Genomic DNA, 57,671 nt, shown 5'->3' with positions numbered 1-57,671 from the left:
TTCTTGGGGCGTTAAATGCTCATTTTCTTTTTCTAGCACAATCGTGCTCGTATCCCCTTTTGTGTGTTGCTCAGGCATTTTCCCTGCCTCCTCATTTCTGTTTTTCTATCAAATAATATAAACTCTTATTTTATTTTAGCAAAATTATTATATAAAACGTTAATATGTATGTATTCCCATTATTAGATTCGTAACGATTAGCCAAAAAGCTCCCCAATTGTATACAAGTGGGGAGCTTTCCTTCATTCCTATTATAAACCTTCTGGGTTTAAAATGAGGACCACTCGTCCATCACCGAGAATCGTCGCACCAGAGAAATAGTTAGAACTCTCTGCAAAGAAGTCACCTAATGACTTTAAGACTATTTCTCTTTGACCGATAATTGTGTTTACAATAAGTCCATAGCTGCGATGTGTGTTACGAACAATTAACACAGGAACCATTTGACCATCATATGACGCAAACGCCTCATCTACTGTTTTTTCACCAAATACAGTACTTAAATGTTTCACTTCAATAATTTGATTACGATAATTTAACACATCTTTTCCTTGTAAGGATTGGATGTCTTCTCTCTTAATTCGAATTGCTTCAACGATATTTCCAAGAGGTAAAGCATAACGCTTATCATTCGTTTGAACAAGCATAGATTGAATAATAGATAACGTTAATGGAAGTTCAATTCTAAATGTACTTCCCTTTCCTTCCTCAGAATCAATAATTAAATGCCCACCTAAACTATGAATCGTATGTTTTACAACATCTAATCCGACACCGCGTCCAGAAAGATCTGATACAACTTCAGCTGTACTAAATCCTGGTTGGAAAATAAGATCAAACACTTCACGATCTGTTAATCTATTCGCATCCGCTTCAGTTACAACGCCATTTTTAATCGCTTTTTCTAATACTTTCCCTTTATTAATACCGTTTCCATCATCCGTAATTTGAATAACGACATGATTTCCACTATGAAAGGCTTCTAATTTAATCGTACCTGTCTCATTTTTACCTGCATCACGTCGTTTTTCAACAGTTTCTACACCGTGATCGATTGCATTTCGAATTAAATGAACGAGCGGATCACCGATTTCATCAATAACAATTTTATCTACTTCAGTATCTTCACCTGTAATTTGTAAATCGATTTTTTTCCCTAAATCTTTCGCTAACATACGTACCATACGTGGGAAACGATTGAATACAGTTTCAATCGGCACCATACGCATATTTAATAGTACATTTTGAATATCTTTTGAAATATCGCCTAATCGATTTAAATGTTCAATTAGCTCCTTGTTTTGAATCGTTTGAGCCAATTCATCAATGCGCCCACGTTCAATTACACTTTCTTCAAACATATTCATTAATCTTTCGATTTTCTCTAATTGAACACGAATTGAACGATTCTCCACTTTAGCATTTTTCGTTTTTGTAGTACTTTTAGCCGGCATAGCACTTGAAGGTTGATTCGTTGCCTCTACCGGTGATTTTACTTGCGTAACCACAGCTGGTTGTAGCTTTTCTTCTACTTGCACAACTTCTTGTGTAACGACTTTTTTAGAAGCTACTTCCTTCGATATAGGTTCTCCTTGCTTTACTTCCACTTTCTCAATTTCAGAAACATGAAGTACTACTTGTTTCAATTCTTCTATACTACAATCCGTATCCATAAATACTGTAAATTCAAATCCGAAAGCATCTGCTTCAATTTCTTCAATACTCGGAGCTGTTTTTTGTATATTCCCTACATTTTGCAATGCTTCAATACACATAATGGCACGTACTGCTTTTAAAATTGCCTGCTGTTCAACTGTTATATGCACTTCATGCGAAACTGCATCATCGTTGTCTATATGATTTTGCTCTATATGTTCCGTAGGAGTTTCTACATTGCCGTTCAATAATGCTTCTAATTTCTGTTTAGTTGAGACTACATCAATATTGCCCATTCCACCTTGTTGCACATCTGCAACCATCTTCTCCAAATTATCAATGCACTCAAAAATTACATCAATAATATCCGCATTTACAACTATATTTCCATGACGAATTTCATCTAACACATTTTCCATCTTATGCGTTAAATCAGCCATCTCCGTAAATTCCATGCTCGCAGACATACCTTTGAATGTATGAGCGGATCGGAATATTTCTCCTACAACATCCATATCAGCAGGATTTTGTTCTAACACTAGCACATTTTCATTTAGCGACTGTAAATGTTCTTCTGACTCTTCGAAAAATATATTTAATAGATCTGTTTGCATTTTTATCCCCTACCTGTCTAACAAACATTTCATTTATGTATAACAATTTAGTGTTTTACAATGAGAAAAAAGGGGGCCACACGTCGATCCGCTATCACTGTTTTGATTCCTTGTGGCACCCCTTCTATATTAACTATTTGCTACTTTTGTTAAAGCTTCAATTACACGATCCGCTTGGAATGGCTTTACAATAAAGTCTTTTGCCCCGCCCTTAATTGCATCTAATACCATACCTTGTTGTCCCATTGCAGAACAAATAACAACCTTTGCACTTGAATCAATTTTAATAATTTCTTTTAATGCTTCAAGCCCATCCATTTCTGGCATAGTAATATCTAATGTTACAATATCAGGTTGAAGTTCTTTATACTTTTGAATTGCTTCTACCCCATTCTCTGCTTCACCGATAACTTCAAATTCAGCATTACTTTTTAATAAGTTTTTAATCATCGTTCGCATAAACATCGCATCATCTACTACTAAAATTTTATGTGCCATTCTTTTTAATTCTCTCCTTCTATGTATAAATATATCTTAATATTTCACCTTATCATTCTCACTCATTATACAAAATAAAATGATAAAATTTAATATTTTTTTAAAAGAATTTTCGTATTTTTAGTATTTTATTATTAAAATAACAATATACTACTCTTTTATATAAATAACAACGCGACGGTTTTTTTCCCAGTTTTGCGGTGAATCATTTGGTACAATTGGCTTTGTGTCTGCATATCCTACCGCAGCTAGCCTTTTATCGTCCACATTATACACTTCAATTAAATGGTGAATCATATTTGCCGCTCGTGCTGAAGATAACTCCCAGTTAGAGGGGAATTTCTCGTTATGAATAGGTCTACTATCTGTATGTCCCTCTACAACAATGGGGTTAGGTACGGATTGAAAAAATCCAACTAATTGACTTATTATCCCTTTCGCTTCGGGCTTAACGTTCGCATCGCCTGTATCAAATATTAAATTATCTACTATAACGACGCTTACCCCTGTATCCTCTCGATATACATTCACTTGACTAATACCGTTATTATCTACATACGCTTTTAACTTCTTATATAATTCATCCATTCTCTTTTTTGAAATCATTTTTTCATCATTTTTTTCATGTGAAATATCCGGTATTGTATTTTCCATTACTTTTGCATCTACTTGCCCCGTATCACTAAACTTTTCAAGCATCTTTGACAATTTTACTGCATCTTGCTTTGATGTAGCAACTAGTAATACAAAGAAAGTTAATAATAACATCGTTAAATCTGTAAAAGTCGTCATCCAACGAGGCGATCCCTTTTGCGGTCCTTTACTCATCATACCACTCCTTGAAATATTAGGCTGCTCCTTTTACCTTTTTTACCTTTGTTTCGTATACGTATGTATCCAGTTTCAACTTTAATTTAGAAGGGATTTGTCCACGATACAATTCTGAAATTGCTTCTATTACAAACTTCTTCTCTGTATATAAATCTTCAATACCACGATATACTTTTTCCGCAAGAGGGATTGCAATCATATTCGCAAGTACAGACCCATATAATGTCGTTAACATCGCAACTGCCATTCCTGTACCAATTTGCGATGTATCTTGTAAGTTTTGGAGCATAATGATAAGACCGATTAACGTACCAATCATTCCCCAAGCTGGAGCAAAATCACCAATTTTATCTAATAATGCTGCTCCTTTTCTTAACTCATACACTTCCGTTTCAATATCTTTCAATAACACTTCTTTTAATTCATCTTCATCGTAACCGCTTAACATTAATCGAATTCCTTTTTGAATAAAAGGATTGTCTACTTGCTCTCCATCTACCTCTAAAGAAAGCAAGCCGTGCTTTTTAGACTTTTTCGAAAAATCGACAAACAAATCCGTTAACTGTTCTAAATTTTCTTCTCTTCTATGTAAAACAGTAAAAATGCTTTGCGTATATTTTTTTATTTCTCCAAATCGATATGCCACAACAATTGTCGCTGTTGTTCCCCCTATGACAATTAAAATAGATGAAACATCTAAAAAGTTTTTGAAAGCTTTTATTCCACCGCCGCCAAGCATAATTGCCGCTATCACTATAATGAAACCTACTATAATGCCCACTGGGCTAGAAATATCAAACTTCCTTTTTCTTCTTTGTGGTCTAGCTAATACTTGATTTTTCTCTCCCATATTTCTGCCCTTTCCTTTCCATTTTTATATAACATTTTTTTATTTTAATAATACGTTTTCACATATAACATGTATTATACGCTTATCATCTGTTTATCGCAATATACTCATGAAATTGACACATTTCATTTCTATATTAGAATTATGGTATGAATAAATGAGGAGGATCACGATGGAACACAACATTTTACAAGTCATTGCATTAGCAGAAAAACTAAAATATGAAATGCGACATAGCTGGCTTTCCAACGGACGTCAAGAAAGTGTTGCGGAACATACATGGCGGATGTCTCTAATGGCCATTTTAGTTGAACCTTATTTGGATCAAAAAGTAAGTATTGAGAAATTACTTAAAATGGTTATTATTCACGACCTAGTCGAAGCCGAAGCTGGTGATATTCCTGCTTTTGATACAATGAATAGTCACGAATTACAGCTACAAAAACAAAAAAATGAACTGGAGGCTATTTTAAATATTAAACAAACGTTAACAGGTTCTCTCGGCGAGGAATTATATGACTTATGGATGGAGTTTGAAGCGAAAGAAACGTACGAAGCAAAAGTTGCTAATGCACTCGATAAACTTGAGGTGAAAATCCAGCATAACGAAGCTGATATTGATACGTGGCTACCAATTGAACATAAAATGACGTTCCAAGTAGCAAAGCATACAAACTTTGATTCTTTCCTATCTAAATTACAAAAAATTATTGAACAAGATGGAGAAAAAAAGTTAATTGCTGCCGGCATTGATGTTGAGGCATGCAAGCAATAATGAAATAAGACACTCAACAAGAGTGTCTTATTTCATTATTGTTGATATAGCCTGCTTATAAATAAGCTGTTGTTTTCCATCCACTAAGATTAAAACTGTAAATTTATCCACTCCAACAACTTCTCCTACTATTCTAACGCCACTCTTTAAGAAAATTGTAACTGTACCTTTTTCTTCTTTTATTTGTTTATACAATTCTTCCTGTAAATGTTCCAATTACTGTCCTCTCCTTTCTGTGAAACATCTTAATATAAAAAACTATAAATTTTTTATTTATGCAATTTGTCTTTTATGTTCATAAACTTATTAATAAGTATATCTAAATCACGACTAAATAACAAAACTTTATCATGATCCAATCCGTGCCTCGCAACAAGTTGAATTAACTCTTTCTTTTTGTTTTCTATTTTATTTTTTAATTGTCCCATCTCCATCTCTATACTAAAACTCCCTTTTCCCATAATATTACTTGTAAAATTATAGTACATATTCTCTCATAAAAAAATAAGAAAATGGTTTTTTTTACAATTTTTTATTTTTTATGCCTAAATTATGAATTACGTAAAGGTTTATTTACAAATCACTAACATGCAATCCTAATGAATCTACAGGCATTTGTCTAATTATAAATGAGACTGGCTCGTTTTCTATACAAAAAACATACTGTATATAGTAGTCCATGAACCATATAGATTAACTTACTAAAAAGGAGGAAAACATATGAGTTATGGTGGAAGTTGCGCTGGTTTCGGCGGTGGATTTGCTTTGCTTATCGTACTATTCATCCTTCTAATCATCATCGGATGTAGCTGTTGGGGTGGCGGTGGATACGGATATTAATATATCCTATCCTTGACAAATGAACGAAAAACTATAGAAAAACAGCTCATATTTGAGCTGTTTTTTTCATACTTTCGTATGAATTTATATCCCTCCTATTTGCGATTTCAACTAACAAAATATTGTTTAATATAGAATAAGAAACATTTTACTAAGGAGGATTACAATGATTAAAGGTCTTTACGAAGCACAATTACCTGTTGGACTTCCTACAGAGGAAAAAGTGTATTTAAGCGAATGGAAAAAACAAGTTCAAGCATCATCATTACATAAGGATTAATCTATTTATGTCAGTTTCTTATTCCAAACTTCTTAAAACAAATAAAAACTTCAATAAACTATTTTATGGGCAAACATTAAGTGTACTTGGGGATTGGTTCCATACGGTAGCTTTATTAACATTTGTCTACAGCATAACGGAATCGCCGTTTATGATCGCACTTACTTTTATAAGTAAAAGTTTACCACAGCTTCTTCTTAGTCCATTCATAGGCGGAATTGTAGATCGTTTCTCTAAAAAGAATATTATGATTTTTACCGATATTACACGGGGAATTCTAGTCCTTACATACTTACTCGCAGGCTATAAAATTGAGATTATTTTCATTGCTAATATATGTTTATCTGTACTTTCTTGTTCATTTGAACCGGCTAAACAAGCAACCCTAAAAAATATTGTACACCAAAATCATTTCGTAACTGCTAACTCTCTTTCTAGTACAATTAATGGTTTTATGTCTATTATGGGAGCTTCTTTGGGCGGAGTAATTGCACAATCTTTACATATTGAGTTCGCTTTTTTAGTAAATAGCCTATCATACTTTATTTCAGCCTATTTTATTTATAATATGAGTATTCCTGCTCATGATACTTGTAACAAGAACAAAACATTTTTCACTGATATAAAAGGTGGTTATACATACATATTACAAACAAAAATCATTTTAACATTAATTCTTGTCGGCATTTCATGGGGAATTATTGGAGGCGCTTATCAACTACTTCTAACGATCTATGCCGAAAAAATTTTCCATACGAACATTGGGATTTTATATACGGTTCAAGGGGCTGGGCTTATGATAGGAAGCCTTCTCGTTAATCTTTATATATCCCATAATAAAGAAAAAATGAAAAAAGTATTCGGTTGGGCCTACTTACTACAAGGAATTTTCTTTCTCGGATTCATTCTATCCGATCAACTTATTATCGGTATCATTACTTTATTCTGTATGCGCATAGCAGGAGGAATCATCGTTCCACTTGATACGACATTACTTCAAACTTATACACACGAAAATATGATAGGTAAAGTTTTTTCATTCCATTATTCCATTTACGCATCTCTTATTCAGTTATCGATGTTTTTTACAGGAGGACTGTTAGAAATTCTTTCTCCTCAAATGATTGGCAGTTTATTAGCTACATGCTGTATTTTTGTAAGTTTTATATGGCTGTTCTTGTTTTATCGCGGGGATCTCAGTGAATAATTTAACGATAATCAATACATTTTGATTCCATTCATTATTTGTTTCCCCATAATAAAATTGTTTAAAAATGTAAGTCGGATTTTTTAGGTAAAGAGCCTTATATGGCAACACTATTTAAGAAAAAACTAGATATTTATGTTAAAATACAAATAAGTTTGTGAAATATTGCACTTAAATAATAGACTTTAACTAGTTAAACTTGATTAAATAGGAGGGCTGTTTTGGGTATCACATTCATTTTCATATGCATTATATTAGTGGCTTCTATTCTGCAAGCAAGTACAGGTTTTGGCTTCTCCATAATGGCAACCCCTTTCTTACTTATGTTATTTCTGCCACAAGAAGCTATACAAATAAACATTATTTTATCTTTAATTATCTCCATTTCACTCATTTGGAAAATAAGAATGGATGTTGATTTTGTTCTACTGAAAAGGTTTATTTTTGGAAGTATAGTTGGTGTTCCTTTTGGCATTTTAATTTTCATTTCCGTTAACATAAACACTTTTAAATTAGCAGTTAGCATCCTACTCTTGCTATTAACATTGTTGCTAATATGCAACGTTAAGGTTAGATCAACACAATCTAGAGATTTCATAGTTGGCGGATTATCTGGTCTTTTAACGACAAGTATCGGTATGCCAGGTCCACCCCTGTTACTTTATTTTACAGGAACTGATACTGAAAAAGAGAAGTTAAGAGGAACTACATTAGCTTTTTATCTATTTATATATTTCATTAGCCTAGTAACTCAAATACTCTTTACTGGCACAAACAAAACCATTTGGGAATCAAGTTTTTATGCCATTCCAATTGTATTTTTAGGTTTGTTTATAGGTCAAATTATTTTTAAATGGTTTAATCAACGGATTTTTAAAATATTTACGTATATCCTTTTAAGTTGTACGGGTATGTATCTTCTTATTGAAAGTTTGCATTTATTATAGAAGTTGCTTTAGGTTATGCATTAAGAATTAGGTTTCGAATGAAATATCATGATATATTTTTAAACGTGATAACGATAAAAAGCGGCTATTATGCCGCTTTTTACATTATCAAATTGGTCGATATTAAACCAAATGACAGTAAATACATCGTTATAACAATCATCCACATATTGTTTTTCAATAGGGGTACTTAATGATTTATGAATAATGTACAAAATTAATTTTCCATATTGATCAATCACTTCTTTCAAAGCATCTTGATCATGTTTTTTCATAGCTATAATTAAATCCTCTTCAGAATTGAAAATCATAAGCATCTTCCTTCCTCAGTTCCCCTTTAGCAGCTGCTTTTACTTACTATTGGCATTTCATTCTCATTTTCTATCACTTTTGTAAAAAATTATTAATTTTTATTTCTATGTATATGATAACAAACAAAATACCTAAGTTCAGAAAGAATAAACAACTTTCTGGCCTTAGGTATTTCTCCTCCAAAAAAGGCAAACCTATACGTCAGGTTTGCCTTCTTACTCACTTCTTATTTAATCCTTTTTCACTTAAAAACTCTTTCATATGCATTCTTTTTTCTTTAGACATAAATGAACTCACGGATTCCGTCCACGTTACGCTTTTCTTATTTGATGATCTTTCTTTATAATACGCGTTCATCGTTTCATCATATTCGTTTAGTAATTCATCATATTTTTGTTCATCATATCCATTTTCATGAAGAACTGCTGCTACTGGTAAACGTGGTTTAACTCCATGTTCTTCATCTGGTACACCGACTGTCATTCCAAATACAGGATATACTTTATCCGGTAAATGAAGCAATTCGCTCACTTCTCTCGGATTATTGCGAATACCACCAATATAACAAATACCGTATCCTAATGATTCTGCCGCTAATGCTAAGTTTTGCGCAAAAAGTGAAGCATCTACCGTCGCAACGATAAAGTCTTCTACTCCCTCATGCTTTATCTCTGTACTATGTTTTTCACATGCAATTTCAAGTCGTTTTAAATCTGCACAACAAACAAAAAATGCTGCACAGTCCTTCACATGGCGATTTCCGGATAGCTCTGCTAGTTTAGCCTTTAATTGCTGATCTGTTACATATATAACAGAATACGCCTGTACAAAATGTGATGAAGCTGCATGTTGCGCAGCATGCACCATCTTTTCTACTACATCTTTCGGAATTGATTCTTCTTTATATTTACGAACTGAAACATGTTGCTCCATCTTATGTATGATCTCATTCATGAAAATCACTCCTTTTTTCTCTTCATAATGAAAAATTAACATATTTTTTTCAATTTTCACAACTTATAAGCACAAAAAGAGCAATTCTTTTTGAATTGCCCTTTTTTAAAACGTTTATCAATACGGTAAATGAAATTATACTTATCTTATTACGCCGTTTTCAAAACTTTAATACCTTTTACGATATTCCAAATGAAGTAGTAAATCCCTACAAGAATGAACACTGCATATGTGATAGCCATTCCAATTCCAGCACCGTCAGATTGATTGAACCCTAAACCGTACATGCCTGATACTGCTAGTCCTCCAAATAAGATTGCGTATGGGAAAACATGTGACCAAAATGCTTTTTTCGCGTGATACTTCACTTCATCTTCTGCAACAAAGTACACGATAATTGGTAGTAAAAATGGTGCAAAAAAGATACTAAAGTAACATAACGAAGATAAAATATTATTTCCTTTCATCCGATTCACCTCTAAATAGTTTTTGTTACCTTCATTATGTCAGGAAATCATTCTAGAAACTATCGCTTTACCTTTCACGAACGTGACATATTTGTAAGATTTTCCTCAAACTAAATCCCGCCTGAGTTTCAGACGGGATCACTTTCACTATATTCGATTCATAAACCAATACTGTGTAATTGCTAAATATTCTCGTACATTCGATGGAATGATGATTGGTTTCGGTGTTTTTGCCGGAAGACCTTCTAATTGTAAACCTTGTTTGGCCGCTATTTTTTTCGCTCTAAACATGTGAAAATCGTTTGTTACGATCATACCTTTTTTCATATCGGCTGGAATTAACGGTTTTGAGAATGTAATATTCTCATCTGTACTCGTAGATTTGTCCTCCATTATAATGCGGTCTTCTACGATGTTTTGTTTTATTAATCCTTGTTTCATTGCTAATGCTTCTGAAATGTCTTCACCTTTTCCTTGTCCTCCAGATACGATAGCGATTGTTTTCTCATGTGATTTTAAATATTCAGCTGCTTTATCAATACGATATTGCAATGAATAAGATGGTTTCGTCCCATTTACTTTCGATCCTAGTACAATTATGTAATCAGCATCGTAGGTTGCATTCATATGCCCATGCTTATAAATGTGATATTGTAAAAACCCCGCATACACGGCGCAAATCATTATAACACCTAAAATGCCCTTCATTATTTTCTTCTTTCTCATATTCATATACTCCTATTTTCTTTTACTTCCTTCATGATAATATCCATTTATTTGTTTGTATACAGACAAATTCCAATAAACCCTAATTTATCCTCTGAAAGGTAATATTTATATTACTTTCGGGAATAGTAAGTACAACTTTACACGAAGGAGTGTCTCTATTGCTTCTCTTTTTATGTAACGTGTCGTTCTTTTTCATCTTATTTTTACTATCGCTTAAGTTACTCGGTAAATCCGCGTTAGCGCAACTAACTCCTCATGATTTTGGGGCTATAATTTTTTTATCTTATTTAGCTTTCCAGGCCATACCCGTCTCTGGTGCTTTACAAGCATTTCTCGGTATGGTTGTTATCACATGTTTACATTTACTCCTTACAAAATTAAGCCTATTCAACAAACTAAATCGTTTTATTCTCGGACACCCTATCATTTTAATTAAACATGGTGATATTATTTTTGAGAACTTACAAAAAAGTAGATACCCCATTGCAGAATTGCTTTCTAATCTTCGCGTTGCAGGATATCCAAGTGTTCATGAAATTGAATACGCTATTTTAGAAGCGAACGGCGCTATTAGTATTTTACCAAAAAGAGAACTTGTACCATTAACTCCAAAAGATTTAAACATAGAAGTTAAGTATGCTGGATTACCAATTGCACTTATCGTCGATTCACAAATTCAATATGATAACTTAAAGTTAATACATAAAGATGAAAAATGGTTATATAAAGAATTAAAAGAAAAAGGAATTACAAATATTAAAAACGTTGCCTTTGCTTCTGTTCAAGAAACGGATGGATCTTTTGCGATTAGTTTAAAGGAATAAGAAAATCCCCTTAATTGCTTAAGGGGATTTTCTTCATCATATCGCTTCTTTCTCTCCTGCCATATTTAATGGCACAGGATGTTTCATACGATTCATCGTAAATACGATAACCGCTGTCATTACTTCTGCAACTGGCATAACGAGCCAAATTCCATTTATACCAAATAATTTCGGCATAATCCATAACAATGGAATAATAAATAGTAATCCTCGGCTCATTATAATAAGTACTGATTTCTTCGTTTGTCGCACTGATTGGAAGTACTCTCCATACACAATGTTATAACCTAAAAATACGTATTGGATAAAGAATAAACTAATACCTGTTAAGGTTAACTCCAATAATTCTGGAGATTGAACATCAAATAAACCAATGATATATTTCCCAAAGAATAATCCGACAATTATCGCAAAGCCTCCGAGGACAACAGCAATTTTCACAGCAAACTTCAATCCTTCACGAAGTCTCTCTGATAAATTTGCCCCGTAATGGAAACTAGCAATTGGCTGTAATGCTGCTCCAACACCAAAGAATAATAGTAATGTCATTGCATGAATACTATTCACCATCGCATAGGAAGCTACTCCTACTTCTCCTGCATATTGGACAAATGCGATATTAAAACCAATCGTTACGATTGCAACCGTACTTTCTGCTGTAAAACTTGGGAAACCAATCACCATAATTTGTTTGACAGTATCCCATTCAAAATGAAATTTCGTCCACTTTAAAATACTACTTTTTCTAAAGAAATGGGTTAATAATACAAGGAAACCAATCGCTGCCGAAAGAATAGTCGCTGAGGCAGCACCTGTTACGCCCCATCCAAAGATAAAAATAAAGATATAGTCAAACACTATATTTAATACAGCCGTTACAACAAGACCAGCCATTGCTAAATTAGGATTTCCATCATTTCGTATAAATGTACTTAAAATATTTTCTAAAACGTATATCATTCCAAATGTTAATAATACGTGTAAATAGTCTAACGCATATGGTAAAATTACTTCATTTGCACCAAATAAGTATGCTAAATCTTCTATTCTCCATAAGCAAATCGCTGCTAAAACACCTACGATAACAACTGCTACCGTCATTGATTGAGTAAAAATAGACCTCGCTCTCTCTCGTTTATTTTCACCTAATGCAATGGAATATAACGTTGCCCCGCCCATTCCAATCCATAATGAAATAGAGAAGAAAATCGAAAAGGCTGGAATAGCCACGTTCACTCCTGCTAAACCGTTCGCCCCAACTCCTCTACTAATCATAACCGCATCAATTACAATATTCACTGACATTAATACCATTCCGAGGACGGCTGGTATTAAATAAGAAATAAATAAACTTTTAATTGGTTTTTCTCTTAATTTTTCTGTTGCTTCCATACTCTAATATGCTCCTTTTTTTCAACTCTCTTTTCTTAGTTTAAACCTTCAAGTAACTTTAAGGTCAATAGAGAATTAAAAAATAGGTGACTTAATTATCGCGTTTGATGCTCATTTGTAATTATACGAGTCCTATAACTTATTGCTTTGTTTTTTCATTATAGGAATTTGAATTTCTGTTACTTGCTCCTCAGGATCTTCTGTTACAGACCAATCAATCAATCCAATCTCAATCGAATCTCCATGTACTTCGTAACCTTCTTTATCAATGTATGTAAGTAACTCCTTGTACGTTGCATCTGTTTCTTCATACGGTCCATGATGATAAGAACAAGCATATAAACCTTCTTTAATTTCATCTGAAGTATGCACTTCATACGGCATATAATCCAAAAGAATAAATACACTGCTATATGCTTGAAACTCATTTTGCATTAACCCTTTTTTCGCAACAGTTACACCAATATCTCCAGAAAATAAGCTATCATCCATTTGCCTCATATTTTTTTGCAACGAATGAATGTAGTACTCAAACATATCATCCGTCGTATTCGGGGCAACCGCAATAGCTGTTATTTTTCGCTGCGGGATCTCTTTTATTACCATTTGTTCAGCTTTTGCTTTTGTTGCTTCCTTAATTAAATGAATTCTATGCTCCATTTTCGCCAAAGCATACTCAATTTCTCTTTGTTTCTTCAGCATCATCTCTTGTTGTTTTTCCAGTAAATTGAGTGCGTATGCTGGATTTCTTTCATCAATATATTTCTTAATTTCCTTTAACGGAATATTTAACTGGCGTAAAAATTTAATCGTATCTAACAGTGAAAATTGATCGATTGTATAATAACGATAATTCGTTTGAGGATCAACAATGGACGGATGAAAAATTCCTTTTTCATCATAATACCTTAATGTAGATTCTGCGATATTATGCATTTTTGCCATTTCTCCAATTGTAAAACGTTTATTTAATAACATGTTTCCTTCTCCAATTCATTAAAAATGTTGCCTTATTTCTTCTTATTATATAGCCATTCCCTTCATACCTAAATCAAATTCCATCATGAAAATCTGCTATTTTTTCATTGATTTTTAATAAATTTTATTATATATTAATTACAGGTTCAAATTACGAGTTCAAAAGAACTTGTAATCAGACCCTTTTTGTTTAATGGGTTTTACATATTTTCATTAGGCAAATTCCGAGAAATCGTATGATAAAACTAAAAATGACGAGGAGAGGATCAGATGGAATTCGAATTTTTCTTTCAAATTGCACTTATTTTATTAAGTACAAAACTTGCTGGTGATCTTAGTGTTAGATTAGGTCAACCTTCTGTGCTAGGTAAATTAATTGTCGGTATCGTTATCGGCCCAGCTATATTAGGTTGGATTGAAAATTCAGAGCTTCTAACACAATTAAGTAATGTCGGTGTTATTCTTTTAATGTTTATGGCAGGACTTGAAACAGACTTAGATGAATTAAACGCAAATCGCAATTCTTCTTTAGCAGTTGCACTCGGGGGTATCATTCTTCCATTCGTAGGTGGTTACGTTTCCGGTCTTGTTATGGGAATGGAACAAGGAAACGCTGTATTCTTAGGGTTACTTCTGTGCGCGACAAGTGTTAGTATTTCCGTTCAAACACTTCGTGATTTAGGTAAAATGAAAACACGTGAGAGTACGACGATGCTTGGAGCCGCTGTATTTGATGATATTCTTGTTGTTATTTTATTAGCATTCGCAATGAGCTTCTTAGGCACTGATGATGTTAACTTAACAATGATTATCTTGAAGAAAGTAGTATTCTTCGCTTCTATTATTTTAATTGGATGGAAAGGTGTACCAGCGATCATGCGTTGGTTATCACCACTACGCGTATCTGAGTCTATCGTGAGCGCAGCTCTTATCATCTGTTTCTCATTCGCATATTTCGGCGAATTATTAGGAATTGCTGGTATTATTGGTGCTTTCGCTGCTGGTATTGCAATTTCTCAAACAAACTACAAACATGAAGTAGAAAAGAAAGTAGAACCAATTGCTTACGCTATGTTCGTTCCAGTATTCTTCGTTAGTATCGGTATGAATATTACATTTGACGGTATTGGCAATCAAATTTGGTTCATCCTAGCATTAACAGTAATCGCTGTATTAACAAAACTAATTGGTTGTGGTGTTGGTGCACGCATGACTGGATTTGATGCAAAGTCTTCTGCAATTATCGGTTCTGGTATGGTTTCTCGTGGTGAAGTTGCACTTATCATCGCAGGAACAGGACTCTCTTCAGGTCTATTAGCACAAGATTACTTTACAGCAATCGTTATTGTCGTTATTTTAACTACAATGATTACACCACCAATGTTAAAATACACTTTTGGTGCTAAAGATAAAGCAATGAATGAAAGCAAGTAAATAAGTTTACTATAATAAAAGGAGATTGCTATCTTATAAAATAGCAATCTCCTTTTTGTTTTATCTTTAAACAATCTCGTGCTTTTTTAACCATTTTTCAAAAATAGTTCGAGCTTCTTCATCATCGATATCATTACTAAATGAATACACCTTAATGCCATAATCATCTATATATTCGCCTAGTTTCATTTCCTCCACTTTCTTATAAAAACCGTCTGCCTCATAGTGCGGAATATAAGCATCCCAAACTGGTTCATTTATTCTTTTGTACGCTGTCACTTCCAAATCATATCCATCTTCATAATATCCGATGTGATAATGTTGACTAGGATCATATTTCTCCATAAAAAACTCCTCCTACTAAACAAAAGCGAGCTGTAATCTACAGCTCGCTTCATTCATTAAATGCGTTCCATCGCTGTCTTCAACGTTCCAACAACAAAAGCGATTTCTTCACTCGAAATAACAAGCGGTGGTGCTAATGTTAAGACGTTATTGTATCCTGCTGTTGTCATACCGTTTCGCCCTATAATTAACCCTTTTTCTTTACAAGCATTTACAACACTTGCAATTTTGTCGTTATCAATTGGCTCTTTCGTCTCTTTATCATTTACTAGCTCAATTCCAACTAGTAAACCTTTTCCTCTAATATCCCCAACAAGTGGATGCTCTCCAATTTCTTCTTTTAATTGCTCTAATAAAAGCGAGCCCATTTGTGCAGAGCGCTCAACTAAATTTTCATTTTCCATAATTTCTAAGTTTTTAAGTGCTAATGCACAAGCCGCTGGATTTCCACCAAATGTATTAATATGACGGAAGAATTCATATTCTCCCTTCCCTTTAAATGCTTCATATATTTCTTTTTTCACAGCTGTTGCTGATAACGGTAAATATGCGCTCGTAATCCCTTTTGCCATCGTAATGATATCTGGCTTCACATCATAATTCATAAATCCAAATGCTTTTCCTGTACGTCCGAAACCACAAATCACTTCATCGCTTATGAGCAAGGCACCGTGTTTTTGACACGTCTCATGAACAGCTTTCATATAGTCTTGTGGTGGCATTAAAATGCCTCCACCCGTAATAATTGGTTCCATAATAAAAGCTGCAATCGTTTCACTTAATTCCCATGTCATAACGCGATCTACTTCTTTCACACATTCTACATCATAAATGTTCTCTCTTTCTATTCCAGGCATACGATAGCAATCTGGCGGCGTTACATGTAAAAAGCCTGAAGCAAATGGCTCATATTGATATCTACGCTGTGCTTGTCCCGTCGCTGCCATCGTTGCCATTGTATTTCCATGATACCCGCGGTAACGTGACATAAATTTATAACGATGTGCTTCACCTTTTTGCGCATAGTATTGCCTTGCTATTTTAAAAGCTGTTTCGTTCGCTTCCGAACCACTATTAGAGAAGAAAATAACATACTCTCCTCCAAGCCACTCATTTAATTTTTCTGCAAGCTTTATAGCCGGTTCATGCGATTGTGACATCGGAAAGTATGATAATGTTTGTAATTGCTTATAAGCTGCCTCTGCGAGCTCTTTTCTGCCGTATCCACTATTCACACACCAAAGACCACTCATACCATCTAAATATCTTTTCCCTTGTATATCTTCAACCCAGCACCCTTCTGCTTTTGCCCCTACCATTGTATTATTTGGACTAAAGGGACGCATTCCGTGCCAAACATATTGCTCATCTTTTGCTAATAATTCATCAGTCTGTTTCGTTTTCATCATTTCTTCCACCTTCCATAACAACTTATTTTTCACAAAAGCTGCGCTGGTGCCATGATGATTTAAATTTCTCCCTGCTTATTTTCATTCCACAAAATTAAGACAAATCCTACTTACAAAGCAGTATTATTTACAATAAAATGACAAAAGAAAAAGGAGCTTTTCTTATTATCGAAAAGCCCCTCTTTTTTAATGTGAAGACGCATCACTAATACCATGACCAGTATTAGATTTCACAAGAATTTCATCAAACTTCGCCGCATCTTCTTTCTTACTAGATAAAATGGTCCCTAAATACGCTGCAAGGAATCCGAGCGGGATCGAAATAATTCCAGGTGTCGTATATGGGAATATCGCTTCTCCAACAAATATAGCTTTTCCAGCTACAGGATTCCAAACATTCGGACTTAACGCTACGAGAACAATAGCTGATACGAGACCAACAATCATACCAGAGATGGCACCCGCTGTATTGAAACGCTTCCAATATATTGTGAATAATATAACTGGTAAGTTTGCACTCGCTGCAACTGCAAATGCTAATGAAACTAAAAATGCTACGTTCAATGTTTGAGCAAATAACGCTAGTATAATGGATAATACCGCTACTCCAATAGACGCATAGCGAGCCATTGAAACTTGCTCTTTTTCCGTTGATTTCCCCTTGCGAATAATTTCATTATAAAAATCATGTGCAAAGGCTGACGCTGCTGTTAATACAAGGCCTGCCACTACAGCTAAAATCGTTGCAAAAGCAATGGCTGATACGAAAGCAAATAAGAAATCTCCACCTAACGCTTTCGCTAATAAAGGTGCTGCCATATTACCAGCAGGATTTGCTTTAATAATTGCCTCATTCCCTACAAATGCCGCTGCCCCAAATCCTAAGAAAATTGTCATAATATAAAATGCGCCAATTAACCACGTCGCGTATACTACAGATTGACGTGCTGTTTTTGCATCACGAACTGTAAAGAAGCGAACAAGAATATGTGGTAATCCAGCTGTACCAAGAACTAGTCCTAAATTTAAAGATAGCGTATCAAGGCCATCTTTATACTTTACTCCTGGGTTTAAAAACGAGTCTTTTAACGGTGTAGCTGTCTTCATTTGTGCGAACATTTCAGTCACACTAAAATTAAATTTTGCGAAAACGATAACAGAAATAATAAATGTACCAGCCATAAGTAATACAGCCTTTACAATTTGAACCCAGCTCGTCGCAGTCATTCCGCCAAAAATAACGTACACTGTCATTAATGTACCAACGATTAAAACAGATGTCGTATATTCGATTCCTAATAATAATTTAATAAGTGCACCAGCCCCAACTAATTGTGCAATCATATAAAAAATCGAAATCGTCATCGTATTAAGCGCTGCAACTCCGCGAACTTTTTTCGCATCAAAACGCGCTGCAATCATATCTGCTAACGTGTACTTTCCTAAATTTCGAAGCGGCTCTGCAACTAAGTATAATACAACTAAGTATGCAACTAAAAAACCGATGCTATAAAAGAACCCATCAAACCCAGTTAACGCGATCGCCCCAGCTATACCAAGAAAGGACGCAGCAGACATATAATCTCCTGCAATAGCCAGACCATTTTGCCAACCAGTTAATCCCCCTCCAGCCGTATAAAACTCACTCGCATTTTTCGTTTTCTTCGATGCAAAATAAGTTATGACGAGTGTACCAAGTACGATGATTAAAAATAGTGCAAAAGCGGTTACATTCAAAGTCATCCCCTCCCTTTTTGCATATCTTGCAGAATGTTTTGTGAGATTTTATCAAAGGATTCCGCTTTTTTGCTGTAAATCATACATAATGACCACGTCATAATAAATTGAGCAAATGCAAATACCCATGCCCACGTAACATCACCGAATGCCGGTGTATTGAGTACCTTTGAATACGATGTTAATATAGGTAACGCAATAAAAAAACTTAAAAAGAAAATACTCATTGGAACGATGAACTTCTTTTTCGTATTTAATAGCAATTGAAATTCTTCTGACTGAACAACCTCTGTATAATTCACCTCATTTTGCAACTTACGTGCTGACGTATCATCTCGTTTCATTAACCGATCCCCTCTCTTACTTGAAATGCACTTCCCCCTTGCATACCTAAAGACTAAATTTTATAAATATTCAGAAACTTACACTTATTGTAGACAATCCGTGCATTCATGCAAAGATTTTTTGATAGACATTTTTCGGCAATTTCCCCTAAATTTTTAATATACTTTTTCAACATAAAGTGACACCTTACTTATTTTTTCCTCATTAAGACAAAAGCAGTGCTTAACGCACTACTTTTGTCTTTTTTTCCTTTTCTAAATTACGAGCTGTTTCGCTTAACTCAACCTCTTTTCCGTCTTTAAGTGTTCCAAATATAAAATCGAATACTGGATTTGAAACACCGAACCAAAACTTTTCGTTTTTATAATGGTGTAATATATGTTGTTTTTTTAACCATCTTCCAAACTTAGTGACGGGACGAATCGGTCTATGGGCAATATAATGTTTCCATTCGTAAACGAGTAGCATAATAATCATTCCGATTCCAAATGAAAGTGTAATAGTAACACTTTTTGTAATACCATATGCTATAAGCAAATATATAGTAAAACTAGGTATACTAAACCAAACAGGTAAAAACAAAAGTTTTAAATCATCTGGATATACGTGGTGATCATAATGCAATCTTCTTAACATTTTTAATAGAAATGTGTTTTTAGGTGGCTTTATATGGAATAAAAAACGATGTGTCATATATTCATTAAGTGTATAGAAAGCAATCCCAACCATACATGCTAACATACCAAACCACGTAAAAAATTGCATTTTTAAAATAATAATGAAAATAAATAGAATGCTATACATAATAACGATATCATGTTGTAAAAAGAACTCTTTCCCCACTTTCTTCATCTTGTTTCCCCCTTTTCCAAAAAAACAGCCGCAACATATCGTTACGACTATTTCTTTTCTATTCTTATTCTATTCACTTTACAAATTTGCCTGCTGTTCTATTGTCGAGAAAAAATTGTTTGGTCCAAATATATTTTGCTTCGGAATAATATGTTCCACTGCAAACACTGTTACTTCTCCTCTTTGCACTTCTCCAATAATAAGCCCCAATATTTCATGATTTACTGCAAACGTCGGTTGCTTTGTTTGTAACAATCTTGCTGCATTATGAAATACCGTTTCATATAGTGGATCTCTATCAGTAATTTCTTTTCGGATTTTTGGCGCTAACGTAATTATAATTTCTTTTCCTTCAATAGTGGTTCGATACATAAAAATCTCCCCTTCAATCTTATGTGAACAACTGTAAAGCTTTGTATGCAAAATGTATAGAGTAACATACTAAAATAATACCTGCTCCGGCTGTTATGTAGCCAAGCGCTTTTGGTTTTAATAAAGTTCTTCCAAAATGTACAGAAAAAGCAATATTTAAATTCCATAAAATAATACCAGCAATAATGCAAAGACTGTATAAAAAAGCTTCTTGTTTCGTTACCTTCGTAAGTAATGAGCTAAGTGTACTTCCGTATATACCAAACCAAAAAACAAGATTTAATGGATTGGATATCGCAATTAAAAATCCTGCCATAAACGATTGCTTAAGGCCACCTACCTCTTCTTTTTTATATTCCATATTCGAGTGGAAAATTCCTTGTTTTACACTTTGAAATCCTAAATAAAATAACAAGAAAAAACCCGTGCAATACATGAAGGCTTGTACATATGTATACATAAACACAGAAGATAAACCGAAATAAATGAGAAGCATAAATAAAACATCTGCAGTCATTCCGCCAATTCCAACAACCCAAGCGTGCCAAAACCCACGTTCGATTCCTCGTTTTAACATTTCAATATTAATTGGCCCTACTGGCGCAGCCAATGATATACCTAATACGATTTGCTGTATAATTGCTCCAAACATCGCTCTATCCTTTCTACTCTCTTTACTACTAGTTAATGATGTAATTAAAAAAATAGACTAGCTTTCATAATAAAATACCCTTTTTTATCCAAAATATACAAAAGAACCATCTAGGTGATGGCTCTTACTTTTCTATCCTATGAAGAAAAGGACATTTCCCTTTTATTAGCTCTACATCGTCTCCTATGAAATATTGTTTCCATTCGCGATGCTCTGGGTCACCATAATGACTAATGTTAGGATGTTTCGGCAATTGATCCCACTTTTCAACTCGCTCACGGACCATTTGTCTTGAATATGCTCCTTTAGGATGATCTCCCTCTAATCCATCAAAAATAGTGCGTGGCTGAAACCCAATAACGAGTGAATTCCCTAAATATCTAGTTTTTCGTTTTTTATAAGCTGGCGCATTTCCAAATGCGAATATTGGCTCACCACCAAATGAAAATTCCCATAAATAATGGTCTGGATCTTCAGGAATTTGCTTTGGCCATGCTTGATTATCGTTTTCATGTAAATACTGTAACACTTTCCAAAAGGAATCACGGTAATATTCGAGTGATTGTTCTTCACATTCCGGTTCTACAAAAAGGAAAAAGCCCCTTCTTACAATCGGCCTCTCTTTCATTAACTCTAAAAAAGATAACATTGTATGTGGCAAATGACTCCAATCATTATGAGAAAGAAATGAATAACGAAGTTCATTCTTTTTCAAAGCTGTTAAACCGAAATAACATGGAAAAGTTGGTTCTAACACGACACTTGAAAAAATCTCAAATTCTTTTGCAACCCAATCCGGTATATCGGTTCTCGTTCTCATTCCTTCATTGTCTAATAAGTAAGACTTATTCATTCTTTCACCTCATTATGTATAGCATTCAATTAAGAATATTACATACTCGGTCTGTCCTATACCTATTTAAAAATTTGACTGAAAAATTATTTAAAAATACAAAAAAATAAAATCGCTTACTTGACTAAATTCTCCCAATTCGTGTATATTTAAATTAATCATTTAGCAGAATATTCAAGAATATAGCATTTTTAGTTTATATTATTTTTTTAAATGAATTTCACTAAATGAAAATAGTAAACGCTTTTAGGAGGAATTGTAACATGCAAGGAAAAGTAAAATGGTTTAACAACGAAAAAGGTTTTGGATTTATCGAAATGGAAGGCGCTGACGATGTATTCGTACATTTCTCTGCTATTCAAGGAGACGGCTACAAAGCTTTAGAAGAAGGTCAAGAAGTATCTTTCGATATTACTGAAGGTAACCGCGGACCTCAAGCTGCTAACGTAGTAAAACTTTAATCCAACATATAACAGGAGGTTACCTTACTTGGTAACCTCCTTTGTTATTCCTTTGTATATTTCCGTTTTACAGAGCAAAAACTATGTGAAATGCGCACTATACAAAGGAGGAATTATTAATGGGATCAGAAGTAAATGATTTTGAAGAAGTGAAATTCCGTGTAGAAACAGCACAAAAAATGGTAGGATCAGCAACAATTTCAATGGATCCAGATACATTAGAGCATGCTACTACTGCTGTAGAAGCCGCTCGCTCTCAGCTTGAAATTATGAAGTCTGTTGCAACAGATTTAGATGAGCCGTTTCTGATGAATGAGGAAAAAAAATTAAGTCAATGCGAGCATCAATTAAATGAAGCGAAGCACTAAAAAACATCCAGAGAATTTTCTCTGGATGTTTTTTCATGACAGCTGTTCTCCATACTTTTTCAACGTTTCTCCAACTGTACATTGCCTGATACAAAATGAATGAGCGTAATACTTACTATTCGTCTTTCGATTATGTTCTCGCAAAAAACACCCTTCACAATACGTTTCTAATAAGTCATTTACCTCTGTAATGAGTTGCTTTTTATCCACCTTTGCACCTCTCTATTCGGTTATTTCTTTATGACTATCAATAACTGTTCCTTCTAATGCTTGCGTAGCTAATTGATGTGCTTCTTTATTTTGTTTTCTAGATATCGGCTCACATACAAGTTTTAATTTCATTTGCTTCGCCTTTTGTTCAATTTGATCTAAATAATGATTTAAATGTTCATCATAACAAGGCCATTCTCCGGCTAATTGCTGCAGTACCACTTGTGAGTCTCCGCGAAGTGTAACTGCTTCATACTTAATCCCTAGTTCCTCGAGTATATTCATACCGTATAATAATGATGCATATTCCGCTTCATTATTATCATATATACCTTCTATATATGCATTGCGGCGAATGCGGTAGTTTGTATTTCCTTTTTTATAATACACACATATACCAACGCCAGCCTCTTTCGTTTGTACATCATACCCCCCATCAAAATAAACGTGTATTTCTTGAGGCTCTTCCTCCACTTGTTTACTCAGCTTTTTCATTTCCTTTAATGACCATTCGGCATCCATTTCATCGTAAAATAGTAGTTCTTTCACCCTACCCGTTTTCTCAAAATCCTCTGCAAATTGAAGTACTTCTTCTATGTTCATATAATCTGTCGTTAATTCCGTCTGCAAACCGCGCTTTGTTTTATACAACCAATGAATTTTATATTTCATACTAGATTCCCCTTATATAAGACTTCTTATATGTAGCCAACTAATGAAAGCCTCACTTTATTTTATTATATTGTATCAATAGTCACAGCATTATATTCAATGTGATTACATACAAAAAGAGCTATCCCTATAGGAATAACTCTTTCATCTATTGCATAAATCTTTCAAATTGTACTCGCTTGTTAATCCAGTACATTACAGGCATACCAATCGCCATGACAACAAATTCACCAACTGCACATGTCAACCAAGACAACATAAATGGTAAACCCAATGCAAGATGAAGTTCAATTGCAATCATAAACATTGTAATTGTAAAGATAACTGTATTAAAAATCATACGAGCCCAAACACCTTTAATAAATCGCATAGAAATAATCGTTGCAACTAATGCAAGAATAGATTGCCCTACTCCAAATACTAAATCGTAAGCGATCATAGGTGAGAAAAAGAGATTCGTTAAAAATACACCTAATACAATTCCGTAAATTGCTTTCTTATTAAATACAACAAGATGATTAAACATCTCTGAAATACGAAACTGTACATTCGTAAAGCCAAATGGCTGAATAAGCATAGAAACAGCAATATATAATGCCGCTAAAATACCATTACCGACTAAAGTTCTAATATTCATGACAAAATCTCCTTAGTTTTTTTACGTGGGATGGTTTCGAACCACGTTATTCGTTTTTTTAGCAACAAGATTATATTTTACGTGGTAGCCCCTCTTTCGTCAATAGATTCCTATCGTGAACTACCTTTTTTCTTTTAGACAACGTATAATAAAACATATGAAAGTTTTAGGAGGTTTCACTTCATGACAGCAACAATTCAAAATGAAAAAGTGATCGTTTCCATTTCTGACAAAGGTGCAGAATTACAAAGCGTTCGCTTAAAAGAAGATAACACTGAATACTTATGGCAAGGCGATTCTACTTATTGGGGGCGCCGCGCACCAATTTTATTTCCAATTGTCGGCCGATTAGTAGATAATACATACTACGTAGACGGTAAACCATATTCATTAACACAACACGGTTTCGCTCGTGATCTTACATTCTCTGTAAAAGAACAAAGTGAAACGAAAATCACTTATATTGTTACTAGTAATGAAGAAACATTAAAAAAATACCCATACGAATTCGAATTACTCGTTTCTTATGAGCTAGACGGACAAAGTGTTCATGTAACATATGAAGTAAATAATCCTTCTTCAAAAGAGATGTTCTTCTCAATCGGAGCACATCCTGGTTTCAACTTCCCGTTATTAGATGGCGAATCATTTACAGATTATCATTTATCCTTTAATGGTTCTGAACGCATAGAAACAAGCGTATTAGAAGGACCTTACCTTTCAAGCAAAAAACAATTAATCGCTGAAAATACGAATGAATTACCACTTACATACGATTTATTTAAAAATGATGCACTTATTTTTGAAAATATGAACACGGATGAAATCTCTATTCGTTCTCATAAACATAATAAATTTGTAAAAGTAGAATTTGACGGATTCCCATTTGTCGGCGTATGGACACCAGGCGAGAATGCACCTTTCTTATGTATTGAACCTTGGTACGGAATTGCCGATGAAGTAACTCCAGCAAAAGATTTCAAGGAAAAAAAAGGAATTCAATCTTTACAAGCGAATGAAACATTTACATGTCGTTATAGCATTACAATCGGCTAATTACTCTATCCCCTACTTCAAAGAAACATATAAGTAGGGGATCACCTTATCATTTGGAGGTTTCTCATTTTGATTGAAGTATATATTGATGGTGCATCAAAAGGAAATCCTGGTCCTTCTGGTGCGGGAGTATTTATTAAAGGGGTTCAACCAGCTGTACAATTATCATTACCCCTCGGGACAATGTCCAATCATGAAGCAGAATACCACGCTTTACTTGCGGCATTAAAATATTGCACGGAGCATAATTATAACATTGTCTCTTTTCGTACAGATTCGCAACTTGTCGAGCGAGCTGTCGAAAAAGAATACGCAAAAAATAAAATGTTTGCACCTTTATTAGAAGAAGCACTGCAGTACATAAAAAATTTCGACCTCTTTTTTATTAAGTGGATTCCAAGTAGTCAAAATAAAGTTGCTGATGAGTTAGCTAGAAAGGCTATCTTACAAAATTAACGGAGGTATGAGTGTGAAAAAAGATTGGATTGCTCCTCTTGCTTTATTATTTGTCTCTTTTATTTGGGGAGCTACGTTTGTTGTCGTTCAAAATGCTATGTCTTTCGTTGGTCCATTTACTTTTAATGGTATTCGCTTTTTATTCGCCGGAATTATTTTATTATTCGTTCAAATGATTTTCGCAAAAAAAACTTCAAAACAAGATATAAAACAGAGTAGCTTTGCTGGATTAATCGTTGGATTCTTTTTATGTGTTGGCTATGTGTTACAAACATTCGGCTTACTTTATACAACTTCTTCAAAAGCAGGATTCTTAACAGGGCTTAGTATCGTTATGGTACCTATTTTGTCTTTTATCTTTTTAAAACAAAAAGCTACTATTTTTATCGTAATGGGCATTGCTGTAGCAACAGCAGGTTTATACTTATTAACAGCTGGTGATTCATTTCAATTAAACATTGGAGATATACTCGTTCTCGGTTGCGCGGTTGCTTTCGCTGCTCATATTCTTGTTAATGGCTTCTTCTCTAAGAAAATATCACCTTTATTGTTAAGTACGTCGCAAGTGTTAGCTGTCGGTATGTTTTCTTCTATTTGCGCCTTTTTGTTTGAAGATTGGGAAAAATTACTTTCAGCAGCACTATGGACGAATTCTTCCTTTTTATTCGCCCTATTTCTAACTTCTCTATTCGCAACATCCATTGCTTTTTTCATTCAAACATCAGCGCAAAAACATACGTCTCCAACGAGAGTAGCCATTATTTTCGCAATGGAGCCCGTTTTCGCTGCCTTAACAGGCGTTCTCGTTGCAAACGAACAACTTTCTATTTCCGCTATTATCGGATGCCTCTGTATTTTCCTAGGCATGGTGTTTGTTGAATTACCTTCCAAAACAAAAAAAGAAGCGCAGGCTGCGTGAAGTTACGCTTGTAACTTCCGCATAAAAGCCTTAGCGCTTTTTTTATCTGTAATCTCTTCTTCTTTCAATCGTTCTAATAACGCAACAAAATAACTCCCATCAAACTGTAACTGATGTTTAATTGTCGCTTCTATTGCCGCGTTCACAATTCCATCAGATGCACCCGTATATCCTTGTCCGAACATAATAAACCCTTGTGCTTCCTCTGATAGTTTAAATCCTTTCGTATGTAAGAATGAAAGATAATCTTCTACTGTTTGCATGCTATTCCCACCTACTCAAAAATTCTCCATCTCCTATCATACATGTTTTTACAAGCTATGAGAATGAAATTTATATGACAACTTTGTAAATCTATCCGAAGTAGACGATAGAGGATTTCCTTACAATATAAAAGAATATGTAACTGGTAACTTATTTTATATTAAAGGGGATAGGGATATAAAATGAAACAAGCACTATTAATTATTGATGCGCAACAAGAGTTAATGGATGGAAATGAAAAAGAAAATGCAGTTTTTCGTAAAACCGAGTTACTATCCACACTAAATACAGCTGTGCAGAAAGCAATCGATGCAAATGCCCTTATTGTTTTCGTAAGAGATATCGATGTTGCTTCTGGTAGCGGTGAGGGATTTGAAGTACATAATGAAATTCAAGTACCTCAGTCTGCAATCCTTATTAATAAAGCAGCAACGAACGCATTCTATGGCACTTCTTTACTTGAACTTTTAAAAGAAGAGAAGATTGGCCATATCGTTATCGGTGGATGTAAAACAGAGCATTGTATCGACACTGCCGTTAGGACAGCAACTGTACAAGGATTTGACGTTACATTAATTAAAAATGGTCATTCAACAACTGATTCTAACGTATTATCTGCAGAGCAAATTATCTCTCACCATAATAAAATTCTACATGGACATTATAATGTGGATCATTTTTCAGTTGTTAGGGATGTCGAGGAAGACCTTTTTGTACCTATTCATGATCAATATCGTGATTAACGAAAAAGAATCCTTCATTCAGAAGGATTCTTTTTTATCCAAAAATTTGCGCTGCAATACTATATAGTTCACCATTTCTTTTTAATAACCGATTACTATTTTTCATCATAATTGGTGGTGTATTCACCTTTTTAAAACCAGCAATCTCTAATTCTTTCATGAAATCGTTCTTTCCTTCTGGTACATCCATTCTTAATTTTCCATTATGCCCTCTTACTAAAGCATGTACTATTTTCATTGCCATTTCATCATTTTTAGCAACGATTGGCCCTATTATTTTATTTTCTGGCGTTTGTATACTTAAACCGTAACCTAATACACTTTGTTCCTCATCCTTTACAACGATACACTGTTCACTTTGCATAATTCTTTTCGTTAAAAACTCTTTTCTATTTGTTCCAAACGCATATTCATCTAATTTTATTAGTTCTTCTAAATCACACTCTTGATAATTCATTATATAATCTTCATTTTCTATACAATAATCATTCACATTGTACGAGTTACATATGTATTTAGAAACATAGCTTACTGCTCTAAATCCTAATTTTTTATATAAAAATTCCCCCTCATCCGTAGCAATAAGCATAATGGCAGTTTGAGCCGATACGCTCTTCATGCATGCATTCGTTATCGTCTTTCCAATCCCGCGTCCCTTATAATTCGGATGTACAATGACCATTCCGATAGATGCTAATTTCTCTTCATATAATATTATTGCCGCACTAGCAATGAGTTCCTCCCTCTCATTCCACACACCGTATACAATACCTGAGCTAAAAATAGTCTCAATTTCTTCCCTGTTATAATCCCACCCAATATAAGAAGATAACGCTACAATGTCCTCTATTTTTTCTTTCCTAAGACGTTCTACTCTAATTTCCAATTTAATCATACTCCATCCCCTTATCTAGACATTTAAATCATTATTATCAAATCAACTTGTACATGTTTCCATTTATTTGTCACGTACATATCCTATTTTGACCAAGACTATATCGGAAATGAGGTGACAACATGCCCATTACGAATCGATTTTCTACCACCACTAACGGCGCACTCGCTATTACAGGAAATACTTTAGGATTAAGTAAAATTAGTAATCAAAACCGTGCTGGTACAATCGGAGCAATTGGTGCATTCGCAACTACAAATACTGCTTTATAAGTACCTACTTTTCCTGCTGGTACAACGTTAAACTATACACAAAATAGTTCTACCGCTCTTTTAAATATACCTGCTGGTAGTACGATTCTTTACGCAGAACTCGTTTGGGGTGGAAACTATTTATCTCGTGATCAAAACATTACGAGTGTATTAGGAAACCCGGTTTCTTTTACAACACCTGTTTCAACATACTCGATTACTCCTTCAGCTGTTACAGCTTCAAATCAAACTTTCGTTTCAAATTCTATTACATTTGGCTTTTACACTCGTTCAGCAGACGTAACAACCCTTATTCAAGCTGGAGGCTCTGGTTCTTATACTACGGGAGCTGTCCCTGGACTTGTAGATCCTATAGATGCTTCTAATGGAACAATTAATTCAGCTGGATGGACGCTTATCGTCGCTTATCAAAACGGGACATTACCAGCAAGAAACTTAACAATTTACGTAGCTGGAAACCGTGTTTCTGCTGATACTGGTAGTGCAGATGTAGCTGTTTCTGGATTCTTAACACCTTCAGGAGGACCTGTAAGCGGGAGATTATTTTTAAGTTCTATTGAAGGAGATGCAGATATAACAGGGGATCAAGCGCTATTTGGACCAAATTTCAGTTCATTAAATGCTTTATCTGGGCCAAATAATGCTGTAAATAACTTCTTCGGTTCTCAAGTGAATAATGCTGCAGGAAACTTAGATACAACTGGGACATTTGGAACGCGCAATCAAAGTGCCGCTACAAGCACAAATATCTCCGCAGGCCGGCAAGGTTGGGACATTACTTCTATTGATATTTCTCCTTATTTAACAAATTCTCAAGTGTCCGCCGCAATCCGTTTAACGACTAACGGAGACGCTTATATGTTGAATACAGTCGGTTTACAAATCAACATAAATTCACCTAATATTCAAGCAACGAAAAGCGTAAATAAAAGTGTTGCGGCAATTGGAGACGTTCTCACTTATACAGTTACTATCCCTAACACCGGACTTCTTCCTGCCAATAACGTTATTTTTACAGACATCCTCCCTAACGGTACTTCCTTTATACCTGGCACTGTAACAATAGATAATGTCCCACAAACGAACGCAAATCCGGCCGCTGGTATATCTCTCGGAACCATTAATAATGGTGCTTCTCGTACAGTAACTTTCCAAGCTACTGTCGTTTCTCTTCCAAGTCAAAATCCTATCTCTAACACTGCTAATATTACATTTCAATATACACCAATCGCCGGAGGAACAACCTTTAACGGTCTTGCAACAAGCAACTCTGCTGGAACACAAGTTAACCTCGCAGATATTAATGGCACAAAATCAGTCAACAAACTTTTTACAGATATTGGTGAAACGTTAACTTACAGTATTGCCTTAGCTAATATAGGAAATATCGCGGCAACGAACGTTATATATACGGATCCGATTCCTAGCGGGACTACTTTCATTCCAGGGAGTGTAACTGTTAACGGGGTTACTCAAGCTGGCGCAAATCCCGCTACTGGTATATCAATTGGATCTATTGCTGCTAATTCTACGACTACGGTTTCATTTCAAGTATTCGTTCCTTCTATCCCGCAAACAAATCCAATATTAAATAGTGGTACAACAACTTATCAATACATTCCTGTGCCAAATCAACCGGCAGTAAGCGGGACTGATACGACGAATATTGTCTCCACTCAAGTGAATAATGCTACTGTAACAATGACGAAAGCAGTAGACAAAAATTTTGCAGATATTGGTGATACACTAACGTACACTGTTTCCTTTACAGGTACAGGTAATACGAATGCGAATAACGTTATTTTTACAGATGTCATTCCTACTGGAACAACTTTTGTTCTCAACAGTGTAACAATAGATGGTACGACACAAGTTGGAGCAAATCCCGCTACTGGTGTGAATATAGGATCTATTCCAACTGGCACAACAAAAAATGTTTCATTTCAAGTAGTAGTAAATACAATTCCAGCGTCGAATGTCATATCTAATGGTTCAAGCGCTTCTTATCAATATACCGTCAATCCTAGCCAATCACCCGTTACAAAAAACATTTCTTCTAATCTTGTTTCTACTCAAATTAACAATGCGAATTTAACAGTAACAAAATCAACAAATAAACAATTTGCTACAATTGGCGAAACAATCAGTTATACAATTCTTATTACAAACAGTGGAAATACAGCTGCAACTAACGTGCAACTAACAGATCCACTACCAAATGGAACGATATTAACTCCTGGTACTGTAACACTAAACGGTGTTTTACAAAATGTAGATTCTCTCATTGCTTTACCTATAGGAACAATTCCTGGCGGAGCTACTTTTACTCTTTCTTTCCAAGTAACAGTCATCAATATTACTGCCCAAAATCCTATCATTAATAATGCATTCGCTTCTTACCTATATACTGTAAATCCAAGTGTGCCACCAACTTCAAAAACAACAAATTCTAATTCTGTTACATCAACAATTAGAATAGCAAACCTTCAGGCTACTAAGTCTGTAGATAAAACATTTGCGGAAGTTGGAGATGTTTTAACTTATACCTTTTCTCTTACAAACGATGGAAATGTTGCGGCGAACAATGTAGTACTATCCGATTCAATCGCGAATGGTACTGTCTTTATACCAAACAGTGTTACGATTAACAATGTTACTCAACCAGGCGTTACACCAGCTAGCATCAATATCGATAGTATCAATGCTAATACTACAATTACAGCTTCATTCCAAGTATTAATAACTAGCATCCCAAATCCAAACCCTATTTCAAATAGCGCTTCTATTTCCTATAACTTTATCGTGGATCCTAATGCTTCCCCTGTAAGTAAGAACACAACTTCAAACACTACATTCACTCAAGTAAATGACGCAAATGTCGTTTCAACCAAAGCAGTGGATCGAGCGTTTGCTACTGTTGGGGATGTATTAACTTATACCGTTACTTTGGCAAATGCAGGAAGTGTTTCCGCTGATGGTCCTACTTTTGTTGATACGAATCCAGACGGTACTACCTTTATCCCAAATACTTTCCTTATTAATGGTGTACTCCAAAATAACGTCGATCCAAATGTCGGTGTTCCGTTACCTTCTATTCCTGCTAACGGCTCACTTACCGTCTCTTATCAAGTAACTGTCACCTCTTTACCAACACAAAATCCAACAATAAATTCATCTAGTACACAGTATAGCTTTATTTTGAACCCAGGAGATCCACCAACGATAGAAACATCTTTAAGTAATACTGTAAGTACACAAATTAATTTAGCAAATGTAATTATTTTCAAGGATGTAGATTTAACTATCGCTGATGTTGGGCAACCAATCACATATACAATTGCCTTAGCTAACCCAGGAAATACTCCAGCAGATAATGTAGTCGTTACCGATATACTTCCACCTGGTACGACTCTCGTACCAAATAGTATTTTTATAGGGGGTGCTTTACAGCTAGGTGCGGATCCAAGTGCCGGCCTTCAAGTTGGTACGATTCCAGCAGGCGGCATTACAACAATTGTTTTCCAAATTAGTGCAAATAGTTTACCTTCACCAAATCCAGTTCAAAACAGTGCTGCACTTCAATATAGCTTTATCGCAGATCCAAATTTACCTGCTGTTGTCAGGAACGCTATTAGCAATATCGTAGCTACACAAATTAATACTGCTAATATTGTCGCTACGAAACTAACAAGTACAAATTTCGCTGATGTTGGCGATGTCATAACTTATGCAACAATTTTAACGAATAGCGGCAATATCCCCGCCTCTAATGTAACGTTTACAGATATCATTCCAGCTGGTACCACCTTTCTTCCTAATACTGTAACGATTAACGGTGTCCCTATAGCTAATGCAAATCCTGCTAACGGCATTTTAATTGGTACAATTGGAGCAAATTCATCACGTACTGTTGCATTCCAGGTTTTTGTACCAACTATTCCTAGTCCAAATCCGCTTACGAATCAATCGAGCACTACATTCCAATACATGTACGATCCATCCAAACCAGTTGTAATGCAGATCGTGGCCTCTAACACTGTACAGACAATTATTAATAATGCAACGATTACCGCTGCAAAATCTGCAGATAAACAGTTTGCGAACGTAAATGATATTATTACGTACACGACTACTTTAACGAATAACGGGAACACACTTGCATCAAATATAGTCTTTACCGATGCAATTCCAAGCGGGACATCTTTTATTCCAAATAGTGTAACAGTAAACGGGAATATACTGCCTAATGTAAATCCAACGAATGGAATAGCAATTGATCCTATAAATCCGAATGCAAATACGATAATTTCGTTCCAAGTGCAAGTAAACTCCATCCCGAATCCGAATCCAATCCCGAACCAAAGTAACACAACGTACCAATATATCGTAGACCCGAACTTACCTCCAGCATCCGCCAATGCATCAAGTAATGTAATAACAACTCAAATTAACAACGCTACGATTATCGCTACGAAATCAGTAAACATACCGAATGCTGCAATTGGAGATATCGTTACTTATACGATTGCAGTTACGAACACAGGAAATATCCCTGCTAGTGCTACAGTTTTAACGGATGGACTTGGACCAGGTGCATCCTTCATCCCCAATTCCGTTACGATCAATAACATTTCCCAACCTGGATTAGACCCTTCATTAGGTATTCATTTAGACGATATTTCACCAGGAGGCACTACTTTCATTACATTCCAAGTGAAAATTCTCGCTATTCCACCTAGTGGAACTTTAACGAATAATGCTCTTGTAAACTACGAATATGCAGTGAATCCAACTGAAACACCAGCTGTTGGTAGTACCGTTACAAACACGACAGTTACACCGATTATTGACGCTACTTTAGTAATAAATAAAAATGCTAGTACAACTTTCGCAACAATTGGAGATACGATTACATTCACCTCAGTTGTTACAAATACAGGAAATACTACCGCTAATAACATTGTTTTTACAGATTCCATTCCAAATGGTACCGCCTTTGTCCCAAATAGCTTTAAGATAAATGGTGTAACAATCCCGAATGCAAATCCACAAAACGGTATTACTATTGGTAACTTGAATTCAAATGCATCGGTTACACTTAGTTTTCAAGTGAATATTACAACTCTTCCAAATCCTAATCCCATTCCGAATCAATCATCGCTTCAATATAGCTTTATTGTTGATATAAATGAGTCGCCTGTTTCACGAACAGTTCAATCCAATACAACTTTTACACAAGTAAATACTGCGTCCGTTATCGCAACAAAAACTGCAAGCAGTGCTTTTGCTGCTGTTGGAGATACAATTACGTATACAACTACGCTCATTAATAGCGGAAATACTACCGCAAACACACCTGTTTTTATCGATATATTACCACCTGAACTTTCATTCGTTCCTGATAGCGTACAAATTAACACTATCCCACAACTTGGATTTAGACCAGATAGCGGGATTTCTTTAGACGCAATTCCGGTTGGAGGAACGACAATAGTTAGTTTTCAAGCGATCGTCGGCTCAATACCAGCTACAAATCCAACTTTAAATCAATCTAGTACGACATACTCTATCATTGTTGATCCTAACCAGCCACCAGTGACAGAAACAGCTACTAGTAATCCAACTTTAGTGCAAATTAATGAAGCAATTATCCAAGCAACGAAAAGTGTGGATCGACTATTTTCTGACATCGCACCTGGAAATTCATTTTTAACGTATACAGTTTTATTAGAAAATATAGGAAACACGACTGCTACGAATATCATGTTTACAGATTCGATTCCAAATAATACAGTATTCATAGAAGATAGCGTTCGAGTAGGCGGGGTTTTATTACCTGGAGTAAATCCAGCAAACGGGATACCAATTGGGGATATTATTGCAGGAGATTTTATAAACGTTACCTTCCGCGTGCAAGTAGTTAGTATTCCAAATCCTATTTTTACAATCGGACCTGGAGGGCCAAATTCACCAGTTGTAAACGGTGCTTTCATTGATTATCAATTTATGACAGGACCTAATTTACCACTTGTTTCACGAAGTACGACATCTAATTCTGTTTCGACACAAATAAATTCTGGGGAAGTTGTGGCAATCAAATCTGTAGATAAAACTTTCGCTACGATTGGCGATACAATTTCTTATACAATTACATTAAGTAATCCTGGAAATGTCACTTCACAAAATATAATTTTTACGGATATTTTACCTGAAGGAACAACATTTATTTCCGGAACTTTAACAAATGATTCTGGTACACAGCAAATTGGAAATCCTGGGAACGGAATACAGATTGGAAATATAAATCCAAGTGGAACGACTGTTATTACTCTCAATGTTCTTGTTACAAATATTCCAAGTATAAATCCAATTTCTAATTTTAGTTCCGTACAATTTGAACATGTAGTTGATCCTAGCCAACCTTCTGTATTACAAACAACTATATCAAATACGGTTTCAACGACCATTAATAGCGCAATATTAACTACAACAAAAACTGTTGATAAATCGGTTATTTCCGTCGGGGATACACTTACGTATACAACGACTATTACGAATACAGGAAATACACCAGCTACAAATGTAACTTTTACAAGTACCATTCCAGCTAGTACTACATTTATACCAAATTCAGTTACAATAAATGGAATTCAGCAGTCTGGTGTGCAACCAGCACTTGGAGTAAACATACCAAATATTACTCCTGGTGAAACAGTAACCATTACTTTCCAAGTAAATGTTCTTTCTGTTCCCCCTTCAAGTTCAATTATGGGGAATGATACCATTTTATATTCTTATACTGTCGATCCAAACGGAACTCCTGTTACAACTTCTACTTCAACGAATATCGTTACAAACCCTGTATTAGATGCTATCATAACAATGATGAAATCCGTCGATCAAACACTTGTAACACTAGGTGATACCATTACCTATACGACCATTTTAACGAATAGTGGTAATACAAACGCTACAGATATTGCTTTCATTGACCTTATACCAGATGGAACAACGTTTATTACTGATAGCGTTACAATAGATGATATCAAGCAAATTGGACTCAATCCTAATACCGGTATAACGATTGGATCAATTGCTCCTAACAGCTCAATATCTATAGCATTTCAAGTTACTGCTACTTCTACACCAGCCCAAAATCCTATTGCCAATTCCGCTACTGCTTCTTACACATTTATCGCTGATCCTAATGCCCCTATTGTTTCAAGGACGGTTACTTCAAACACAGTGTTCACTACGATTAATGCAGCTACCATTCTTTCATTAAAACAAGTCGATAAATCCTTTAGTCGTATTGGAGACACACTCACTTATACTGTCGCTTTAACAAACAATGGAAACTCATCCGCACAAAATGTTATATTCACAGATACCGTACCGAACGGAACAGCATTTATTGCAGACACATTTTCTATTAATGGAATTCCTCAAAGTGGCGCAAATCCAGTGAACGGTGTAAATATCGGAACTATAACAGCTGGGACTACAGTAACAATTTCATTCCAAGTTACTGTAACGTCATTACCAACGGAAAACCCCATTGTAAATTTCTCATTAACATCGTACCAATTAGTCTCACCGCCTGATGCAGAAACTTCAATTAGCAATCCTGTTTCAACGCAAATTAAAGAAGCACTATTATCCATGACGAAAAATGAAAGTGTATCGTTTGCAGGTATCGGGCAAACTGCTTTTTACACTACTTCTATTTCAAATATAGGGAATACAGATGCAGCCAACATTGTATTCAAAGATGTATTACCAAGTGGAATCACATTTGTTCCTAACACATTAACTGTCGATGGTGTTTTGCAACCTGACGCGAATCCGAATAACGGTGTATTTCTTGCAGCACTTCCACCAAATGAAATATATAGTATCACCTTTCAAGTTACAGTGAACAGCATTCCACCTATTAATCCAGCACCAAATACTGCATCAACGACATATGAGTTTACTGTTGATCCTGTTAATCCTCCAGTATTAAGTGCGGCTACTTCCAACACTACGCTTCTTCAAATAAACAACGCAAATATTATAAGTACAAAAACAACAGATCTTACTTTTGCGGATGTTGGTAATACAATAACATTTACACTTAACCTCCCGAATACAGGAAATGTGACTGCAACTGATGTTACCGTTATCGATATACTTGATAGCAATTTAACTTTTGTTCCAAACAGTTTCACGGTTAATGGGCAAACCATTCCAAATGCTGATTTATCTACTGGTGTAAATATCGGTTCAATTAACGGTGGTACTGCAGCCATTATCACATTCCAAGCTACCGTTACAACCCTACCAATCAACAACCCTATTTCTAATTCAGCTCTTACCACTTATCGTTATATTGTTGATCCCGACCAGCCGTTCATTTCAACTTCTAATCAATCTAATACAACGACAACACAAATTAATAGCGCTATCCTTACTGCACAAAAAAATTCAAATGTATCAACGGTAGATATTGGGCAAGATATTATCTACTCCGTTACGATTACAAATAGCGGAAATGTTAGTGCGACGAATGTTATTTTTACCGATATGATTCCAGACGGAACTTCCTTTGAACCGAATAGTTTTACACTCAATGGAACTACTATCCCAAATGCAGACCTAATTACAGGCGTTCCAATTGGTGATATCGCGCCAAACCAGTCTGTCATCGTAGCTTTTCATATTAGTGCCGATAAAATTCCGCCTATAAATCCAATTACTAATCAAGCTAGCGTTAATTTCCAACATATCGTCAATCCAGCTAACCCTCCAGTTTCAAAAAACATTACTTCAAATAGTGTTACAACAACAATTGAAAGTGCTATTTTAACTACCACTAAAATTGGAGATAAAGCTTTTGCAACGATTGGTGATACGATTACGTATACAACTACGATCACGAATACTGGAAATATTCCTGCCAATAACGTTATTTTCTCAGACCCGATACCATTGTGGACACAATTTGTTGCAGGATCAGTTATTGTTGATGGCACTCCGTTACCATCCGCTTCTATCATTGACGGTATTGGCATAAATACGATCATTCCAAATCAAACTGTAACAATTGTATTCCAAGTTCAAATTGTAAGTAACCCAACAACATTCACACCAGAGCTCCAAAACTTAGGATTTGTAAACTTCCAATATAACGTAGGAAATGCATTACAGGCTCAACCTGGAAATGTGGAAACGAACGTCTTCGTTACTTCTATTAATTCAGCAATCCTTTCAGCTGTAAAAACTGCTAATACTGCCTTTGCGAATATTGGCGATACGATCACTTATACAGTTTTAATTCAAAATAGCGGTAATACAAACGCTACGAATGTAAATTTCTCAGATACGATTCCAGCAGGAACAACTTTTGTAGAAAATAGTTTTACTGTAAATGGAAGTACCATTCCAGGGGCAGATCCAAATAACGGAGTTAATATCGGAACAGTTAGCGTGAGTAGCTCCTTAACTGTTACTTTCCAAGTCATAGTTACATCAACCCCACCTTCAAATCCGATTACAAACGTAGCATCTATTCAATACGCTTTCATCGTTGATCCGGCCTCTCCTCCTGTTACAGGCACGATAAATTCTAATAGCGCTTCAACACAAATTAATAACGCAACTGTTACAACTGTCTTACAAGCAAATCGTTCAATTGTATCTATCGAGGAAGTAATTACGTATACAGCAACATTAACGAATACTGGAAACTTCCCTGCAAACTCTGTATTACTCATTAATGGCATTCCTGAGGGCGCATTATTTGTTCCAAATAGTGTTACGCTAAATGGAATTTCACTTCCTGATGCAAGTCCAACTCTCGGTATTCCAGTTGGTATTATCGCGCCAGGTGATTCTGCTACTATTACGTTCCAATTTGTCGCTAGTTCTATTCCACCGCAAGGAGCAATTATCAATCAAGCCATTACAAGTTACACGTATATCGTCGATCCAAATCAACCTCCAGTTACAGCAACATCCTCGTCTAATACAGTTAATACAGCTGTTGTTGATGCATCGTTATCCGTAATTAAAAGTACAGATTCTCTCGTACAATCTACTGACGGTACAATCACTTACACAGTAGTCGTTCAAAATAACGGAAATACTACTGCAAATACAGTTACTTTAATAGACTTGGTCCCAGAAGGAACCGCATTTATTCCGAATAGTGTTACCATTAATGGCGTTTCTGTTCCAGGTACCGATCCTAACATAGGAATACCATTAAACTCCGTTTCACCTTCAGAAATCGTCACCGTCACATTTCAAGTTATCGTTCAATTCATTCCAAACGTGAATCCTATTTCTAATACAGCCCGTATTGACTATACTTTTATCGCTGATCCAACTGCTCCTATCATCTCTCGAACAATTACGTCCAATCCAGTTTTCACACAAATTTCGGACGCGACTATTCTTTCTTTAAAAGCAGTCAATGCACAACAAGCAACAACAGGAGATATTTTGACTTATACGATAACACTAGAAAATACCGGAAATATTCCAGCTACAAATCTCATATTTTCAGATACTCTTCCGGAAGGTACTACATTCGTAGAAAATAGTTTTACACTTAATGGAACAGCTATGCTTGGTGCCAATCCAAATGCTGGTGTTACTTTACCTACCTTATCAGCAAACGCTACTCACCTTATTTCTTTCCAAATTCTTATTAACGATCCATTCTCGCAAGAATCAATTACAAATCAATCCAACACAACTTATACAATTCAGCCAGACCCAGGGCAACCGCCTATTACTGAAACATCTACTAGTAATATCGTCATTACAAATTTCGTGCAAGCACAATTGGTAATTATAAAAACATCCAATCCAACAACTGTAGATATTGGCGGAACTATACTTTATATTTCTGAAGTGAAAAATATCGGTAATGTTGACGCAATAAATATTATTTTCACAGACTCTATTCCAGCTGGGACTACATTTGTTCCCGATAGTGTCACAATTAACGGCGTCCTGCAGCCAGGTGTAAATCCTGAAAATGGAATACCGATTGGAACCATTCCTGCTAACAGTTCCAAAACGATACTATTTCAAGTGCAAACAAATAATCCACCTACTGAAACCGAAATTGCAAATCAATCTTCAGCAATTTACCAATATGTAAGCATTCCTACAGCCCCACCAGTAAATCGCTCTGCAAATTCTAACATTGTTACAACATCACTTCAAAATGCAAATATTATTTCTGTTAAAAGCGCGGATGTAACTTTCGTATCAATCGGGCAAATGATTACCTACACAAATACACTACAAAATATAGGAACCGTTCCAGCTAACAATACCGTGTTCGTTGATAATATTCCAGAAGGTACTATATTCATTGAAGATAGCTTAACAATAAATAATGTAATTCAGCCTGGCGTGAATCCTGAAAACGGAGTAACTCTCGGCACGATACAACCAAATGAAACAATCACTATTTCATTCCAAGTACAACTTACAAATATACCAGAGGGCAATGCAGTCATTAATATTTCAGACACTTCGTACGAATACCAAATTGATCCTAGTTCTCCTATTATTCAGCGCATATCGTTATCAAATGCAGTAAATACTGAAGTGCGGACGGCAAATGTTAGTGCAATTAAATCCGCTAACAGATCTATTACACGCATAGGTCAAATCATCACATATACAATCGCAGTTACAAACGCTGGTACAGTACCTATTACAAATACTCTCCTCATTGACGCAATTGCCGCTGGCACCACATTCGTTCCAAATAGCATACTTGTAGATGGCATACCAAGGCCTAATGAAAATCCAATTACCGGTATCAATCTTGATATAATTCTTCCAAATAACACGATTATTGTTACTTTTCAAGTAAGCGTAGTCTCTATACCGCCACAAAATAACATTAATAATATCGCTGTCATTCACTATGAGTATCGACCAGACCCAAGCGCCCCACCAATTTCAGAAACGACCTCTTCCAATAGTACAAATATACAATTTATTGATGCTATTCTTATTGCTACAAAATCTGCTAATACTGTATTAGCTAACATTGATGAAACCATTGAATATACAGTATCCATTCAAAATAACGGATCCACTACAACTAACTCCATCTTTTTTACTGATATTATAGAAGATGGAACGGTATTTATTCCGGGAAGTGTAACAGTTAACAACACTGTACTTCCTGCAGCAGATCCGAATATCGGCTTTTCCATTCCTAATATCGCATCAGGTCAAATAGCTACAATAACATTCCAAGTTTCAGTTACGAATTTACCTGCTGTAAATCCAACACCTAATACTGCAAACATCGTCTACGACTTTATTTTCAATCCTGACTTTGCACCAATTCAAAAATCGACTACTTCCAATACTACTTTCGTTCAAATTAATGATGCTGATATCGTTTCACTTAAAACTGTTGATTTGACCTCTGTAACGATTGGTGACATTTTAACTTATACAACAACTTTAACGAATACGGGGAATACGGATGCAACTGCTGTTGTATTTACAGACAATATACCTGATGGAACAACCTTTATTGACAGTAGCGTTTTAGTAAATAACATTCCTCAGCTTAATGCCAATCCAAGTGCTGGTATACTTGTAGGAACGATTGCTCCTAACACTTCTATCCCAGTCACATTTTCTGTTACTGTCGCAGCTCTTCCAGCCAGCGGCTATGTTCAAAATCAATCAACTTCTCGTTATACAATTACTGGCGAGGAACAACTATCGACTAGTAATATTACTTTCACTGAAGTTATTTCTGCTAATGTAATTGCGACAAAAACAACACCTATCCAATATGCTGACCTACAAACAATCATCCCTTATACAATTTCCATTATAAATAACGGAAATATACAAATAGAAAACATTATTGTTACAGATAGCATCCCAGGAAATACGAACTTTATAGAGAATAGTGTTATTGTGAACGGAAACGCTCGTCCAAATGACAATCCACTTAACGGTATACAAATTGATAACATTCCGCCTAATACGAGAGCAACTGTTCTATTCCAAGTACGGGTCACCTCGATTCCACAAACCAATCCTATCTCTAACACGAGTACAATTGAATATGAATACACGTTACCAGATCGACCACCTATTACGGAAACCATTATTTCATCAGCTGCAGCAACAGAAATTAATCATGCGAATTTGAATAGTAATAAAACTGTTGATCTTGCATTTGCAACGGTTGGTGATACGTTAACGTATACGATTACACTAAATCAAACCGGTAATGTTGCAGTAAATGATGTAATTATTCAAGATATTATTCCTCAAGGTACTACGTTTATAGAAAATAGCGTCATTGTAAACGGAGAAATCCTTCCAGGAGTGAATCCAGTAAGCGGCATACCAATTGGTACTATACCTATTGGTGGAGACGCAATAGTTTCATTCCAAGTAACTGTAACTTCTATCCCAACACCAAATGAACTCAACAACAATGCAATTACTACCTTTAACTATATAGTCAACCCAAATAACGCACCTGTTACGAATACAACTACAACAAATACTGTCACTACAACTGTCCAAAATGATAATGTCGTTGCGATAAAGGTTGTTGATTTCACGAGCGCCTTGCCTGGTCAAACTTTAACGTACACCATTACTATTACGAATAATGGTAATATCACTATTGAAGATCTTCTTCTAGTAGACACGGCACCAGTAGATACGACATTCGTTATTGGTAGTGTTACGATTAACGGAATCAATCAGCCTAATGAGAACCCTGAAAATGGTATTACGTTAGGAAATCTTGCTCCTAATGAATCTGTTATTATTACGTTCCAAGTGAAAATTTCTTCTTCTACTCTTCAATCTAGAATCAATAACGATGCGACTATTTCCTATACGTCTATTGTCGGTCCAACCGAACCACCTATTACGATTAGAAGGCAAATAAATACTGTTACAAAACAAACAAATATTGTTACAACGATAATCATTAATCCAATAGTTCGCATTGAGAAAACAGCAGACAAATCTATCGTCATTATAGGAGATGTTATTACATTCACATTAGAGGCATTTAATGATTCTCCAATTCCTACATTAAGTACTTCCGTTTTAGATATGATTCCAGCTGGTACAACATTAATAGAAAACAGTGTAACAATTAACGGTACTCCCGTTCCAAACATTCGACCAGATACTGGTATTAATATTGGCTCTTTACCCGCAGATTCAGTAGCAACTATAACATTTCAAGTTCTCGTAACTTCTATTCCTTCAAACAGTACAATTATAAATTCTGCAACAGTTACCGCTGCTTTTCAATTGACACCACAGGATCCAATTGTTACTTTCATTGTTAATTCAAATATCGTTCGTATACCAGTTCAATTTGTAACTGCAACAGTCACGAAAAACGCTTCCGTCAGCTCAGTTTATTTAAATCAATATTTTGATTATATGGTACGTGTTACAAATACTTCCGAAATTTCACTCTCAAATATTTCTTTACAAGATACCATTCCAGCAGGTTTACAATTTATAAACGGCACTGTCTTTATTAACGGTGAACGCTCTCCACTAGCGAATCCGAATATCGGTTTCCTAGTCGCTACTAATTTGGAACCAAACGAAACAATTATCGTGTCATTCACAGTACAAGTAATAAGCCCACCTGTTAATAAAGAATTTAAAAATACGGCCAATATTTCGTTACAACTTCAAGTATCGCCTACCGACCCACCAATTACAGTAACCGTTACAAGTAACGAAAACATCGTCACCTTTGTTCCAGAAAATCCAGATGAAACACTTCCAAATTTAAATTGCTTCTTTGACGGTGAACGCTTCATTCGCATTACTCCTCGAAATGTACGAAATTACCTTTGGACTTGGATTTGGTGGAAGTAATTTAAACAAAAAAGAGATTGTAGTTTGGTTGAAACCAAATTACAATCTCTTTTTCATTACCTATATCCCACTACGTTGTAACTTGTCTAAGAATATACACTTAAACACCCTCTCAAGTTATTTTAGTCGTAATAAGTTGACCAGCTTCATTAATAGTAACTTTCCATTTCGCTCCACTAGCAGTCTTCATGATTATACCTTTACTTGCCTCTATTTCAATATCTCCAAACATTCTGCCACCAGTTGTCGCTAACCAAGCATTCCCGTTTTCCAGAGAAGATCTTGCAAAGATACGATTAATTCGAAAACGCTTATGATCTTGAGAATAACCACTTAATGTAATTCTTACTTTATATAGTTGATTCGCCTTCATATTCGATATAATTGTATCGCCTACATTTAATGGAACATCCGATGCGATAACCCAATTTCCAGTTGCGCTTAATGCATATTCAATTTTAATTTTTTTTGGACTCTCTCCCCATCCAAAATACATTCCGAAACAATTTAACATTTGTATTGGTTTTTTCGTAAAATCCAGTTCAATAACAACTGGATTACTATCTAGAACGTCAATATAGTTTACACTTTGTTCATCTATTAAATTAAAGCAATTTGCTAGATTTCCACCGTACGGTACTTTCCCACTTACTTGCTTAACAATATACTTTTGCTGAGCATTTACTAATATATCATCTTGATTGCCTATTAAGTGAGGTTTATTTAACGTAATCGGTAACTGAATTCGAAGAGATTCTTCATAGGTAGACTTACAAACATTATATTGCCCTTTATCTACAATAGTTGTCGAAAGCAGATTTGAAAAAAGGTAGTTACGATGAGAATTAGAAGAAAATTCAATGACAATTTGTTCACTACTCATCCGGTACGTATCCCAGATCATACAATCAAATGTATTATACGCACCTGAGCAACGAATTACTTTTTTCGTTTGTTGTCTACATTGTACTTGAATATCATGAAACGTATTTCCTGAACTTTCATTTGGTAAATCACTATTTCCATCTACTTCAATCCCATACACACATCCATCAATAAATATAGATTGAAATACATTGGCGTTAATCCAACAAGGTGTATTGATATCATTTATATATTCTGTCTTCAAATGTATTGCAGTTTGAAAGTTTTTAATTTGAATAAATTTAACTTGAAAGAAACTAATAAAATCCCATGCCTTTTGACAATAAAAATGTATAGCTTTTCCTTTATACGATGGGGTTGCATTTACTATATTTATATTTGATATAACAGATTGATTAGGTACTTCGATTTGTTGTGAACCAGAAACATAAATAACAACAGATTGAAACAATGGATTTATAACTTGAAGAGTACCACCAACTATCGAAGCGTTACTTTGTAGCTCAAATGCATTAAAATCTCCATCAATTTGCAGCGTTACGGTAGGATCTAACTCTAATCTTACGTTTGATTTAATAACAATCGGCTTTACAATTTTGTACGTATTTACCCCGGTAATTCTAACCGTCGAAATTCGATTCGCTACACAATAATCAATAGCTTGCTGAATTGCTAATGAGCTATCATTTCCCGAGTTTGGAACTGCGCCAAAACAATTAATGTGAACGCTACTTTCTGGCACACAATCTTCTTGGGAAGAAATATATTGTGACAAAATAAATTCACTCCTCATATTACCTTTTTCATATAATATGTGAGTTGTCTCTTAAAAGTTTCTATAATAAAAAAAACAAACGACCTACCCGGTCATTTGTTTAATTCATATATATTTTTCGTTTCCTCTATCATTTTAGTTAACGAGAAATACATCATTGCTTTCTCTCGTGCTTTTAGTCTAATAGCAATTACCTTTTCTTCATTCCCTTGTAGTTCCTCAAGCGCACTCGCGAATTCATATTCGCAATATTCAGATATCAAAACACCTGATTCTCCATCTATTACTGCTTCATGTATTCCACCAACATCTATTGAAACTATTGGTGTCCCTGTAGCCATTGCTTCAATTACTACCATTGGAAACACTTCACGAAAAGATAATAAAAGTAAGGCATCCATATTCCCTATAAACTCATGCGGCTCAGAAATATTTCCTAGCATCTTTACACTCTGTTGCAATCCATATTTTTCTATTTCTTTCATAATCGGTTCTTTCTCTGGTCCATCACCAGCAATATAAAACATAAAATCATTTCTCTTTTTCAACACATTTGCAATTTTGACAAATAGTAGATGGTTTTTCTCTTTGGATAATCTAGCTAATATCCCTATTTTATATGTAGATTCTTTCTTTTTCTGCTGGAATAAAAACTTTTCAATATCGACACCGTTATAAATTGTATTTATTTTTTCTTCTGCTACATGAATTGAAATTAAATTATTCTTTTCAAACTCACTTACTGTAATAATATTGTTTACATATTTATTCATGAAATAACGAAAAAGCGTTGGCATTTTCTTTTCTAATATCGTTACATTATGTTTCGTATAAACAATTTTCATCTTTTTTTTAATAAACTTTTGAAGTAGCAAAGCATATAATACCATTCGCAAACTATTTGCATGAATAAGTTCTATCTTTCGTTTACAAATTTCGTTTCGTAAATAATAAATATTCCTCAAATGATTCCATCGACTAAGTAAGATGAAATTTTCTTTTCTAGTAAGAGATTCATATAGTTCTCCATCACCTGCAGCTGTATAAATCTTAAAATCCTCATAACGCAAATTACTTTCCAATTTACAGAAATAGCTCTCGGCTCCGCCAGTTATCAATTTATCTGTCATCAACAGTATATTCATAATTGCGTCTTCCCAACTACATTGATTTTATTTTTTTTATAAGCATGATAAGCATACTTGCTGAAATAGTAAAAAATTTGTACCGAATTCAGTCTTTCTTGTTCCCTTAACAATTTCCAATACCGGAAAGCTGCTCTAATTTTATTTCTAGAAACAGAATTTGTAACAATTCTATATTTTGCTAACACTTGCTGTATCCCTTTTGCTTCATACCCTTTATGTAATAAGTTCAGCCATAACGCTGTATCTTCCGGCTGTATACTAGGCATTTCTACATACGGAATTTTTTCACGATCAATCATCACTGTTAAACACCCGATAATTGTATTTCCTACTAAATAATGATAGTCAACAGATTTTGGTACACTCACTTCGCAATTTAGTTCATTACCATTTTCATCAATTAAACTATACGACGCATATGAAAAAGCAATATTCATTTCTTCCATAAATAACAATTGTGTCTTCAATTTATGCGGCAACCATATATCATCACTATCTAAAAAGGCAATATACCTTCCTCTTGCCTCTTGGATCGCTAAATTCCGAGCTTTAGCAGCACCAACATTTTCTTTTAATGATAATAATCTAATTCGTGAGTCTCCTTCTATTATCTCTTTAATTTTTTCCGCAGATTGGTCGGTTGAACCGTCATCAACGATAATCATTTCCCAGTTTTCATACGATTGATTCTGTACAGATAAAATTGTCTCACCTATAAATCGTATACTATTATAAGAAGGTGTTATTACAGAAACATAAGGCGGCTCGTTATGTGCTGATAGACATTTTACCATCTATCTTTCCCCTTCCTTCATATATTGAAATATACTTCACAACAACTGCTAAAAATAAAAAGAACGCTTCGTTAATAATGAGTGACAATGACATCATCTGAAATAAAAATGCAATCATAGTCAATAGAAGGTATGGTTTTTCACGAAACAAAGTATGCTGCGCTAGCTTGAATATTAATATGAATAAAAACGCGCTATATAGAAGAAAACCAATTGTACCCGATTCAGACAAAATTTCTAAAAATGTATTGTGTACATACAATTTTTCATTAAATTGATACTCATAATAATTCGAAAAGTTAAAAGCACCGATTCCGATATATGCATTGGATAAATAATATTTAAAAGCAGCTTCCCATAATGTAAATCTACCACTTCCATTATCATGGGAAAAATCAGAGATTCGTTTATTTAATATGTCATCTAATTGCCCCCCCATTACACTATTCGATAAACTAAAAATAACTACACTAAACAATACTAAACTCATAATTATTTTTATTTTTTTAGCGAAACTAGACATACATATATATACAAAAACGACAAGCACAAGCGCTAATATACCACCCCTTGAAAAGGTTAATAGACTCGTCGTAACACATAAAATTAACCCTAGGATGTTAGTGATATTTTGTAAATTAGTCATATAGTACATAAAAAATATTGTATTATAGAAAATAAAAATGTTAGGATCATCTAGCAATCCAATTAACCGTGGATATCCTCTATCAACTAATAAACCAGCAAAAATTTCTCTCTCTTCTCCACCGTATAAACTAAAGTATTGTAAACCGATTATATAGAGTATTAGACTTACAATATTAAATACTACTCCTACATAAGCAATAGATGATTCAAGTACCACTATTTCAGTATTCCCCAATAAATTCCTCATTATAAAATAGCATCCTAAAACGAGTAGCACGCCAAAAATCATACGAATACTAGCATTTAAATACATAGAAAGAATTCCACTTAAACAATAAATGAAATAAAACAGTAAAAATATAACTTCATGAAAATATAACTTTTGAATATGAAAGTTTTTAATTGTTAAACAAAAATATATGACTAAAAAAATCATATATATTTTCAATGAAAATCCAATATATAAATTGTATTTACTTAACATAACAAATAATATTAGAAGAATAATCCATCCCATCGATACTTTCATACTATTTTCCATAGGCTATATCCCCTGTTTCGTAATATAATCCTTTTTGCGTATTTTTCTTATAAAAGAAAGAAGAAGTTTTTTTAGCTCATAATCATATAGGAATATGGCAGCTACTACAATTAGTATATTAAGAACAAGCGCAATTAAATGATATGTATGCAATATATATTGCACTCCAATAAAGGTTACACCAAAATAAATTGTATACGGCATTACAATTTGGAATACAATTTTTTTCTTCACTACACTTACCGCTATATATCCCACTAAAGCGACAATTTCAAATAAAACCATAGCGTATGCCGCTCCTATCACTCCACCAAGACTACTAAAGCTATAAAGCATAACCCCACCTATCACCAATGCTACACACTGCACAACAGTTCTCTTATTTTGGCATCCACTCGTCGTTAAACCGTCAGCAATGGCAATATTTAAACTTTGTAGCACAATAAGAAATGATAATATTTGGAGTGGTTCTACTGCATTGCTCCATTCTTCATGAAAAAATATAGAAATAAAGTATGGTGCTAAATGATATAAACCAATCGTCATACATATTCCTACAATCGCCATTGATTTAATTTGAAGCAAATTTAATTTCGTATGCGCTTCTAAATTATTCTGGTTATAATGCTTAAAGAGCACTGGAAAAAATGCACCTGCAATTACCCCTGGTACTTGATATAAAGCTGCCGGCATCCGGTACGCCACTGCAAAAACACCTACCATACTTAATGGCAATGTATAGTTAAGCAAGATAGGCGCTAATTGTGGCGTACTCATTATTAAAAAACCGCTAATAATAAAGGGAGTTAATTGCCAAAATAACGCTTTATGAATTACGACTTTCATATTCATTTTTGTCTTTCTTCTCATGATATATATACTGAATACACCACCGATCATATACCCAAAAGCATATAAGCGAGCTGTTACATACACCGGTAACTCTCCGAAAATACAAAAACATGTAATTATAATGACAACTGATGCTGATACAACTTTTATGAGCGCTATATACTTCATTCGTTCCGTCAGTTGAAAATAGGCAACCCCTATGTTTTGCCAAGTTAATCCTATTAACATGAAAAACATTACGTTTATCATCATATAAATTAAATTTTTATCCGCATACATATAATGAATAGCAATATAACCGATGATAGAAATAAAAATAAGTAGAATCATCCTTATTTTTATATACGATGATAAAATCTGCTCTAAATCTGCTCCATCCTTTGCCCCTTCTCGAAGAAACGTATTACTAAGTCCTAAGTCTGTAAAAAATAACATAACAAACGTCACTGCTATGGCAACACTAAACATCCCATAATGTTGTGTGTTAAAAAAGTTTGCTAAAACAATTAAACTGACGGCCTGAAGAAGGTTAGCTAAAATCGTACTATAAAATAGATGGATAATATTGTTTAGAATAGATCTACCCATACCAGTTCTCCTTTGCAAGTAACCTACTTACATATGTTGTTTGTTTACATATATATTTATCTTGCACCATTACCATTCAATACAATTAAAACGGTTTTACATAAAATACGGATGTCCATCCGAAATGTTTTCATTTCAATATACTCCATATCCAGCCTCAACTTTTCCTTTGGATCAAGATTATACCCTCCATTTATTTGTGCCCATCCTGTTAATCCTGGTTTTACTATTAAACGTTCCTTAAACTCTGGAATATACGCATCAAACTCATTATAAAAAAACTCTCTCTCTGGTCTAGGGCCTACAAAAGACATATCTCCTCTTAAAATATTTAAAAGTTGCGGTAATTCATCAATTCTCGTTTTTCTTATAAACAATCCAACTTTTGTAATTCTTTGATCATGTTCTTTTGCCCATTGTGGTCCGTTCATTTCAGCATCCTTTACCATCGACCTTAATTTAAATACATTAAACTTCTTCCCGTTTATACCTAAACGTTCTTGAAAGTAAAATGGAGCACCTGATGTTTCTAAAGTAATCATAATACAAAAGAACAACATAATTGGTATTGTTAATAGTAACAATATGATTGAAAATATAATATCAAACAAGCGTTTTACACTTCGATTCAATATACTAGGCTTTTCTTGAGCCGGAATCGTATACAACTTGGCTTGATTTGTTTCACGAATCATGGATCGTTACCCCCACATTCAAGAATATAAAATTATACCTATTAATTCACATTCTTTCCTCTTTATATCCGCTATTACTTTTTGCACTGTACGTAGTGAATCTTTTCGCTTTTTAACTGCTAAGACCACTCCATCGCATTTCCCTGCAATAATGTGCGTAGCAGGAAGATCAAATACTTCAGAAGAATAAAAGAAAATGTAATCAAAATCTTCTTTCCACTTAGCAATCGCATTATCAAATTCATCCATAGCAACTAAGGGGGTCCCTGTGTGTACTGTTTTTTTTGCAGGAATACAATATAAGTATTTAGACAAATTACTAGAAAAAGATTCATAATTGCAGGGGGAAGAGCTTATTATATCGTTTACTGTTATCATGTGATCACTTTGTAATAATACATGTAATTTAGGATCAGAAAAATTCACATCAATAAGTAACACCTTTTTCTTCATTTCCGCAAACACTAGACCCATATTTACTATAAGCGAGGCAACAACCCCTCTGTCCTTCGTTGAACTAACTGTGAACAGTTGTTTTCCAGATTTTTTTAGCTCGTGATACACCGTATAAAACTGTTCTTTCATCAGATCATCATGCAGATCGAATGGCAGCTGTTTCTTTGTCCTAAACATCAACATGTTCACCTCGATATATAGATGATTGTTTATCAACCTCTGTAGGTTTCTTTTTTCTATTCGGTTTCATATTTATGTGACCAATAACAGAGACTGTTGTTATTTTCTCTAAATCTTGTTCCGTGTATATACGTTCATCAAAATAATCTCGAAATACAGCTAAACCTACCCCAACAAAAAAACTAACAATTAAAGAAATAGGAATGATTAGTTGAAATTTTGGAAACAATTTTTCAGCCTGTTCCTGTAACTCAGGATCCGTCAACACTTTCACACCTTGTACATTTGTGTACTGTTGAAAACTTTGTTGTGATTGCTCTGCCAATGTCTTTACAATGTCTTTCACGACTTTCGGATTGGAATCTTTTACTGTAACAGTTACAATTTGTGAGTTATCCGTATTCACAACCGAGATTTTTTGTGCTAATTCATGACTTGATTGCTCTAATTTCAAAGTTTTTTTGACTGTTGAAATAATTAATGGGCTTTTTAAAATATCAACATACGATGTTACTAGTTGCTTATTTTCTTGTGTTTTATTTGTTGAATTTTCCTTATTAAACTCATCTAAATTCCCAACAAGAATTTGCGTTGAATATTGATATGACGGCTTTAGAACATACATTGAGATAAGAACTAAAGAAGCGGTTAAACAACACATCGTTAAAATAATCGTTACGAATCTTCTTTTCAATAATTGTTGAAAATCTTTTATACTCATTTCTTGCTTCAATTATTTCACCGCCCTTTTCTGAATAACATCCTGCAAGTCACTCTTTACAGATAACTCTCTCTTCTTTCTGTCCACTTGTTTTGTTACATAGTTTCCGACTCTGAATGCAAACTTTTCTACATATACATACGAAAGTATTGCAAGTATAAACGAAAAAACAAGTGAAAAAATTAAAATAATAGGCAATGGTAATATTTCATGGAGCATGTATATAAGGGAGAACAACGATATAATATGGTATAAATAAAGACTGTAAGAAATCTTCCCCAAATATAACAAGTATTTATTACGTAGCAAGGACGACAAAGTTGATATTGACAAACTTAATATGACAAATAGACTTGCACTTATCGCCACTACGTAGTCTCGAAATATAAAATTATTGAGCACTTTAATTTCTCCAATAAGTCCTTCATACATAAAAAGTAAAATCGCAAATAAAAACCATGCAATTTTCGTGTTTTTAGTACAATTACTATAAAAAACTATTAAATTGTTTTTATACTTCGCAACTAGTGCTCCTAGTAAAAACAGCACCGTGTAATGCACTGTTAATGCATAGCTTGTCAATGTTAAGCCCGAACGAAACAAAAATAATATTACAACAGAACATATACTTAAACTAAACAATAATAGTAATGAACACCTCAACGTTTTTCGTAAACAAATCATCAAAATTAACGGAAAAATTATTGATATTCGCATTTCATGGACAAGTGACCAAATCACACCGTTATATGCATCTGTATTGTATTTCCCAACCAATAAAATATGTTGCGCTATTAAGCTTGAAGAGCTTTCAATCGTCCATGAGCGATTAAACCATTCACTTAAATAAGAAATACCATATTCACTAATTGTAGCCTGGCATATAATAGCTATAATTAGTGCTACAATATAGGGAATATATATTCTGCATATACGTTTTAAAAGGTATGCCCCATAACTACTATAGTTTTTTTGAATAGATTCGTACAAAACAAATCCGCTCAAAACAAAAAAGATAATAACAGATTCGTTACCACTACTAAAAATAAGACGAGCAGGCGTTTCTTTTAATAGGTACACAACAAATGGTTTATTATCTCCATAACTGTAATTTTGAAATGCTAAAAAAATCATTAAATGATGACCGATCATTACTATTAATGAAGAAATCCCTCTTATAGAATCCAATTCCTCGTATCTCTTCATCTTTTTACATCAACTCCTAATGAAATGATAATAATCATTTCAAAGCGACATCTTTATTCATATTCCTCTCCTTTCTTTTCATTCCAATTTTTCATATTAAAATGATTTTATAGTATAAATTTGAGTGTATTGTAACATTTTTTGTAATATTATGAATAGCGAATCCTAAAAATTGGTATATACCAATTTCAACCTCGAAAAATGAGTAATATTGATAGAAAAACACTATAAAAATATCTTGCATATTTACAAAATTAAAGAGCTGAATAGCGTTTTTTCAATATAAAATAAAAAAGATAGCCTACATAGGCTATCTTTTTTATTTTATTTAATTACTGGCACCACTATATGCTACATGTCGTTTCTCAATTCTCTCTTCAATTTCTTTCATATTTTCTTTATTATTTAATAGTGATTGTTTATTTTCAATTAATAATTGTTTAAAAGATTTTCTCACTTTTTTTCTCATTTTCATTGTCCTCCTTGGGGGATGGTTTATATAAAAGATAAAGAATTATCTGTGTGTTCTTATAATAATTGATTGTTGTGAATTCTATTTGAACTTCATATGAAAATTCTATTTATTTTCTGACAACTTTGTGAACACGCAAAAAGAGACTATCTAAAACTATATTGAAATTAATTTACTTCATTATATTTTGTCGAAACATTTATATATTTAAAATTGAGTTCGACATAATTTTATTTACTATAATACTGTTTACAAAAACAAAAAGAAGGTGTTACCAAGTCAAAGTTCGACTTATGCAACATCCCTCTTTCCAAGCTATTTATAGCATATTTATTAATATTTCAGGTCTTCCCCAATTCATTTCTTCACAAACAAATCTAATTTTTTCTGCATCCATTGTGTGTAATCCTTCTTCTAGTGAACATGAAATTGGAACTTCACAGTGAATTTGGGCTAATTGTAACGAAATATTTAAGTTCTCTAAATCACTTTCAATCTTCGTACGCTGCGCTTTTGTTAATGATTCTACATTTTCTAGTACAGCGGATACTGTTCCGTGCTCTTGAATAAGCTTATACGCTGTTTTTTCACCGATACCTTTTACACCTGGATAATTATCACTTGTATCTCCCATGAAAGCTTTTGCATGGACGATTTGCCACGGCTCTACACCTTTTTCTTCCATGATTTTCTCCGGTGTGTAATATTCGTAATTTCCAATTCCTTTACGCAGAAGCATAACTGTAACGTTCTTATCAACAAGTTGAAGTAAATCTGTATCACCTGTTAAAATATAAACTTCAGCTTCATTGCAGTATTGTTTTGCAAGCGTACCGATACAATCATCCGCTTCGTAGCCTTTCATACCGATAACTGGAATGGATAATTTCGCAGTCATTTCTTGCACTAAATCGAATTGAGGAATTAATTCTTCTGGTGGCGCTGCACGATTTGCTTTATAATTCGAGAACGATTCTGTTCTAAATGTCGTACTTCCCATATCCCAGCATGTAACGATATGTGTTGGTTCGATCGCTTGCGTAGCTGTTAATAAGTGTTTCATATAACCATGAATTCCGTTGGTAGGGGTTCCATCTTGTCGTTTCATAAATTGTCCGTAGACACTTGTTGCGTAAAAAGCACGAAATAATAGTGCCATACCATCAACTAATAATACTTTTTTCATAATTCCTCTCCTATTAAAAAAATAATAACCTTACGTTATCACGTAAGGTTATATAAATAGATTACCATTCTACGTTTTTGCTCAACTTTGTCTATTATACATTGTTTTTGTATATTTAGCATCATTAACACATTAAGACGTTCTACTACAACAAGTATGCAATATGCCTGAATACGTATTTTTCCCAGTAGAAACAACGACAGCTTTTGCATTTCCACTAACGATATACGAACCTTTAAAACATACATTTTCAAGCTCAAGTGGATTATAATCTTTCATCCGTTTTAATGGAATAAATCGTTTACGTTCAAGGTGATAGCAGCTCTCAAACTTCTCTATATTCGCTTCGTTTCCCGTTAACACAGACTCATTCACTAATAAGTCATCTGCATAAATAATACGTACATCAGCTGGCACAGCATCTCCAGCCGAAAGAAAAATCATATCTCCAGGTACAAGTTCTCGCACTGGTATCTCCATCATTTTCAGTTCACTATTTAGCCCTGTACTACTAGAACATTCTACTCTAGATACAGTAATCGTTTCACGTTGTAATTCATCACACACACGTTGTTTTGAAAAACCTGGAATCATGCCACCAAGCTTCATCATGACTTCTGTAAGAAGTGCTCTTTTGGAAGTTAGTTCATTTCGGCCATATACTTGAATACGTTTTTGTGCCTCTTTCATTGATAGTCCGTCTCTTGTTGTTTTAAAATATGCAAATACAGATTTGACATCTCTTGTTGCAATTTCAATTAATAAATCTTTATTTTTTTGGAGCATTGTTTGTTCTTTTATTGATTTTTTACTTAGTTTATATGACGTGTTACCCACAGTTTTGTTTGCATATAACATATTATCGTCTCCTCCTTTACAACATAGGAAGAAACGCTTTGTTTCTCAATTTATCCACTTTACTGTGAAAGTGTCTCGCGCTTTATAAACGCTACATCGTGATAAATATAGAGGGAGGAACAAATCGTTTCCTGCCTACATCATATATTTTTGATTTGAAGTATATGGGTAACGGAACCGAGTCAGAATTTGACATGCTCCTCACCTCCTCGTTTAATTTTATAGTTTATACTATGAAATTACTCATAGCTTGGTAACAAAAAAGACCCCTACCCTTAAGAGAGTAGCGGCCATTACATACACAAATAAACGATTTCTAATATGATTAGAAATCTACGGACCTCTCCCTCACCGAGTTTTAGCACTGTATAGCATAGGTACATTACCAGCTACGTTAAGAAAAACCTTAATTCGATCATTCCTGTTGACCCATTGGCGTCTCTCGACATTTTTGGGCAGTAGCATTTCTCTATACAGGAGCCTCACCTAACAGAGACTTATTTTCATTACATTGAAAATGTTACTCTTATTTAAAATAGATGTCAACCGTAGCCTACAATTTTTTCAAAAGGTATGGCAAACTAACATATATAAAGTGAAACTTTAATCAGTGGGGGGGTGTTTATCCCCACTGTTTATTAGCCCTCACCAATCGGGCTGTCCTGTAAATAGCGGGATAAAATAAAAAACTTTACGTTTAAACGTAAAGTTTTTAATAAGTTATACAACCAGCAATTACAATCCCAATTGAAAGCGATAAAAACATAAGAAAAAGACCGACTGCTTGATTATCTTCTTCGAGACTTTTGTTTATATTAAAGCGTGGTGTAAGCCACTCAGCTAAATAAAAGACAATAATTTGAGCCAAAATCCCAATTGCCCCCCACGAAATCATATCAAGAAGTGAAATTGAATTAGCTGCTGTCGAATATAAAACAATAGCTAACCCAAGTAATCGTCCTCCAAGCACATAGCTTACCGCCTTATTCCCTTGAGCCATTAACTTAAATTCCTTAACTTTCGTTGTCACTTCCATCAAGAACAGACCAATACATAAAAGTCCGAGTGTTACTGCTAAATATAATAAAAAATTAATCATTTTTCCTCCTCCTTTTTATACCTACCGGTAAATAGTACGATTCATTTCCTGTAATCTTTTCTCCCGCGCGAATACCGATACTACTCGCTTTTCCAGCAATTAAAAAAGAACCAAACACATACGACAGTTTCTCCATCCCTTTTTCTGTTTCCAAGAATACGACTGGAAGTTCTGTATACTTTTGAAATATTGGCAGTGACGTTTTATATGTTTGATGTGCATTTTGAAGCATAATATTTTCATCCTTATCGCGAATCGTAATTGTATCTCCTTCTCTACCAAATGAAGGTTTTTGAACGAAAGAACCTTTTCCTAAAAATAAATCTGGTTCTAAATATGTAGGTAACATATATTCTTTAATCCACTGTTGTTCCTCGTTTGTATAAAAGGCCTCTTCTTCTGCTAACCCCCAAATAAGACACTGAATTGATTTTGGCTGAAGTAAAAATGCTGACAAAGGATTTATTATAAAAAGCTTTCCGGCTTTTACAAGTTGCAGCAGTTCCACACCTACCAAATCTCCTGTTTCAGAATCTTGATCCTCAATTAAATCTTCT

At 34.5% G+C, this 57,671-nt stretch carries 52 protein-coding genes, 1 pseudogene and 2 riboswitches (2 of these 55 only partly in view); of the genes and pseudogenes, 13 read left to right on the top strand and 40 right to left on the bottom strand.

Annotated elements, in window-relative coordinates; all coding sequences use genetic code 11:
• From ACTFRH_RS04600 to ACTFRH_RS04580, 5 genes are all read right to left on the bottom strand, one after another.
• Nucleotides 1–78: the 5' end (the start) of a flagellar motor switch protein gene (locus tag ACTFRH_RS04600; RefSeq protein WP_001115010.1), read on the bottom strand. Its footprint begins 1,563 nt before the window's first position; the window shows 78 of its 1,641 coding nt (coding positions 1–78); its start codon is at nt 76–78; its stop codon lies beyond the left edge, outside the window.
• Between the two features lie 173 nt (nt 79–251).
• Nucleotides 252–2,270, bottom strand: a complete 2,019-nt coding sequence (locus ACTFRH_RS04595) for a chemotaxis protein CheA (RefSeq protein ID WP_001192622.1) — start codon at nt 2,268–2,270, stop codon at nt 252–254.
• A gap of 129 nt (nt 2,271–2,399) precedes the next feature.
• A complete protein-coding gene (locus tag ACTFRH_RS04590; RefSeq protein ID WP_000940568.1) occupies nt 2,400–2,768 on the bottom strand; it encodes a response regulator in 369 nt (122 codons plus the stop codon).
• A 150-nt stretch (nt 2,769–2,918) separates the two neighbouring features.
• Nucleotides 2,919–3,596 (bottom strand): OmpA family protein, encoded by a 678-nt coding sequence (locus ACTFRH_RS04585; RefSeq protein ID WP_000033627.1) that lies wholly within the window; start codon nt 3,594–3,596, stop codon nt 2,919–2,921.
• A 19-nt stretch (nt 3,597–3,615) separates the two neighbouring features.
• The gene (locus ACTFRH_RS04580; protein ID WP_000504193.1) at nt 3,616–4,449 is read right to left on the bottom strand and encodes a flagellar motor protein MotP; all 834 of its coding nucleotides are present in this window, start codon (nt 4,447–4,449) and stop codon (nt 3,616–3,618) included.
• A gap of 172 nt (nt 4,450–4,621) precedes the next feature.
• Here ACTFRH_RS04580 and ACTFRH_RS04575 point away from each other — a divergent pair, with 172 nt between their 5' ends.
• Nucleotides 4,622–5,224, top strand: a complete 603-nt coding sequence (locus tag ACTFRH_RS04575; protein WP_000400780.1) for an HD domain-containing protein — start codon at nt 4,622–4,624, stop codon at nt 5,222–5,224.
• Nucleotides 5,225–5,251: 27 nt separating this feature from the next.
• Here ACTFRH_RS04575 and hfq read toward each other — a convergent pair whose 3' ends face one another.
• Together hfq and ACTFRH_RS04565 are read right to left on the bottom strand one after the other, a co-directional pair.
• Entirely contained in the window at nt 5,252–5,440 is a 189-nt protein-coding gene (gene hfq, locus ACTFRH_RS04570; protein WP_000400665.1) for an RNA chaperone Hfq, read from the bottom strand.
• 53 nt (nt 5,441–5,493) lie between these two features.
• On the bottom strand, nt 5,494–5,712 hold the full coding sequence (locus tag ACTFRH_RS04565) for an aspartyl-phosphate phosphatase Spo0E family protein (RefSeq protein WP_000291686.1): 219 nt from the start codon (nt 5,710–5,712) through the stop codon (nt 5,494–5,496).
• 232 nt (nt 5,713–5,944) lie between these two features.
• Here ACTFRH_RS04565 and ACTFRH_RS04560 point away from each other — a divergent pair, with 232 nt between their 5' ends.
• The 3 genes from ACTFRH_RS04560 (at nt 5,945) to ACTFRH_RS04550 (ending at nt 8,498) form a co-directional block, all read left to right on the top strand.
• Nucleotides 5,945–6,064: a YjcZ family sporulation protein gene (locus ACTFRH_RS04560; RefSeq protein ID WP_000120179.1), complete on the top strand. Its 120-nt coding sequence runs from the start codon at nt 5,945–5,947 to the stop codon at nt 6,062–6,064.
• A 287-nt stretch (nt 6,065–6,351) separates the two neighbouring features.
• Entirely contained in the window at nt 6,352–7,551 is a 1,200-nt protein-coding gene (locus ACTFRH_RS04555; protein WP_000117050.1) for an MFS transporter, read from the top strand.
• Between the two features lie 221 nt (nt 7,552–7,772).
• Nucleotides 7,773–8,498, top strand: coding sequence for a sulfite exporter TauE/SafE family protein (locus ACTFRH_RS04550; RefSeq protein WP_000513084.1), 726 nt, complete (start codon nt 7,773–7,775; stop codon nt 8,496–8,498).
• 59 nt (nt 8,499–8,557) lie between these two features.
• On the opposite strand, the gene ACTFRH_RS04545 is transcribed toward ACTFRH_RS04550, so the two are convergent.
• The 4 genes from ACTFRH_RS04545 to ACTFRH_RS04530 form a co-directional block, all read right to left on the bottom strand.
• A complete protein-coding gene (locus ACTFRH_RS04545; protein WP_003300677.1) occupies nt 8,558–8,809 on the bottom strand; it encodes a hypothetical protein in 252 nt (83 codons plus the stop codon).
• A 220-nt stretch (nt 8,810–9,029) separates the two neighbouring features.
• On the bottom strand, nt 9,030–9,764 hold the full coding sequence (gene nfsA / locus ACTFRH_RS04540; protein WP_001002398.1) for an oxygen-insensitive NADPH nitroreductase: 735 nt from the start codon (nt 9,762–9,764) through the stop codon (nt 9,030–9,032).
• Nucleotides 9,765–9,913: 149 nt separating this feature from the next.
• Entirely contained in the window at nt 9,914–10,231 is a 318-nt protein-coding gene (locus ACTFRH_RS04535; RefSeq protein WP_000678055.1) for a DUF4870 domain-containing protein, read from the bottom strand.
• Between the two features lie 147 nt (nt 10,232–10,378).
• Nucleotides 10,379–10,957, bottom strand: a complete 579-nt coding sequence (locus ACTFRH_RS04530; protein WP_001227672.1) for a YdcF family protein — start codon at nt 10,955–10,957, stop codon at nt 10,379–10,381.
• Nucleotides 10,958–11,118: 161 nt separating this feature from the next.
• On the opposite strand from ACTFRH_RS04530, the gene ACTFRH_RS04525 reads away from it, so the two are divergent.
• Nucleotides 11,119–11,784 (top strand): DUF421 domain-containing protein, encoded by a 666-nt coding sequence (locus tag ACTFRH_RS04525; protein WP_000923924.1) that lies wholly within the window; start codon nt 11,119–11,121, stop codon nt 11,782–11,784.
• 36 nt (nt 11,785–11,820) lie between these two features.
• On the opposite strand, the gene ACTFRH_RS04520 is transcribed toward ACTFRH_RS04525, so the two are convergent.
• Entirely contained in the window at nt 11,821–13,176 is a 1,356-nt protein-coding gene (locus ACTFRH_RS04520) for an MATE family efflux transporter (RefSeq protein WP_000388398.1), read from the bottom strand.
• A gap of 132 nt (nt 13,177–13,308) precedes the next feature.
• Entirely contained in the window at nt 13,309–14,154 is an 846-nt protein-coding gene (locus ACTFRH_RS04515; protein WP_000925915.1) for a MerR family transcriptional regulator, read from the bottom strand.
• 270 nt (nt 14,155–14,424) lie between these two features.
• Between ACTFRH_RS04515 and ACTFRH_RS04510 the strand changes: the two genes are divergently transcribed.
• Complete coding sequence (locus tag ACTFRH_RS04510; protein ID WP_000393874.1) at nt 14,425–15,588, top strand: cation:proton antiporter; 1,164 nt, start codon at nt 14,425–14,427, stop codon at nt 15,586–15,588.
• A 66-nt stretch (nt 15,589–15,654) separates the two neighbouring features.
• On the opposite strand, the gene ACTFRH_RS04505 is transcribed toward ACTFRH_RS04510, so the two are convergent.
• From ACTFRH_RS04505 to ACTFRH_RS04470, 8 genes are all read right to left on the bottom strand, one after another.
• Nucleotides 15,655–15,933, bottom strand: a complete 279-nt coding sequence (locus ACTFRH_RS04505; RefSeq protein ID WP_000417077.1) for a DUF3986 family protein — start codon at nt 15,931–15,933, stop codon at nt 15,655–15,657.
• Between the two features lie 56 nt (nt 15,934–15,989).
• Nucleotides 15,990–17,339, bottom strand: coding sequence for an aspartate aminotransferase family protein (locus tag ACTFRH_RS04500; protein WP_000850944.1), 1,350 nt, complete (start codon nt 17,337–17,339; stop codon nt 15,990–15,992).
• 189 nt (nt 17,340–17,528) lie between these two features.
• Nucleotides 17,529–19,079, bottom strand: coding sequence for a solute symporter family protein (locus tag ACTFRH_RS04495; protein WP_001103249.1), 1,551 nt, complete (start codon nt 19,077–19,079; stop codon nt 17,529–17,531).
• Between the two features lie 2 nt (nt 19,080–19,081).
• On the bottom strand, nt 19,082–19,423 hold the full coding sequence (locus tag ACTFRH_RS04490; protein ID WP_000817376.1) for a DUF485 domain-containing protein: 342 nt from the start codon (nt 19,421–19,423) through the stop codon (nt 19,082–19,084).
• 223 nt (nt 19,424–19,646) lie between these two features.
• Nucleotides 19,647–20,276 carry a sterol desaturase family protein gene (locus tag ACTFRH_RS04485; protein WP_000755399.1) on the bottom strand — a complete coding sequence of 210 codons (630 nt, stop codon included), beginning with the start codon at nt 20,274–20,276 and terminating at the stop codon, nt 19,647–19,649.
• Nucleotides 20,277–20,354: 78 nt separating this feature from the next.
• Nucleotides 20,355–20,648, bottom strand: a complete 294-nt coding sequence (locus ACTFRH_RS04480) for a hypothetical protein (protein ID WP_000286382.1) — start codon at nt 20,646–20,648, stop codon at nt 20,355–20,357.
• 19 nt (nt 20,649–20,667) lie between these two features.
• A complete protein-coding gene (locus ACTFRH_RS04475) occupies nt 20,668–21,300 on the bottom strand; it encodes a LysE family transporter (RefSeq protein ID WP_000466565.1) in 633 nt (210 codons plus the stop codon).
• Between the two features lie 124 nt (nt 21,301–21,424).
• Nucleotides 21,425–22,153, bottom strand: a complete 729-nt coding sequence (locus ACTFRH_RS04470) for a YqcI/YcgG family protein (RefSeq protein WP_001043773.1) — start codon at nt 22,151–22,153, stop codon at nt 21,425–21,427.
• Between the two features lie 263 nt (nt 22,154–22,416).
• On the opposite strand from ACTFRH_RS04470, the gene cspB reads away from it, so the two are divergent.
• Together cspB and ACTFRH_RS04460 are read left to right on the top strand one after the other, a co-directional pair.
• The gene (gene cspB, locus ACTFRH_RS04465) at nt 22,417–22,614 is read left to right on the top strand and encodes a cold shock-like protein CspB (protein WP_001161731.1); all 198 of its coding nucleotides are present in this window, start codon (nt 22,417–22,419) and stop codon (nt 22,612–22,614) included.
• A 119-nt stretch (nt 22,615–22,733) separates the two neighbouring features.
• Nucleotides 22,734–22,982, top strand: a complete 249-nt coding sequence (locus ACTFRH_RS04460; RefSeq protein ID WP_000534396.1) for a DUF2564 family protein — start codon at nt 22,734–22,736, stop codon at nt 22,980–22,982.
• 33 nt (nt 22,983–23,015) lie between these two features.
• Here ACTFRH_RS04460 and ACTFRH_RS04455 read toward each other — a convergent pair whose 3' ends face one another.
• The 3 genes from ACTFRH_RS04455 to ACTFRH_RS04445 form a co-directional block, all read right to left on the bottom strand.
• The gene (locus tag ACTFRH_RS04455; RefSeq protein ID WP_000358801.1) at nt 23,016–23,192 is read right to left on the bottom strand and encodes a zinc-finger domain-containing protein; all 177 of its coding nucleotides are present in this window, start codon (nt 23,190–23,192) and stop codon (nt 23,016–23,018) included.
• Between the two features lie 12 nt (nt 23,193–23,204).
• Entirely contained in the window at nt 23,205–23,864 is a 660-nt protein-coding gene (locus ACTFRH_RS04450) for a ribonuclease H family protein (protein ID WP_000875543.1), read from the bottom strand.
• A 148-nt stretch (nt 23,865–24,012) separates the two neighbouring features.
• Entirely contained in the window at nt 24,013–24,501 is a 489-nt protein-coding gene (locus ACTFRH_RS04445; RefSeq protein ID WP_001026476.1) for a QueT transporter family protein, read from the bottom strand.
• 6 nt (nt 24,502–24,507) lie between these two features.
• Nucleotides 24,508–24,552: riboswitch (PreQ1 riboswitch) on the bottom strand.
• Between the two features lie 132 nt (nt 24,553–24,684).
• Here ACTFRH_RS04445 and ACTFRH_RS04440 point away from each other — a divergent pair.
• From ACTFRH_RS04440 to ACTFRH_RS04430, 3 genes are all read left to right on the top strand, one after another.
• Entirely contained in the window at nt 24,685–25,557 is an 873-nt protein-coding gene (locus ACTFRH_RS04440; protein ID WP_000127414.1) for an aldose 1-epimerase family protein, read from the top strand.
• A gap of 69 nt (nt 25,558–25,626) precedes the next feature.
• Nucleotides 25,627–26,013 carry a reverse transcriptase-like protein gene (locus ACTFRH_RS04435; RefSeq protein WP_000573872.1) on the top strand — a complete coding sequence of 129 codons (387 nt, stop codon included), beginning with the start codon at nt 25,627–25,629 and terminating at the stop codon, nt 26,011–26,013.
• A 13-nt stretch (nt 26,014–26,026) separates the two neighbouring features.
• The gene (locus ACTFRH_RS04430) at nt 26,027–26,932 is read left to right on the top strand and encodes a DMT family transporter (protein ID WP_000711148.1); all 906 of its coding nucleotides are present in this window, start codon (nt 26,027–26,029) and stop codon (nt 26,930–26,932) included.
• A gap of 2 nt (nt 26,933–26,934) precedes the next feature.
• On the opposite strand, the gene ACTFRH_RS04425 is transcribed toward ACTFRH_RS04430, so the two are convergent.
• Nucleotides 26,935–27,195 (bottom strand): DUF6123 family protein, encoded by a 261-nt coding sequence (locus ACTFRH_RS04425; RefSeq protein WP_001195212.1) that lies wholly within the window; start codon nt 27,193–27,195, stop codon nt 26,935–26,937.
• A gap of 183 nt (nt 27,196–27,378) precedes the next feature.
• On the opposite strand from ACTFRH_RS04425, the gene ACTFRH_RS04420 reads away from it, so the two are divergent.
• Nucleotides 27,379–27,939: a cysteine hydrolase family protein gene (locus tag ACTFRH_RS04420; protein WP_000806332.1), complete on the top strand. Its 561-nt coding sequence runs from the start codon at nt 27,379–27,381 to the stop codon at nt 27,937–27,939.
• A gap of 34 nt (nt 27,940–27,973) precedes the next feature.
• Here ACTFRH_RS04420 and ACTFRH_RS04415 read toward each other — a convergent pair whose 3' ends face one another.
• Nucleotides 27,974–28,834, bottom strand: a complete 861-nt coding sequence (locus tag ACTFRH_RS04415; protein WP_000593065.1) for a GNAT family N-acetyltransferase — start codon at nt 28,832–28,834, stop codon at nt 27,974–27,976.
• A gap of 122 nt (nt 28,835–28,956) precedes the next feature.
• On the opposite strand from ACTFRH_RS04415, the pseudogene ACTFRH_RS04410 reads away from it, so the two are divergent.
• Nucleotides 28,957–44,010: pseudogene (locus ACTFRH_RS04410) on the top strand (DUF7507 domain-containing protein).
• A 112-nt stretch (nt 44,011–44,122) separates the two neighbouring features.
• Here the strand turns inward: ACTFRH_RS04410 and ACTFRH_RS04405 are convergent.
• From ACTFRH_RS04405 to ACTFRH_RS04340, 14 genes are all read right to left on the bottom strand, one after another.
• Nucleotides 44,123–45,670, bottom strand: a complete 1,548-nt coding sequence (locus ACTFRH_RS04405; protein ID WP_000084976.1) for a hypothetical protein — start codon at nt 45,668–45,670, stop codon at nt 44,123–44,125.
• Nucleotides 45,671–45,762: 92 nt separating this feature from the next.
• A complete protein-coding gene (locus ACTFRH_RS04400) occupies nt 45,763–46,815 on the bottom strand; it encodes a glycosyltransferase family 4 protein (protein ID WP_001023712.1) in 1,053 nt (350 codons plus the stop codon).
• Nucleotides 46,812–47,612: a glycosyltransferase family 2 protein gene (locus tag ACTFRH_RS04395; protein ID WP_000237678.1), complete on the bottom strand. Its 801-nt coding sequence runs from the start codon at nt 47,610–47,612 to the stop codon at nt 46,812–46,814. Before ACTFRH_RS04395 ends, ACTFRH_RS04400 begins: the two co-directional genes overlap by 4 nt.
• The gene (locus ACTFRH_RS04390; RefSeq protein ID WP_000431762.1) at nt 47,587–48,801 is read right to left on the bottom strand and encodes an O-antigen ligase family protein; all 1,215 of its coding nucleotides are present in this window, start codon (nt 48,799–48,801) and stop codon (nt 47,587–47,589) included. The genes ACTFRH_RS04395 and ACTFRH_RS04390 overlap by 26 nt, the downstream gene beginning before the upstream one ends.
• 3 nt (nt 48,802–48,804) lie before the next feature.
• The gene (locus tag ACTFRH_RS04385; RefSeq protein WP_000533737.1) at nt 48,805–50,241 is read right to left on the bottom strand and encodes an oligosaccharide flippase family protein; all 1,437 of its coding nucleotides are present in this window, start codon (nt 50,239–50,241) and stop codon (nt 48,805–48,807) included.
• Nucleotides 50,242–50,297: 56 nt separating this feature from the next.
• Nucleotides 50,298–50,936 (bottom strand): sugar transferase, encoded by a 639-nt coding sequence (locus ACTFRH_RS04380; protein ID WP_000617641.1) that lies wholly within the window; start codon nt 50,934–50,936, stop codon nt 50,298–50,300.
• A gap of 18 nt (nt 50,937–50,954) precedes the next feature.
• The gene (locus ACTFRH_RS04375; protein ID WP_002163913.1) at nt 50,955–51,575 is read right to left on the bottom strand and encodes a CpsD/CapB family tyrosine-protein kinase; all 621 of its coding nucleotides are present in this window, start codon (nt 51,573–51,575) and stop codon (nt 50,955–50,957) included.
• Entirely contained in the window at nt 51,562–52,305 is a 744-nt protein-coding gene (locus tag ACTFRH_RS04370) for a YveK family protein (protein ID WP_000807051.1), read from the bottom strand. Before ACTFRH_RS04370 ends, ACTFRH_RS04375 begins: the two co-directional genes overlap by 14 nt.
• Nucleotides 52,306–53,499, bottom strand: coding sequence for an acyltransferase family protein (locus ACTFRH_RS04365; protein ID WP_000833038.1), 1,194 nt, complete (start codon nt 53,497–53,499; stop codon nt 52,306–52,308).
• Between the two features lie 328 nt (nt 53,500–53,827).
• On the bottom strand, nt 53,828–53,968 hold the full coding sequence (locus tag ACTFRH_RS04360) for an FbpB family small basic protein (protein WP_001228048.1): 141 nt from the start codon (nt 53,966–53,968) through the stop codon (nt 53,828–53,830).
• Between the two features lie 322 nt (nt 53,969–54,290).
• A complete protein-coding gene (locus ACTFRH_RS04355) occupies nt 54,291–55,157 on the bottom strand; it encodes a 5'-3' exonuclease (RefSeq protein ID WP_000757070.1) in 867 nt (288 codons plus the stop codon).
• A 132-nt stretch (nt 55,158–55,289) separates the two neighbouring features.
• Nucleotides 55,290–56,015, bottom strand: coding sequence for a P-type ATPase (locus tag ACTFRH_RS04350; RefSeq protein WP_000964954.1), 726 nt, complete (start codon nt 56,013–56,015; stop codon nt 55,290–55,292).
• A gap of 335 nt (nt 56,016–56,350) precedes the next feature.
• Nucleotides 56,351–56,516, bottom strand: a riboswitch (M-box (ykoK) riboswitch).
• A gap of 211 nt (nt 56,517–56,727) precedes the next feature.
• Entirely contained in the window at nt 56,728–57,114 is a 387-nt protein-coding gene (locus tag ACTFRH_RS04345; protein WP_000606856.1) for a DUF350 domain-containing protein, read from the bottom strand.
• A protein-coding gene (locus ACTFRH_RS04340; protein ID WP_000084945.1) for a glutathionylspermidine synthase family protein crosses the window boundary here: on the bottom strand, nt 57,107–57,671 show its 3' portion. It continues 674 nt past the right edge of the window; only the last 565 of its 1,239 coding nucleotides appear in the window; its start codon lies off the right edge, out of view; it ends in the stop codon at nt 57,107–57,109. The genes ACTFRH_RS04345 and ACTFRH_RS04340 overlap by 8 nt, the downstream gene beginning before the upstream one ends.

Source organism: Bacillus cereus group sp. MYBK216-1, assembly GCF_051916495.1.
GTDB classification, from domain to species: Bacteria; Bacillota; Bacilli; order Bacillales; family Bacillaceae_G; genus Bacillus_A; species Bacillus_A thuringiensis_K.
This window is presented reverse-complemented; position numbering and strand designations above follow the sequence as displayed.

Excerpts from the sequence above, each read along its gene's own strand:
- ACTFRH_RS04595 (WP_001192622.1), bottom strand. The coding sequence starts at position 2,270 with ATGCAAACAGATCTATTAAATATATTTTTCGAAGAGTCAGAAGAACAT.
- ACTFRH_RS04590 (WP_000940568.1), bottom strand. The coding sequence starts at position 2,768 with ATGGCACATAAAATTTTAGTAGTAGATGATGCGATGTTTATGCGAACG.
- ACTFRH_RS04585 (WP_000033627.1), bottom strand. The coding sequence starts at position 3,596 with ATGAGTAAAGGACCGCAAAAGGGATCGCCTCGTTGGATGACGACTTTT.
- ACTFRH_RS04580 (WP_000504193.1), bottom strand. The coding sequence starts at position 4,449 with ATGGGAGAGAAAAATCAAGTATTAGCTAGACCACAAAGAAGAAAAAGG.
- ACTFRH_RS04575 (WP_000400780.1), top strand. The coding sequence starts at position 4,622 with ATGGAACACAACATTTTACAAGTCATTGCATTAGCAGAAAAACTAAAA.
- ACTFRH_RS04565 (WP_000291686.1), bottom strand. The coding sequence starts at position 5,712 with ATGTACTATAATTTTACAAGTAATATTATGGGAAAAGGGAGTTTTAGT.
- ACTFRH_RS04560 (WP_000120179.1), top strand. The coding sequence starts at position 5,945 with ATGAGTTATGGTGGAAGTTGCGCTGGTTTCGGCGGTGGATTTGCTTTG.
- ACTFRH_RS04555 (WP_000117050.1), top strand. The coding sequence starts at position 6,352 with ATGTCAGTTTCTTATTCCAAACTTCTTAAAACAAATAAAAACTTCAAT.
- ACTFRH_RS04545 (WP_003300677.1), bottom strand. The coding sequence starts at position 8,809 with ATGATTTTCAATTCTGAAGAGGATTTAATTATAGCTATGAAAAAACAT.
- nfsA (WP_001002398.1), bottom strand. The coding sequence starts at position 9,764 with ATGAATGAGATCATACATAAGATGGAGCAACATGTTTCAGTTCGTAAA.
- ACTFRH_RS04535 (WP_000678055.1), bottom strand. The coding sequence starts at position 10,231 with ATGAAAGGAAATAATATTTTATCTTCGTTATGTTACTTTAGTATCTTT.
- ACTFRH_RS04530 (WP_001227672.1), bottom strand. The coding sequence starts at position 10,957 with ATGAGAAAGAAGAAAATAATGAAGGGCATTTTAGGTGTTATAATGATT.
- ACTFRH_RS04520 (WP_000388398.1), bottom strand. The coding sequence starts at position 13,176 with ATGGAAGCAACAGAAAAATTAAGAGAAAAACCAATTAAAAGTTTATTT.
- ACTFRH_RS04515 (WP_000925915.1), bottom strand. The coding sequence starts at position 14,154 with ATGTTATTAAATAAACGTTTTACAATTGGAGAAATGGCAAAAATGCAT.
- ACTFRH_RS04510 (WP_000393874.1), top strand. The coding sequence starts at position 14,425 with ATGGAATTCGAATTTTTCTTTCAAATTGCACTTATTTTATTAAGTACA.
- ACTFRH_RS04505 (WP_000417077.1), bottom strand. The coding sequence starts at position 15,933 with ATGGAGAAATATGATCCTAGTCAACATTATCACATCGGATATTATGAA.
- ACTFRH_RS04500 (WP_000850944.1), bottom strand. The coding sequence starts at position 17,339 with ATGAAAACGAAACAGACTGATGAATTATTAGCAAAAGATGAGCAATAT.
- ACTFRH_RS04490 (WP_000817376.1), bottom strand. The coding sequence starts at position 19,423 with ATGAAACGAGATGATACGTCAGCACGTAAGTTGCAAAATGAGGTGAAT.
- ACTFRH_RS04485 (WP_000755399.1), bottom strand. The coding sequence starts at position 20,276 with ATGAAGAAAGTGGGGAAAGAGTTCTTTTTACAACATGATATCGTTATT.
- ACTFRH_RS04480 (WP_000286382.1), bottom strand. The coding sequence starts at position 20,648 with ATGTATCGAACCACTATTGAAGGAAAAGAAATTATAATTACGTTAGCG.
- ACTFRH_RS04475 (WP_000466565.1), bottom strand. The coding sequence starts at position 21,300 with ATGTTTGGAGCAATTATACAGCAAATCGTATTAGGTATATCATTGGCT.
- ACTFRH_RS04470 (WP_001043773.1), bottom strand. The coding sequence starts at position 22,153 with ATGAATAAGTCTTACTTATTAGACAATGAAGGAATGAGAACGAGAACC.
- cspB (WP_001161731.1), top strand. The coding sequence starts at position 22,417 with ATGCAAGGAAAAGTAAAATGGTTTAACAACGAAAAAGGTTTTGGATTT.
- ACTFRH_RS04460 (WP_000534396.1), top strand. The coding sequence starts at position 22,734 with ATGGGATCAGAAGTAAATGATTTTGAAGAAGTGAAATTCCGTGTAGAA.
- ACTFRH_RS04450 (WP_000875543.1), bottom strand. The coding sequence starts at position 23,864 with ATGAAATATAAAATTCATTGGTTGTATAAAACAAAGCGCGGTTTGCAG.
- ACTFRH_RS04445 (WP_001026476.1), bottom strand. The coding sequence starts at position 24,501 with ATGAATATTAGAACTTTAGTCGGTAATGGTATTTTAGCGGCATTATAT.
- ACTFRH_RS04440 (WP_000127414.1), top strand. The coding sequence starts at position 24,685 with ATGACAGCAACAATTCAAAATGAAAAAGTGATCGTTTCCATTTCTGAC.
- ACTFRH_RS04425 (WP_001195212.1), bottom strand. The coding sequence starts at position 27,195 with ATGCAAACAGTAGAAGATTATCTTTCATTCTTACATACGAAAGGATTT.
- ACTFRH_RS04420 (WP_000806332.1), top strand. The coding sequence starts at position 27,379 with ATGAAACAAGCACTATTAATTATTGATGCGCAACAAGAGTTAATGGAT.
- ACTFRH_RS04415 (WP_000593065.1), bottom strand. The coding sequence starts at position 28,834 with ATGATTAAATTGGAAATTAGAGTAGAACGTCTTAGGAAAGAAAAAATA.
- ACTFRH_RS04400 (WP_001023712.1), bottom strand. The coding sequence starts at position 46,815 with ATGAATATACTGTTGATGACAGATAAATTGATAACTGGCGGAGCCGAG.
- ACTFRH_RS04395 (WP_000237678.1), bottom strand. The coding sequence starts at position 47,612 with ATGGTAAAATGTCTATCAGCACATAACGAGCCGCCTTATGTTTCTGTA.
- ACTFRH_RS04390 (WP_000431762.1), bottom strand. The coding sequence starts at position 48,801 with ATGGAAAATAGTATGAAAGTATCGATGGGATGGATTATTCTTCTAATA.
- ACTFRH_RS04385 (WP_000533737.1), bottom strand. The coding sequence starts at position 50,241 with ATGGGTAGATCTATTCTAAACAATATTATCCATCTATTTTATAGTACG.
- ACTFRH_RS04380 (WP_000617641.1), bottom strand. The coding sequence starts at position 50,936 with ATGATTCGTGAAACAAATCAAGCCAAGTTGTATACGATTCCGGCTCAA.
- ACTFRH_RS04375 (WP_002163913.1), bottom strand. The coding sequence starts at position 51,575 with ATGTTGATGTTTAGGACAAAGAAACAGCTGCCATTCGATCTGCATGAT.
- ACTFRH_RS04365 (WP_000833038.1), bottom strand. The coding sequence starts at position 53,499 with ATGAAGAGATACGAGGAATTGGATTCTATAAGAGGGATTTCTTCATTA.
- ACTFRH_RS04360 (WP_001228048.1), bottom strand. The coding sequence starts at position 53,968 with ATGAGAAAAAAAGTGAGAAAATCTTTTAAACAATTATTAATTGAAAAT.
- ACTFRH_RS04355 (WP_000757070.1), bottom strand. The coding sequence starts at position 55,157 with ATGAAAAAAGTATTATTAGTTGATGGTATGGCACTATTATTTCGTGCT.
- ACTFRH_RS04350 (WP_000964954.1), bottom strand. The coding sequence starts at position 56,015 with ATGTTATATGCAAACAAAACTGTGGGTAACACGTCATATAAACTAAGT.
- ACTFRH_RS04345 (WP_000606856.1), bottom strand. The coding sequence starts at position 57,114 with ATGATTAATTTTTTATTATATTTAGCAGTAACACTCGGACTTTTATGT.